Here is a 57,671-nt window from a genome sequence, read left to right on the forward strand (position 1 = left end):
CATGGTTGTGTACTTCAGCCTAAACATGCTCTCGCTTTCCTGCTTTGCCCTGCTCTTCGCGGCTGTCTATGCCAATCTCAAGGAGGGTGGCCTTGCTGCGCCCGCCATCGCTGAGGGGGATGATGACGATGAGTGACGAGATCAAGAGGGTTCCCGCAAAAGCCATGCACAAGTCCTTCTGGAACTGGCTCGTCTTCGCTCACTCCTGTTACAACTACGAGAGGCTCCAGGGAACGGGCTTCCTCTACGCCATGTGTCCGATCATCGATGCCCTCTACGCGAAGGATGACGTCGAGGGCCGTCGGAAGGCCATGCAGCGCCACACCGCCTTCTTCAATACCGAGGTACGTCTCGGCGGTGCCATCGTGGGTCTGACCGCCGCCATGGAGGAGCGCATCGCCGCCGGTGAGATTGAGCTTGCCGACGATCTCATGCCCTCCGTCAAGTACGGCCTCATGGGACCGATCGCCGGTGTCGGTGACACCATCATACAGGCGGTCCTCTCACCAATCCTGCTCTCCCTCTGCATTGGCCTTGCTATGGATGGCAACGTCGCCGGCCCCCTGCTCTATCTAGCAATGTTTGTTGCGCTCCTCGTCGTCATGGGCCGGCACTCCTTTCAGCTCGGCTATAAGAAGGGCGACGAGGCGATCATGGGGCTTCTCGAGAGCGGCCTTATCAACAAGCTCATCACCGCCGCGGGTATCATGGGCTGCACCGTCATGGGTGCGCTTGTGGCCAACTACGTTTCCCTAAGCACCACCATCAACCTCGAACTCACAACGGGTGCCTTTGACCTGCAGGCCGACGTCTTTGACGCCATCATGCCCAAGGCGCTTCCACTGGCGCTTGCGCTCTTCGTCTATTGGCTGATGGACAAGAGGGGCGTCTCCGCCCTGAGGATGATGGCCTACCTCATCTTCGGTGGCATCGTCCTTGGCTACCTGGGAATCGTCTAGCCCTGCGGCTGTCTCTGCGGACAAACCCATCCACAATCTAACGACTCTTCCCGACGCATGTCACTGTTTGGGTCCGTGCGCCTTGCGGACCTGCCTACCGAAAGGGGATCCCCATGGAAAAGATGAAGGTTGTCGCAATCACGGCGGAGCGCGAGACTGCCGTCTGCGAGATCGAAAAACCCGAGCCCGGTCCTGGCCAGGTGTTGGTCCACCTTCACGCCTGTGCGCTGTGCACCTTTGAACAGCGTGTTTTCACACAGGTGACGAAGAAGGAGCTGCCCTATGTCGGCGGCCACGAGTGTGCGGGCGTCATCGAGGGCCTGGGGGAGGACGTTGACCCGGAGGAGTATCCGATGGGCCAGAAGGTCGCCGTCCGCGTCCTGCAGAACTGCGGCCACTGCCCTGAGTGCCGCAAAGGCGAGGAGAACCTCTGCCGCAACTCCTACAAGAAGTCTGCGGCATCCGCCGGCAAGCTCCTGCCCAACGGCCTCGGCGAGTACATGGCCGTCGACGAGGGCCAGGTCTACAAGATGGCCAATAATCTGCCCTACGAGCAGGCTGTCCTTGCTGAGCCCTTCGCCTGTTGCGTCAACAGCGTCGAGCGCGGGAACATCCACCTGGGTGACGATGTGGTGGTCCTTGGCGGCGGCGTGATGGGCATCCTCCACGTCATCATCGCCAAGCTGTACGGTGCCCGCGTCATCCTGAGCGAGCCTGATCCGGCACGCCTCGAGATGGCAAAGCGCTATGGCTGCGATGTGGTTATCAACCCCAAAGAGGTCGATGCCGTCGAGGAGGTCATGCGCCTCACGGATGGCGAGGGTGCAAACGCTGTCTTCAACACGACATCCGTCACCGCTCTTTCGGCTCAGGGCATTAAGATGCTTGCGCTCATGGGCACCTTCGTCCAGTACTCAAGCATGCATCCCGATGAACCCGTAGAGCTCTCCATGAACTCCATCCACAACGCGGAAATCGTGATTACGGGATCGAAGTCCCCCTCGGTCAAGGCCTTCGAAGCTAGCACGAGGATCCTCTCCAAGATGCTCGTCGACCTCACCCCGCTGCTCACGGAGTCCTATCCCATGGAGGACGCCACCAAGGCCTTCGAGCGGGCCTGCTCCATGGACACCTACCGCGTCATGGTCAAGTGGTAGCAGATCGGCTGCCCTGAAGGGAGAAACCGCATGTACACCTCAATGATTGGCTTGATGAAGGATGCCCGCAAGAATAGCTACTGCATCCCCGCCTGCGCCGTCGAGAACGAGCATTCCGTGAGGGCGATCCTCAACGCCGCCGAGGAGAAGAACTCCCCTGTTATCCTCATCTCGCTTTTCAAGGTCAACCCCGACATTAACATGTGGGGCAGGATCGTCGAGGACATGGCTCTGCGCGTAAGCGTTCCGGTGGCCCTCTGCCAGGACCACGGCGGCACCTTCGGAGAGGCCATGAGGGCCATCCATGCTGGCTTCACGGACGTCATGGTCGACCGATCGTCGCTGCCCTTTGACGAGAATGCCGGGCAAGTCGCAGAGATTGTCAGGGTCGCCCACGCCTGCGGCGTCGGTGTCGAGGCTGAGCTCGGGCACGTCGGCATCGGGACTGTTGACGACTCCCTCTACACCCAGCCCGACCAGGCTGTCAAGTTCTGCGAGCTCACAGGTTGTGATGCGCTCGCCGTGGCCATCGGCACCACGCATGGCGTCTACAAGAATGGCAACCCGCACCTGGAGTTGGAGCTTCTCAAGGAACTCGACGAGGTCGTGCCCGTCCCGCTCGTTCTGCATGGGGGTAGCGGCACAGGTGACGATGCCCTCGCCATGGCGAGCAAGATGGGCATCACCAAGCTCAACCTCTCCAACGACCTTAAGAGGGGCGCCATCAAAGAGCTCTTCTCCTTGGGTAACGACCTGATGGGCATGGGTGCCTACCAGATGTACCCGAGGCTCACCAAGGGCTACCAGGAGGTGGCGGCGCACTACATGGATGTCACCGGCTCCACCGGCAAGGCAGACAACTTCCGATAGACCATTGGTCGGGCTGGAGCGGGAACGTGTGCCCCTGCTCCATCTGGTCTCTGAAGGGGTGCAGGCTTGGTTTCCCTGATTGGCTCAGACTGCCTGCTCCAGCTGGTCGCATCAAGGCTCGGTGACGAGGTGAGGCGCTGTGCTTAACGACTATGTGCAATGCAATCCAGAAAAGATCATCTTTGGGAGGGGGTGCGAGAAGGATGTCGGCAAGGAGGTCAAGGCCGTAGGAGCCTCTCGCGTGCTCGTGCACTACGATGCCGGAGATTTCATCAGGCCCCTGGTCGCCCGCATCCGCGGGTACTTGGAAGAGGAGGGACTTGAGGTCTTCGGACTCGGCGGTGTGGTCCCTAACCCTAAGGTCTCGCTCATGCGCGAAGGCTGCAGACTCGTTCGCGAGAAGGGCATCGACTTTGTGCTCGCGGTGGGTGGCGGGTCCACCATGGACAGCTCGAAGTACATCGCTTGCGGCGCCTACTACCCGGGCGAGCTCTGGGACCACCCCAAGTTCGCGCCCATCACGAGCCGTGTTCTCAAGCATGGTGTAGTGGTGACTATGCCGGGGACAGGGAGCGACGTCTCGACGGCGGCCGTGTGGCGGGACGACACCTGCGATCCGGAACGTAAGACCTGCGTCTTTGCCAACGAGATGCGCTTCGACCTCGCTTTCATCGACCCGGAGCTCACCTACACGCTGCCTGCGTTCCAGACGGCGGCAGGCTGCTTCGACATCATCTCCCATGCCATGGAGGACTACTTCTGCGCTCCGGATGGGGTCGAGTTCTACCTCTCCGCCTATGAGGGCGTTATCAACGAGGTAATGCGCAACCTGCCCGTGGCGCTCAGGGTTCCCGATGACTACGCGGCGCGGGCGAACATCTGCCGGGTTGCCTACGTGCCTCTCGAAGACGTGATCATATCCGGACAGGTGCATGGGTACTGCGTCCACAACCTCGAGAAGCCCATGACGGGCGCCTTCCATCGCACGCACGGCGAGATGCTTGCCATACTGTTTCCCGCCTGGATGCGCTACTGCCACCGGCGCAACATGCCACTCTTCACGCGTCTGTGCGTGAGATGCTTTGGGGCGAAGATGAACTACGAGGATCCGGAGAACACGGTCGACGAGGGCATCCGCAACCTCGAGCACTTCATCGAGGACGTGGGTCTTTCCACGAGGCTCTCTCAGGTGGGCATCGGCGAGGAAGCCTTCGGGCGGTGTGCGGACATCGCCATAGAGACGGCTGGGGTCGGTTACATCGGCAGCGCCATCAGGCTCGACAAGGAGGATATCGTCAACATCTACAGGCTTGCGAGGTAGGCGTTTTTTTGATGCATCAATCGGGCCCTTCGATCGGCGCGCCTTCCTATCCGTCCTCTTCGAGGGCTATCACGCCCATTGCCGTCTCCGAGTCGGTGATGAGGCAGTTGACGAAGCCGCAGCGCAGGGCCGACCAGATGCCCCTGACCTTCCGAGACCCTCCGGCTATGCAGAGAACGCGGTCCATCTGGCGCAGGTGGGAGAGGGGAAGTGCGTTTCTCGTGTATGCGCCGCCGAGAGGAAGCTCCGACCCGTCCTCGAAGAAGAAGGAGGCCAGGATGTCGCCGGCGATGTCCGAGGAAGCGACGAGGGCACGGTATTCGTCTGTGGCCTCGTTCAGGCTGAAGGGGTCGGCCGACGAGCGATAGGGAGCACCGAGTCCGACGATTGCTGCGTCGGCGAGCTCCCACTGGTGGAGAAGCTCGCTGCGGTGACTCTGGTAGAGCCTGCTTTTGGACTCGGCGCGGTCGGCAACCACAGGGACGTTGGTGAAGAAGGAGCGGCCGCCAAAGGCAGTCGCGAGGTTGTCGACGATGATGTTCGACTGGGTCTGGGGACTCGCGGTGCTCACCGTACCTACGGCGGGGACAAAGGAGAGGGCCTCCTGGGGCTTCTGAGCGCGAAGCTCCTTTGACATGCGATAGAGGGTTTCGCCAAAACCAACGGTGACGGTGCTTGCCGTCGAGAGAAAGCCGGGAAGCATCGCGGCGGCGTGGCGAGCGATGCTGTCGTTGAGCGTCCGACCAGTCTTGCCATGGTGCTCTGCCGCCGAGACCCCCTCGATTGAGACGAACTTGAGATCAAAGAGCTCCGCAAGGTGCCTTTCAAGCCCGTCGACCGTCTCTGCCATGGGGTTCATGACGTTGAACGTGACAATCCTGCGCTCTTTGGCACGGTCAAGCAGACGGGAGACATACGAGCGGCTGAAGCTCACCTTGGACGCGATGGCGTCCTGCGAGAGCCCTTCGACATAGTACATCTTCGCAATTTGATAAAGGAGGAGATCGTCATCCTGGGTGCCCTGGAGGGACATAGCTGGCTCCGTTCATGAAGGAACATATTCCCATAGCATATGTCACTTCTGAGAGAGGGGCAGTGAGACGGAGATGGCATTACCGCCGTTGTGTCTGTGGGCCCTCGATTCGCTGGGCCCGTCGATGAAGATGCAGGCCCATCTCCTCGATGGGATCCCGTCCTTGGAGTAGACGTAAAGCCCATTCTCCATTTTCCTGATTCTGCATATCTCCCGCTCAACCTAGATAGAGGATTCTGTATAGAATAGACCTGCCATAGGTGGAGGATTTTGCAAACAACCTCATAATCGATGCTATCAAGACTGGCTGATGTACGTGGGGAGGTGCAGATGACCTTCAGGAGGAAGCTCTACGGCACAATGCTTGGCTGGAAGGCAGACTCGAAGGGTAGGAGTGCGCTGCTCGTCGAGGGAGCAAGGCGTGTCGGTAAGACCACCATCGCCAAGGCGTTCGCGGCGAACGAGTACGAATCGAGCCTGTTCGTCGACTTCTCTCAGGTGGACAACAACGTGCGTGCCATCTTTGATGAGCATCGGGGAGATATAGACACGCTTCTGCGCATGCTTCAGCTCTACTTCGGCGTTAAGCTGACCCCGAGGCACTCAATCGTCATATTCGACGAGGTCCAGCGCTTTCCCGTCGCCCGCGAGATGATCAAGCACCTGGTGGCGGACGGGAGGTTCGACTACATCGAGACGGGCTCGCTCATCTCAATCCGCAAGAACGTCCAGGACATCGTCATCCCCTCCGAGGAGGAGCGCGTGAAGCTCTGGTCCCTCGACTTCGAGGAGTACCTCTGGGCGCTCGGGAGAGAGAATCTCGCAGACGAGGTCAGACGGTGCCACGACGCACTACGGCCCCTTCCCGACAGCCTGCATCGCCAGTGCATGCGCCTGTTCAATGAATACATGCTCGTAGGAGGCATGCCTCAATCCGTCAGCGACTTCATCGAGACTTCCGCGTTCACACAGAGCGACAAGACGAAGCGGCAGATCCTGGCCCTCTATGCCGAGGATATCGAGAAGTTCGGCGCGAGCGACGCTCGGCGGGCCTACTCCGTCTTCATGGGCATTCCCGGCCAGCTGTCGGCAGGTAGCAAGCGGTTCAAGTTCTCGACCTTGGGCAGGGGGTCACGCTACCGCCAATACGAGCCAGCGCTCCGTTGGCTCGAGGATGCACACGTCGTGAGCGTCTGTCGGCTATGCAACGATCCGAATGTTGGGTTCAAACTTGCCGCAGACGAAGGAGAGGACAGTTCGCTCAAGTGCTACATGGCAGATACTGGTCTGCTCGTGTCGAGCGTCTTCGACGAGGGGGCGGAGACGGAAGGAATCTATCGCGCCCTGCAGTTCGGCAAGCTCTCCATCAACCGCGGGATGTTCGTCGAGAACGCCATCGCCCAGCAGCTGCGTTCAAACGGCAGGTCCCTGTACTACTACTCGTGGGATGAGCCCCCCATCGAGCCGGGACGCCGACCGAGACCACGTGAGATAGACTTCCTGGTCACAAGGGGGTTCTCCGATGCCGACGGCAAGCCGCGAGTCTCGCCCATCGAGGCCAAGTCCACGAAGACCTACTCCACCATCTCGCTCGATGACTTCCGCAGACGCTTCGGCAAGCGAGTCGGGGACGAGATCGTGTTGCATCCAGGCCAGCTCAAGAAGGAGGGAACCCGTATCTACCTGCCACTGTACATGTCCTTCTGTATATGAGATGACTGGTGCAGCACCGAAGCGGGCGGCAACCGAACCGCCCTGCTACCGTGCCAGCTCTATGATGAGCTTAGGATGTCTGACCTTGTCGATGTCAGACTGTCTGGCGAAGTCGGGATTCTTCCCGTTGCGCGAGTATGCCTTCGCGCTGAGCATGAAGGACGGGAAGACACCGTCTCCGATGGCAGAGCTTGCCATCGGTTGTCATACAGTTTGTTCTACCTGCGAAAACGCCTCCAAGACGGTTTCTGCCGAAGAGGTCTATAATGGCCATGTCAACAGGGAGCTGCGGATATGGCGCGGCTGAGAGGGGCGACCTACTCGCCCGACCTCAGAACCTGATCTGGGTAATGCCAGCGTAGGGACCAGAGTGTGGCTGCGTTTTGCAGACTTTTGGCCCCGCAAGCGCGGGGCCTTCTCGTAGGTTGACGATGGCGTCTGGGCGTCTGCGATCTGAACGCCCGCGAGACGGTTGCAACTGTCCGCAAGATGCCTGCCGTCATATTCCTACGGCGAGCCTCGCAGGAAGCGAGGAAACGTGAACTGTTCCGTTGCCATCCAGTACCTGCCCATGGACGCGGGTTCGGACGAGGAGGTCTGTCGCATCGTCGACGAGGTCATCGCGGCCATCGATGCCAGTGGCCTCGACTACTACGTGGGACCGTTCGAGACGGCCGTCGAGGGTGACCTCAACGCCTGCATGGACCTGGTCAAACGCTGCGTCGAGGTGGGAGCTTCTGCGGGCTGTGCCGAAAGTGCCAGCTACGTGAAGATCTCCTATCGTCCCGACGGTGACGTCATGACCACCGAGCGTAAGATTGGCAAGTACCACCAGGCTGACAGCGAGTTTGCGACAAGCTCGCGGGAAGCTGTGGCCTAGGCATGCACGACGCGCGTCGCACATTCATCCCGCTGACGGCAACGCTCGCATTGCTGGTCGCATGGCAGCTTGCCGTCATGTTGGGGCTCGTTCCCAACTTTCTGCTGCCAAGTCCCACGCAGGTGGTCGTGGCGCTCATCGAGGACGCGTCCCTTCTCGTCTCCCACAGTGCCGCGACGCTGCTCGAGGCCTTCCTGGGCCTTTTGATTGGCTGTGCCGTGGGCTTCGTGGTGGCTGTGCTCATGGATCGCTTCGAGGCCGTCGGCCTGGCCCTCGACCCCCTTGTCACCCTGTCGCAGACCATACCGACCGTCGCCATCGCGCCGCTTCTGGTGCTGTGGTTTGGCTATGGCCTGGCACCCAAGGTGGTGCTGGTCATCATCTCGACGTTCTTTCCCATAACGGTGTCGTTGGTGTCGGGCTTCCGCTCCGCAGATGCCGACATGATTGATCTCATGCGTACCATGAATGCAGGTGACTGGCAGATATTCTGGCAGGTCAAGATACCTGCCGCTGCCGAGCAGTTCTTTGGTGGCCTGCGCATCAGCGCGACCTATGCCATCGTGGGCGCCGTGATTGCGGAGTGGCTGGGTGGCTTTTCGGGACTGGGCGTGTACATGACGCGCGTGCGCAAGTCCTTCTCGTACGACCGGATGTTTGCGGTGATCCTTCTGATCTCCGCGCTGTCACTGGCCCTCATGGGCGTCGTCGACGTGCTGCGTCGCGTGGCGATGCCCTGGAAGCGGGCCGAGAGAAAGAGGTAAGCGACATGAGATGCAACGTAAGCTCTGCACATGGCGCCCGTGGCGCCCGCGACTTCCGCACCGCCCATGCGGCAATCTCGCGCCGGGCGTTCGTCGGGCTGTCTGGTGCGGCATTGGCTGGCCTGGGGCTTGCGGGCTGCGGCGCGTACCGTAACGCGGGAGCGCCCTCTGCGGGCGATGGCACCGCAGGCGATGTTGCCGCAAGCGGCAACGGAGGCGCCGGCAACGTCGGTGATGCCGGCAAGATCACCTTCTGCCTGGACTACACGCCCAACACCAATCACACGGGCATCTACGTTGCCCAGGACCAAGGTTACTTTGCCGACGAGGGCCTTGAGGTCGAGATCGTCCAGCCGGCTGAGGATACCGCTGAGACCATGCTGGGTTCGGGCCAGGCGCAGCTGGGCATCAGCTACCAGGACTACATCGCCAACGCCCTGGCGGGTGACAGCCCTCTCGCCATACAGGCCGTTGCGGCGGTGATCCAGCACAACACCTCCGGCATCATGAGTCGCAGGGAGGATGCCATAAGCTCTCCGCGCATGATGGAGGGTCACAGGTACGCCACCTGGGACATGCCGGTCGAGCAGGCCATCATACGGCAGGTGGTCGAGAGGGACGGCGGTGACTTCTCCAAGCTCGATCTGGTCCCGTACACCGTCGACGACGAGGTCAGCGGCCTCAAGGCCGACATGTTCGACGACGTCTGGGTTTACGAGGGCTGGGCCGTGCAGAACGCGGCCGTCCAGGGCTACGACGTCAGCTATTTCTCGTTCATATCGATCGATGACGTCTTTGACTACTACACGCCGGTCATTGCGGCCAACAACGACTTCTGCCGGCAGCATCCCGATGTGGTGAAGGCATTCGTGCGCTCTGCGAAGAGGGGCTACGAGTACGCGATCGCAAACCCCGAGCCTGCGGCCGACATCCTCTGCGGACAGGTACCTGAGCTCGATCCCGCCCTCGTGAGGCAGAGCCAGCTCTACCTCGCCGGTCAGTACCAGGCAGACGCGTCGCACTGGGGCATGATCGACGCCAGCCGCTGGAGTAGGTTCTACCAGTGGCTCAATGACAACGGCCTGGTCCAGAACCAACTTGACATCAATGCGGGTTGGACCATGGACTATCTCGAGGCGTAGCCGGATGTCGATGGCGCAGGCGATCGGGGGAGGCTTTGGCGGCGGGGGGGACATCGCCCTCTCCGCGCAGGGTCTGACCCTTTCCTGGGGTCAGGGGACCCCGTCGCTCGTCGTCCGCGACGTGAGCGTCACCGTGGGCGCAGGCGAGGTCGTGTGCCTTGTCGGTCGCTCTGGCTGCGGGAAGACGACCCTGCTCCACGCCCTTTCGGGACTCACGACGCCAGTCGAGGGACGTGTGCTCCTCCATGGCAGGGACGTGACGGCCCGTCCCGGCCATGTCAGCTACATGCTTCAGAAGGACCTACTGCTGCCGAGCAGGCGCATCATCGACAACGTCTGCCTGCCGCTGGAGATTGCCGGCATGGGACGCGAGGAGGCGCACGAGAGGGCTCGGCCTCTGTTCGAACGCTTCGGTCTGGCAGGCTGCGAGCAGAGTTGGCCGGCGGAGCTCTCGGGTGGGATGCGGCAGCGTGCGGCGTTCCTGCGGACCTACCTCATGGGCAACGACGTGGTGCTCTTGGACGAGCCGTTCAGTGCTCTCGACGCCCTGACGCGCGACGACATGCGTAGTTGGTACTGCGACATGGCGCGCGAGTTGGGCCTGGCAACGCTTGCCATCACGCATGACGTGGACGAGGCCGTGTCCATGGCCGAACGCATCTATGTGCTCGAGGGCAATCCGTCTGCCGGCCAGCCCAGCACGATCCTGGCGGAGATTGCGGTTCCGCGTCCGGTCGGTGAGCCAGGTCACACGTCCTCGGCTGCGGCCTTCGCGCTCACCTCCGAGTTCCTGGCGTGCAAGCGTGAGGTGCTGGGCTTTTTGGGCAAGGGGCCGGCTGCTTAGACGCGCGAGCCAAACTCGTAGTACTCGAGCCTCTCGAACAGGTCGTATGCCCTTGCGGCCTCCGTCGCGCAGCTCTCCTCCGCGTCCGTCGCCGCATCCCCCTCATCCCCCTTGGTCGGCGCATGCCAGGCGCCCGATGCGTCCCTGTAGCCGTTGAGCGTGACGCCGGGGAGCGTCTCGCGCAGGCTGAGCTCTGCCTTCTGGTAGTCGGTGAGCGGTGCGCCAATCATCTGGTTCATGAGAGCGCCCAGGTAGTTGACGGATGTGTCCATGGCCTGGCTCGTCTGCCCGTTGCCGACGACGTCATAGTTGGCCCAGATGACATAGCTCGTCTGGTAGGAGCGGACGCTATGGGCGAGCTCGTCCTCTCCCGGATGGTAGCTGTCATTGAGCCAGCTTGAGACCGTGGGCTGGTGGTCACCAAAGAACACGAGGACAACGGGACGGTCAAGATCCCGCAGGCGCGCGACGAAGGCCGCGAGGTCCTCGTCGGATGCCTGGATGCAGGACAGGTACTCGTTGAGCTGCGCGTTGTCGTAGTCCGAGAAGCGGTCCAGACGATAGCTGGTCAGGCGGTCCGCGGGGATGTTGGAGAGGTCGTAGCCGGCGTGGTTCTGCATGGTCACGTCAAAGATGAACTGCGGCCCGTCGTCTGCGGCGAGCAGCTCGAGAACCTTGTCGTAGGTGGCGCCGTCCGTCACGCCGTTGTGGAACTGCGGTGCGTGCTCGAACGAGCCTATGTCCAGGAATCGGTCGAAGCCGAAGCCCCGGTAGACCCTGTCACGGTTCCAGTTGGTCGCAAGGTTGGGGTGGATGGCGCAGGTGGTGTAGCCCAGCTCCTTGAACTGCCTGGCGAGCGTGGGGATGCCGGAGAGGTCATAGAGCGTGTAGGGGTACTTGCCCGGCCCGACGAAGGCCATGGTGTTGCCCGAGAGGAACTCGAACTCGGAGTTACAGGTCCCCCCTCCCAGGACGGAGGTGTAGAGCGCCCCGCGCGCGAGGGCGTCGGGGATTGCGTTGAACGCGGTGGGACCAGCATAGCCCTGGTCGGAAAGGGCCTGGTAGAGGGAGAGGTCCGAGAAGGTCTCGTTCATGATTGCAATGACCGTGGGCCTGGTCGCCGAAAACTGGGAGGACGCCTGGGCGTAGGTGGGCGCCGCAGGGCCTGCGTCGAAGCCGGCGGCACTCTCTTGCTCGAGTTGTCGGGCCTGTGCGTCGCTGTAGCCATCGGGGGCCTTGATGCCCATGTCACGGGCTATCGTCATGAACGAGTTGAGCGAGCCGTACCTCTGGTAGGTCTCGACGATGAACCAGTAGTCGATGCCCTGCTGCCCAACCCAGTCGCAGGCGGCGCCTGCCTCGACGGGAAGGCAGAGCGCAAGGGCCGCGGCGCAGGCGAGGTTGAGCGCGGGTCTGGGGGCAGCACCGAGGGCAGGCCCGGGGGCCGGGCTCGAGGCAGGGGTCCCGCGTCCGTCGGGCGATGACTCGGGAAGGGCCTTGGGCGGGACGACAAGCGCCAGGCAGGCAAGGGCGAGCGCAAGGTGGGCAAGGGAGGGGAGCGTCGCGGGCGTGAGCCTGAATGTGAGCCCGCCGCTGACGGCTGCGGCGGTGCCCAGGGCGTAGAGGTCTCCCGGCATCACGACGGTCTGCTTGAGGGCGAGCGTGAAGTACTGGCCGATCCCGGCCAGGAAGGCAAGCACGGGGACGATGGCCGCAAGCCAGCCGCGCCTCTGGGCGAGGAAGTAGCCAACCAGCATCGTCGTGCCAATGACGAGCAGCTCGAGTGTCGTGCCGACAGGCTCGATGGAGGGGCGTCCCGAGTTGAGGGGGGCCTCGAGCGCAAGGTAGGAGAGCCCTGCGGCGGCAACGACGAGAAGGGCGTCCCTGAGCGCCCAGACCACGGCCCTCATGGTGGGGTGGAAGCCTCCCGTGCGAGCGGAGAGCAGCTCCGAGAGGTGGTCGCGCTGGAGCGTGAGCCCTTCCGCAACGAGGGACGCGAAGGCGACGAGAAGGATGGGGGTGGGGCTGGGATCCCTGTAGATGCCGCCGATGCAGACGCACAGCAGCACGACGGGCACGAGGGAGACGGCGACCAGCCAGGCGACGGTGCCGCGCCGAGGCCGGGGGAGGAATGCTGTCAAGAGGTGGGGACGGCCCATGCGGGTCCTTTCCGGTTGCTGCTGGCGGCCTGGCGGTCGACGCGGCCGTGGGCCCGTGTCGCCTAGGCTGCGCTGCCCGAGGCGCTGGTGGCGACCGACTTCGACGAGCCGCTTCCGGAGGGGCTGGTCCCACTCGTGCCTGTCGAGCTGGCGTCACTGGAGCCGCCTGTGGTGCCGGAGGCGCCCGTCGACGAGCTGCCCGTCGTATCCGAGGACGACCCGCCTGTCGTGGTCGCGCCACCTGTCCCGTCGCCCTTCGAGTCGGGGCTTCCGGACGTGCCGCTTCCGGACGAGCCGCTTGCAGACGATCCGCTTGTGCCAGATCCGCTTGTCGCAGAGCTGCCGGCAGAGGAGCCCTCGTCGGAGGACGTCGCCTCCGCGTCCGAGCCGCTTGTGCCGTCCTGGCCGGTGGAGGAGCCGCCCGCTCCTTCAGCCCGTCTGTCTGTGGTCGCGTCTGACGAGGAGCCCCCTCGGGGCTCGGAGACGGTCGGGGCCACCACGCTCGAGCTGCCTATGCCCTGGCCTGCGGTGGCGAGGCTGACGATGGCCGCATAGACCAGGACGGCCGCGATCGCTGCCACGGCCGTGACGATGAGCGCACGCCGCCGGATGGTCCTGCTCCTGCGGTCCGCCGCAGCCGTGCGGATGGCCTCGGGGGCGATGGGGGTGCCCGTCTCGGCCATGGCGGGTGAAGTCGGCTCGTCACCTGGCATGCCAGGTGCCGCATCGGGCATCCTGCGGACGACGGTGCCCCCCGCGTCAGGGCCGTGGGCGCCGAGCCGTACGGTCGGGGTCGCGGGGTCGGTCATGCCGGGGCCCTGCTCGCCCAGGCCCTTGATCTTCTCGGCCGATGCCGAGAGCACTGACTTGTATACCTGGGAGGCGATGGCCGAGGCCGCCGCCGCGATGCCGACGCCGATGAGGGAACCGGCCAGGCCGATCTGGGACGAGAGCGCGAACGACGTGACGGATGCCAGGGCGGATGCGACGACCGCCGTCATGGAGAAGTCCTCGAACAGGCTCTTCTTGGTGGTCTTGTCGGGGCCGTCGTCCCCGGACGAGACGTTGGTGTGTTGTGGGTCCATGCGTGTCGCCACTTTCCTGCGGGCGTCTGCCCGCCGTTGCCGGTCGCGTGCCTTCCGCAGCGCCCGGCGTCCCTTCGGTGCTTCCTGACACTAGGGTAGAGGGGTCTTGTGGTCTGCCGTGCGAATTTCACGAATACAGGACAAGCCATGGCACGGGGCGGTCCGGGCTGCGTTGGCGGTGGAGTCGGTCCGATTGGAGCTATGGGTTCCGGCTGGGCCAATATAATTGGCCAGGTTGCACCATTCTGGTTGCACATTTGTGGTTCGTCGTCGCTGACGTATCGGTAATTGGCAGTATCATATGTGGTGTGTGGAAGGTCCATCACGTTCAATGGAGGTATCACATGCTTGTCAATGCTACGGCCATGCTCCAGAGCGCTGAGAAGGGCCACTATGGCCTTGGAGCGTTCAACACCAACAACCTCGAATGGGCCAGCTCGATCCTGGATGCCGCCGAGGAGCTCCAGTCCCCGGTGATCATCCAGTGCACCGGCGGTGCCGCCAAATGGCAGATCTCCTACAAGGTCGTCGCCGACATCGTCAGGGATCTCGTCGAGGCCAAGGACATCACCGTCCCCGTTGCCCTTCACCTTGACCATGGCTCCTACGAGGACGTTTTCAAGTGCATCGAAGCGGGCTTCACCTCCGTCATGTATGACGGCTCCCACGAGCCCGACTTCGAGACCAACCTCAAGCGCACCGCTGAGGTCGTCAAGGCCGCCCACGTCAAGGGCATCTCGGTCGAGGCCGAGGTCGGCGGCATCGGCGGCACCGAGGACGGCGTGACCTCCAGGGGCGAGCTCGCCGATCCCAAGCAGTGCAAGCAGATCGCGGACCTGGGCGTTGACTTCCTGGCCTGCGGCATCGGCAACATTCACGGCATCTACCCCGACAACTGGGAGGGCCTCTCCTTCGACCAGCTGACGGCAATCAAGGCCGAGACCGGCGACCTGCCGCTGGTCCTCCATGGCGGCACGGGCATTCCCGTCGACCAGATCCAGAAGGCCATCTCGCTGGGCATCTGCAAGATCAACGTCAACACCGACCTCCAGCTCGTCTTTGCCGAGGCAACCCGCAAGTACATCGAGTCTGGTGCCGACCAGCAGGGCAAGGGCTACGATCCGCGCAAGCTCCTCAAGCCGGGTCGCGACGCCATCGTCAAGCGCACCAAGGAGCTCATCGTCGAGTTCGGCTCCGACGGCAAGGGCTGGAACTAGGGGCATCGAACTAGGCCCGTCGCCCGTTTGTCGCGAAGGCAGACGGTCGGCGCCGAAGCCTCGCGAGCACCGTCGGTGCTGAGGCACGGGGCATGCGAGAGGGACGTTGCCACATGGGTGGCGGCGTCCCTCCTCCGTGTGCGGTCGGGTCGCTTCGAGATGCGCCACGGAGATGCGCTGCGTGCGTTGGGGACGCGCACGGGTCCTGGAGACGCGTGCGCGCCTCAAGGACCCGTGCGGTCCAAGCGTCAGGAGTGCGGACTCTCCCGCAGCGTGAAGCGGCTGCGATCGAAGTCGAGGATGCCCTCGCCGCGCATCTTGCAGAGCTCGTTGGACATGGCAGAGCGATTGACCGAGAGGAAGTCCGCGAGCTGCTGGCGATTGAAGGGGATCGTGAACGTGGGACTGGCGGCACGGCGTGACTCGTCGGAGAGGTAGGCCAGGAGCTTCTCGCGTGTGGAGCGCTGGCTGAGGTAGGTGAGCTTGCTGTTGAGGGCCAGGTTGTGCTGGGCCACGTCGCCTACGAGGTTCTGCGTGAGCCGCACGTGGTAGGGGCAGCCCGAGCTGCACCCGACCATGATCTTGCGCGCTTTGAGCGTGAGCAAGGTGGAGGCCCTCGTCGTGACGGCCGAGACGGCGAGTGGGGTGCCCTCTGTGCAGGCGTAGGACTCGGCAAAGGTGCCGCCGGGGGCGACGGTCGTGATGATGTTGCGGTTGCCCCACCAGTCCTCGCGGATGACGTTGACGCCACCTTCGAGGAGGACGTAGACCTGCGTGGTGGTCTCGCCCTCGCGCAGCACGTACTCGCCCTCGCCAAAGCTGTGCAGGCGCGCGCCCAGGCAGGGGAGTGCCTTGGCGATCTCCTCGCCGTCCAGCCCCGCGAAGATGCGTGAGGAACTGATGGTGGGGAGGTGCTGGGGAAGCCAAGAGGGCGACTGATGTGCGGCTGTGGCCGATGTCTTCGTGACGGGCATGGATGACTCCCGGGTACGTGGCTCCTGGGGGGCGTGGCCCCTGGGTGCGTGGCATACATAGGCTGATGTAGGTCGGGGACGCAACAGTATAATGCGACTTCGACATCTCTTGCCTCGGCCAGTGGGGCAAGACTACTCCAGGCCCTCGGTCCCGTTGGACCTGATGATCCTCTGGTATGCGAAGAAGGAGTCCTTGCGCCTGCGCTCGAGGGTGCCGGTGCCGTCGTCGTGCTTGTCGACGTAGACGAAGCCGTAGCGCTTGCGCATCTCGCCGGTGCCGGCCGACACCAGGTCGATCGGCCCCCACCAGGTGTAGGCGACGAGGTCGACGCCGTCGTCGACGGCCTCGCCCATGGCCTTGACGTGACTCCTGAGGTAGGCGATGCGGTATGGGTCGTGGACGGAGCCGTCCTCGGCCACCTCGTCCCTGGCGCCCATGCCGTTCTCGACGACCATGACGGGGATCTGGTAGCGGTCCCAGATCTCGTTGAGCGAGAAGCGCAGTCCGTCGGGGTCGATCTGCCAGCCCCAGTCGGTGGACTGAAGGTAGGGGTTCTTGCCGCCGAAGGTCATGTTGCCGGCGGACTGCTCGACGCCGTGGGTGCCCACGACGTTGCTCATGTAGTAGCTGAAGGCGTAGAAGTCGATGGTCCCCTCCTCGAGGTCGTCGAGGTCCCCCGGCCCGATGTCAAGCTCGATGCCGTGGTCGCGCCAGAAGCGCCTGGCGTAGGAGGGGTAGTAGCCGCGAACCTGGACGTCGGAACAGTACCAGTTCATCTGGCGCATCTGCTGCTGGTTGAGCAGGATGTCGGCGGGATCGCAGGTGGCAGCGTAGGACAGGATGAAGCAGTCCATGTTGCCCATCCTGAGCGTGGGGTAGCTCTCGTGCGCGTAGCGGATGGCGCGGCCAGAGGCCACGAACTGGTGGTGAAGGGCCTGATAGCGGTCCTGGAAGGTGGTATGGACGCCGGACGCGGGACCCTCGTAGCCCTGGATCATGCTGGTCTCGAAGAGGTTGCCCATGTCCATGGTGCCGCAGTTGATCTCGTTGAAGGTGAGCCAGTAGGTGACCTTGCCATGATAGCGGTCGAGGATGGTCTTGGCATACCTCTCGAAGAGGCCGATGAGCTCGCGGGAGGCCCAGCCGTCGTACTTCTCGACGAGGTGGTAGGGCATCTCGTAATGGGACATGGTCACCAGGGGCTCGATGCCATGGGCGTGGCAACAGTCGAAGACCCTGTCGTAGAAGGCGAGGCCGGCCTCGTTGGGCTCGGCGTCGTCGCCGTTGGGGAAGATGCGGCTCCAGCTGATGGACATGCGGAGCATGTTGCAGCCCATCTCCGCGAACAGCGCGATGTCCTCCTCGTAGCGGTGGTAGAAGTCGATGCCGTCATGGTTGGGATAGAGCTTGTCGGGATCGATCTCGAGGGTGATCTCGCGCGGCCTCTCATAGGAGCCGCCCGTGAAGTGGTCGTCGACGGACGGACCGCGGCCGTCTGCGTCCCAGGCACCCTCGAGCTGGTTGGCGGCCGTGGCTCCGCCCCAGAAGAAGCCCTTGGGGAAAACTGCTGCCATGATGGGATCCCTTCTCGTGGGCTGGTTGGCTTGCTTGGGGCAAGCATGTCCCACGCGCCTGCGCTCAGATAAGGATATCATGTAACTGGGAACTTCTTTTCACAGGTGATCTGCCGCGCAGCGCTAGCCTCGGACAGAGGCCATGTGGCTTTGCTCGTCTCGCCGATGGCGGCGAGGAGGGTCTTGGACTTACTCGCCCGTCCCGTCCACATCTCCCACGATGTCCGCGAGCGTCCTGCTGTCCAGGAAACCTGCGGTGACCCTGCCCAGATCGCGCCATATGGTGACCGTAGGGCAGGAGTCGGCCTGCGGGCAGATCTCGTCGTTGGTGCAGTCCAGGCAGGCGACGGGTGCCAGCGAACCCTCGGCCGCGCGCAGGATCTCGCCCAGGGTGTAGTCCTCGGGGGCTCGCGTCAGGCGATAGCCGCCGCCCTTGCCGCGCAGGCTCTCGACGTAGCCGGCCTTGTGCATGCGCGATACCACCTGTTCCAGGTACTTGCGCGAGATGCCCTGCCGCTTGGAGACGTCGCCCAGCGAGACCCAGCCCTCATGCGTGGCAAGGTCGCCCATGACCCTGAGGGCGTAGCGTCCCTTTGTCGAGAACATGCTGGCCATGAGCCTAGTCCCCCTTGCCGCCGGCGGGATCCCCATGGGACTGGGAGGTGGCTGCCGGGGCCTCCGGTCCGTCCGGGGCTGCCTGGGTCTTCGGGATGGCCGCAAGGAGCATCTCCTCGAGGGTGCGCCAGGCAAGCTCCGCGCACTTCACGCGAGCGGGCATGTGGCTGATGTCCTTGAGCATGGCCGCATCCTCGAGCTGGTCCAGCTCGTCACCGTCGGTCTCCTCGCCACGAACCATCGCCATGAAGAGCCGACAGAGCCCGATGGCCTCCTCGGGCGTCTTGCCCACCATGAGGTCGCTCATCATGTCGGCCGAGGCCTGGCTGATGGCGCAGCCATGCCCCTGGTAGGCGGCTTCCTCGATGGTGCCGTCCGCAGCCATCCTGACCGAGAAGGTCAGGTCGTCTCCGCAGGAGGGGTTGATCCCCTCGTGCGTGAGGGTGGGCTCGTCCATCTGGTACTTGTAGTCGGGATGGGACACGTGGTCCATGAACGCGGGGTTGTACAGGCCGCCCGCGCCGGCGACGGGATTAGCCATGGAACACCGTCCAAACCGTTTCGAGCCCCTCGACCAGGCAGTCGATGTCGGCCTTGTCGTTGTAGAGCGCGACGGACGCACGACAGGTGCTGTCCATCGCCACGTCCAGGTAGGAGAGCAGCGGCTGGGCGCAGTGGTGCCCCGCACGGATGCAGATGCCCGAACCGTCCAGGATGGAGGCGACGTCATGCGGATGGACACCCCGCACGTTGAACGCGACCGCACCCACGTGGCGGCTGCCATCGGAGGGCCCGATCACGTCCACGAAGCCCAATGCGGACAGCGAGTCCGTGAGGTAGGAGGCCAGCGTCCGCTCGCGCTCCTCGACCCTGTCCATGCCCAGGCCCTCGAGATAGGCCAGGTCGGCGTCGAAGGCATAGACGCCTGCGGCGTCCTGGGTCCCCGCCTCGAATTTCTGGGGTACGGGAGCCCAGACGGCCTCCGTCTCGCTCACGGAGTCGATCATCTCCCCGCCCGTCAGGAAGGGCGGCATCCCATCGAGGATGGCACGCCTGCCCCACAGGATGCCGACGCCCATGGGACCCCCCATCTTGTGGGCCGAGAAGGCGAGGAGGTCGCAGCCGAGCTCGCGCACGTCGACCCTGAGGTGCGGGACGGACTGGGCCCCGTCCACCACCATGTACGCGCCCATCTCGTGGGCTCGGCGCGCAATGGCGCGGATGTCGTTCTCGACGCCGAGCACGTTGGAGACCTGGGTCACCGAGACGATCTTGGCCCTGGGACCGATCTTGCCCTCGATCTCCTTGGGGGTGATGCGGAAGTCGTCGTCCAGACGCAGGTAGACGAGCTTGGCCCCGGTGGCGGCGCAGACCTGCTGCCAGGGGATGAGGTTGGAGTGGTGCTCCATGATGGAGATGACGACCTCGTCTCCGGGCTTCAGGACCGAGCGTCCGAGGGAGCCTGCCACGAGGTTGAGGGACTCGGAGGTGTTCCGCGTGAAGACGATCTCGTCGCCTTGTGGCTGACCGGCGTCATCCGTGGCTCCGATGAAGCCGGCGATGCGCCGACGCGCGCTTTCGATGGCGGAGGTCGCCTCGACGGAGAGTCGGTAGAGGCCGCGCAGGGGATTGGCGTTCATGGTCTCGTAGAAGCCGCGCTCGGCCGCAAGCACGGCCTCGGGGCGCTGCGAGGTGGCGGCGCTGTCGAGGAAGGTGATGTCGGGGTGCTTGGCCAGCAGGGGAAAGTCCTGCCTGTAGGGGTTCTGCTCGATGCTCGCGAGCTGGGATTCGGAAAGCGTCACGACTGTCCCTCCTGAGGATCGTCGCCGTCGTGGAGGCCGTGCCCATCGCAGGGGGCGGCACTGCCTCGGAGCCCGTCGGTCAGGCCGAGCCCGTCGGCGAGGTCGTGCGCGATCTCGTCCCCCAGCACCTCCGCCGCGCGGTCCAGCGCGGCGACGAGCGAGGCGTCCTCGGGGGCATGGATCGCGGCGTCGTCGAAGATGGCGCGCGAGAAGAGCGCGACGGCCTCCCCCTCGGAGAGCCCCCGGTCGCGGAGGTAGGCGAGCTGCTCCGCGCTGACGGAGCCGATGGAGGCCCCGTGGTTTCCGGCGACGTCGTCCTCGTCGCAGAGGATGACGGGCAGCGTGCGGTTGACGACGTCGTCCCCCGTGACGAGGACGGTCTCGGCCTCGTTGCCCTTGGAGCCCTTGGCGCCGTGGACCAGATCGATGGTCTCGCGCAGGGTCTTGTGCGCGCTGTCGGCAAGGACGCCGGTCGACTGGATGTCGCAGCGCGTGTCGAGGCCGCGCTGGCGCACCATCTGGTTCACGTCCAGGCGCTCATGGCCACGTGCGACGTAGCGCAGGTCGAGCTGCAGGCGAGAAGACCTTCCACGGAGCTGTGCCTCGAAGCCCAGGGCGACCTGGCCACCGCCGAGCGCGTACTGGCGCACCTCGATCGAGGCGCCCCCGTCCGCCTCGATGCCGATGCCCTCGAGGTGGGTGCTGTCCTCACCCAGGGCGATGATCTCCACGATGCGTACCGTCGCGTTCCTCTCGGCGATGATGCGGACGAGGTTGGCGGAGTGGCGACGGGACGCCCTGGCCGCGGACACCGTGGTTGCGGTCTCGGTGTGGGTGGAACCGGCGGAGCTTGCGGCGCCAGCGGCATGCGAGACGATCGCAACGGTCGCGTGCGCGCCCTCGCGGACGAGGATGCCGGTGTCGCGCACCTCGCCCGCATCGGCGTTGGCCTCGACGAGGAGGGGCTCCTCGCGGCGTGTCCCGCGTGGCACCTCGATGTAGCGGGCGTCACCGGCGGAGGACTCCGCCCACGCTACGGCCTCGGCTCCGATGCCGGCCTCCACCTGCCGCAGGATCTGGGGGAGACGGGCTGTGACCTCGCCCCTGTGGATGGGCTGGGGCATCCGGAGGGAGGCCTCGTTGACATTCAGGTGGTTCCAGGTCTGGCTGTAGGGGACGTTGACGTGGGAAAGCGTCGTGAGGGCGCCGGGCGCCTCCAGCGTGTCGTGATCCGCGCTGGCCATCGGGGTCGGCGTCGACGTTGGTACCTGCGCCGAGGGCCGGGCCGAAGTGGTCGTGGAGTCTGCCATTAGCCGATCGCCCCTTCCATCTCGAGCTTGATCAGGTTGTTCATCTCGACGGCGTACTCGAGCGGAAGCTCCTTGGAGACGGGGTTCGCAAAGCCGTTGACGACCATGGTGCGGGCCTCCGCCTCGGAGCAGCCGCGGCTCATGAGGTAGAGGACGGTGTCATCCGAGATGCGGCCGATGGTGGCCTCGTGGCCGACCGATGCCGTGGGGTTGCGGACGTCCATGGCCGGGACGGTGTCCGAGCGGCTGATGTCATCGAGCATGAGCGACTGGCAGCTGACGTTGACGCGTGCGCGGTTTGCCTGGCGTCCGACGACGATGGAGCTGCGGAAGGTGTTGATCCCGCCGTCCTTGGAGATGGACTTGGTGTCGACGGAGGCGGTGGTGTCGGCCCCGTTCAGGATGACCTTGCAGCCGGTGTCGAGGTCCTGCGTGGCACCGGCGAAGGTGATGCCCGTGAACTCGCAGCTCGAGCGGTCGCCCGCGAGTATCGTGGTGGGGTAGAGGTAGGAGACGTGGCTTCCGAAGGAGCCGGAGACCCATTCCATCTTGGAGTCAGCGCCGATGGTCGCGCGCTTGGTGTTGAGGTTGAACATGTTCTTGGACCAGTTCTCGATGGTGGAGTAGCGCAGGCGCGCGTGGTCCTTCACGAAGAGCTCCACGGCACCGGCGTGGAGGTTGGCCTCGTAGTACTTGGGCGCGGAGCAGCCCTCGATGAAGTGCAGGTCGGAGCCGGGCTCCACGATGATGAGCGTGTGCTCGAACTGGCCGGCACCACTGGCGTTCAGGCGGAAGTAGCTCTGCAGCGGGTAGTCGAGCGTGACTCCCGCGGGGACGTAGACGAAGGAGCCGCCCGACCACACGGCATAGTGCAGCGCGGCGAACTTGTGGTCGCGCGGGGGGATGAGCGTGCCGAAGTACTCGTGGACCACGCCCTCCCACTGGGGGTCGTGCAGCGCGTCCTCGATCGTGGTGTAGACGACGCCCTGCTTGGCGACCTCCTCGCGCATGTTGTGGTACACGATCTCCGAGTCGTACTGGGCACCGACGCCTGCCAGGCTCTCGCGTTCCGCTTCGGGGATGCCCAGGCGCTCGAAGGTGTCCTTGATGTCAGCGGGGACGCTGTCCCAGTCGCGCGCCTGCTTGGTCCTGGGGCTCACGTAGGTGGAGATGTGGTCCATGTCCAAAGCCGAGGTGTCCGGACCGTAGTTGGGGGCCATCTCAAGCTCGTGGAAGAGGTCGAGGGCCCTGAGGCGCATCTCGAGCATCCAGGCGGGCTCGTCCTTCTTGGCGCTGATGGCGCGCACGATCTCTGGCGTGAGGCCGTCTGCGTAGCGCTCGTAGCCCTCCTCGCTCTTCACGAAGTCGTACAGCGAGCGGTCGACGTCCGAGACGCGGGAGCGTCCCTTCTCGTCGACGCCGGGGTCGGCGTCTGCGGTATAGCTCTTCTCGGTCACGTTAGGCCTCGTCCCTCTCGGCGGCGGCATCCTCGAAGCGACCGAAGCCGTTGGCGTCGATGTCGGCGATGAGCGAGGCGGGGCCGTCGGCCATGAGGCTGCCCCTGACCATGACATGGGTCCTGTCGACGCTGAGCCGCTCGAGGATGCGGGTGTTATGCGTGATCATGAGGAGCGCCCCGCCGCATTCGGCGCGGTAGGCCTCGATGCCACGGGAGACGACCTGCAGCGCGTCGACGTCCAGTCCCGAGTCCGTCTCGTCGAGGATGGCAAGCTTGGGCCTGAGGAGCAGGAGCTGCAGCATCTCGAGCTTCTTCTTCTCACCCCCGGAGAAGCCCACGTTGAGTTCGCGGGTCAAGAACGACTCGTCTATGTCGAGCTGCTCGGAGATCTCGGCCACGCGCCGCCGGAACTTGCGCGCGGTGACCTTGAGCTCGGGGCGCATCTGGCAGATGGTCCGCAGGAAGCTGTACAGCGGCACGCCCGGCACCTCGACCGGTGCCTGGTAGGAGAGGAAGATGCCGGCGAGCGAGCGCTTGTCGGGCGCCTTGTCGGTGATGTCCTCGCCGTCGAAGTCGATGGCGCCCTCGCTCACGTGGTAGACGGGATCGCCCATGATGACGTGGCCGAGCGTGGACTTGCCGGCGCCGTTGGGGCCCATGAGGACGTGGGTCTCGCCTGCGCCGACGGCAAGGTCGATGTCGTGGAGTATGATCTTCTCCTCGGTACCGGCGGAGAGCCCTGAGATGGTGAGCAGCTGTGACATGGTGCCTCTCTCTGTGCATGGTTCTGCAGTCGTGGAGCCACGGACGCGTTGACGCGACCCTTTCCTGAGGACGTGCGCCCGCCCCATGGCGTTATTCCTACCTACGAGGGGGGATTTTACCCCCAGCCGCGCGCTTCTTTCAACCGAACTGCGTCTACAGCAGCCGTCCATGCAGCCCTCGTGGACGGCTGCGCTGGTGGCCCTGCTATCATGGCCAGGCGAGAAGGGCGTGCTCCCGGCAGAGGACGCAGGGAGGTAGGGGCCATGGGAGGGGGGATGGTCCTTGTCGGCATCAGCGGCGCGCGCATCCGCGCAACAGGGCCACTTCGTCCGCCGCCTGGCGGCGTCCAGCCTCTTCATGCAGCTGGGCTTCCAGGCGACGTACTTCGTGGGGATCATCGGCTGTGCCACCTACGTCCTGGGCACGGACGCCCTTGGCGTGAGCGCGCTGGTCTTCGCCCTGAACGTGCTGCTGGTGGTCGGGGGCCTCGCAGCGGGACCCGCCGTCGACCGCCTCGGACCGCGCCGGACGCTCGCGGCCACGTTCGTGGCGGCAGCCGCATTGGGCGCTGCGGGCTGGCTCCTTCCCTTGGGCCTGGGACTGCTGCTCGTGGTTGCCGCCCTCCATGGGCTGCTGCTCTCTGTGGGCACCACGGCGGTGGACGCCTACCCGCGTCACCTCACTGACGATCCTGCGGTCCTGATGCGTGCCAACAGCCTCACCAACACCGCTACGGGCGTCGCCGTCATCCTGGGACCCGCCCTGGGCGCTCTCATCACCGGATTCGCATCCCAGCAGGCGGTCTTCGCTGTCCTGGCGCTCGCGCCCCTCGTCTCCCTCGTCCTTGTCGCCGGCCTTGCCGAGGGTGGGAAGCCTTCGGAGGCGCCTGGCGCCGCGCATGCCGATGCGGATCCCCGTGGTCTCCCCGCGCTCCTCTCGGATGCCCTGGAGGGGGTCCGCATCACCCTCTCCCATCCCGACCTGCGTCTCCTTTTGACCGTGGCCTTCCTGGGCTTCTTTGCGTACGGCGCCTTCGACTCGCTTGAGTCCCTGTTCTACCGCGACGTCCTTCATGCCTCGGCTGAATGGATGGGCTGGCTGTCCATGGTCGGTGGCGTGGGCGCCACCCTGGGCTCGCTTGCCGTCATGCGCGTGGGCGCCCGCAGGCTGAACGTGCGACTGATGTGCGCACTGCTGCTCGTCACGGGCGTGGGGTCCATGCTCTACGTGGGTACAGGAGACGTGCGTGTCGTCGTGGTCGGCCAGCTCGTAACGGGCCTGGGCTTTGGCGCGATGGGACCCGTGCGCACCACGCTGGTGCAGCGCGGCTGTGACGTCGCCCACGTGGGTCGCGTCATCGCGTTCATGCGCGTAGGGCTCAACAGCGCCGGCGTCCTGCCGCTTCTGGTCGCGCCGTCTCTAGCCGACGCCTTCGGCGTACAGGCGGTGCTCTTCGGGGCGTCCTCCTTCGTGGCCGTCGTGGCCGCGCTGTTTGTTGCCTTGGCGTCTCCAAGGGACGGCGGGCGCCGCTAGCCTGCGGGCCGTGCCCTATCATGGAACGCACGCAACGCTGACCGTACGGGAGGAACCATGCCCCTGACCCAAGATGACGTGGCCGGCATCGCCGACTACGCGCGCATCGCCCTCGCGGGCGAGGAGCTTGCCCAGATGACCGCCTACATGAACGAGGCCATCGAGCTCCTCGAGCCCATCCGCCAGTATGACCTCGAGGGCGTCGAGCCAACCTTCCATCCCATCGGGGAGCTCTCCAACGTGATGGGCGCCGACGTGGTGGACGACTCCGTCCGCGCCCTTCCCGTCGCCGTCGCGCTTGGCAATGCCGCGGCTACGCAGGGGCGCTACTTCCGCGTCCCCTCCATCCTCGGTGACGCGGAGGAGGATCGCTGATGACAGGACTCGACCAGCTCTCCGCAGCCCAGATCGCGGCAGGCGTCGCCGCCGGCGACTTCTCCGCCGCCGAGGTCGCGCAGGCGTCCCTCTCGGCCGTCGACGCACGCGAGCCTGAGGTCCAGGCCTTCCTCGAGATCTCCGCAGACCTCGCCCTCGCGGCTGCCCGCGAGACCGATGGCAGGCGTGCCAGGGGAGAGGGACTCGGCCCTTTGGCCGGCGTCCCCGTCGCCTTCAAGGACAACATGCATCTCGTGGGCACGCATACCACCTGCGCGTCGAGGATGCTCGAGGGCTATGGGTCCACCTTCACCGCGACCTGCGTCCAGCGCCTGCTCGACGCGGGTGCCACGCCCGTCGGCAAGGCCAACATGGACGAGTTCGCCTTCGGCTCGTCCACGGAGTCCAGCGCCTTCCACCGTACCAACAACCCCTGGGACACCGAGCGCGTGCCAGGCGGCTCCTCGGGCGGCTCGGCCGCCGCGGTGGCCGCAGGCGAGGTCACGCTCTCCCTGGGCTCGGACACGGGCGGTTCCATCCGCCAGCCGGCAAGCCTCTGCGGCGTCGTGGGCATGAAGCCCACCTACGGTGCCGTGAGCCGCTACGGAGTCGTGGCCTTCGGCTCGTCCCTCGACCAGGTGGGTCCCTTCGGACGCCGCGTCGAGGACGTCGCGCTCGCCATGAACGCGCTCGTCAGCCCTGGCCGTGACCCGCTCGACTCCACCAGTCAGGACTGCCCCGTCGACTTCCTCGAGCGACTGGAGGAACCCATCGAGGGCCGCACGGTGGGCGTCGTGCCTGCGCTCCTCGAGGCGGAGGGCCTCGCCGACGAGGTCAGACGTGGCATCGAGGTGGCCCGCGCGGCGCTCGAGGACCAGGGTGCGCGCATCGTCGAGGTGGAGCTCCCCAACATCGCCAGCGCCATCGCCGCCTATTACGTCATCGCGCCCTGCGAGGCCTTCAGCAACCTGGCCCGCTTCGACGGGGTTCGCTATGGCTACCAGGAGCAGGGCTGCGCCACGCTCGCGGAGCAGACGTCGCTCTCGCGCGCCCACGGCTTCGGCGAGGAGGCCAAGCGCCGCCAGATGCTGGGTGCCTACCTCCTCTCCAGCGGTACCTATGACAGGTACTACTATCCCGCGCAGCAGGTACGCACCCTCATCACGCAGGACTACGTCGCGGCGTACCAGCGCTGCGACGTCATCCTCATGCCGGCCAGTCCGCGCACGGCGTTCAAGTTTGGCGAGATCTCCGACCCCACGCAGATGTACGCCTCGGACATGTTCACGATCTCGAGCAACATCGCCGGCAATGGGGGCGTCTCGGTCCCGCTGGGCCTGGGCGAGGACTCGGGCCTGCCCATCTCGGCGCAGCTCCAGGGGCCGGCGTTCAGGGACCGCCAGCTGCTGAGCTTCGCCCGCGCCCTCGAGCGGGGCGTCGACGCCGGATTGGGCCTGGGCCAGGGGGCGCCTGTCGCGCCCGCCTTCGCCGGGAAGGGAGGCGATCTGCGATGAGGGGGCTCCAGGAGGTCCTGCGCGACTGGGAGGCCGTCATCGGCCTGGAGGTTCACACCGAGCTCACCACGCTCGAGACCAAGATGTTCTGCAACTGCCGCCTTTCCCATGACGACGAGCCCAACGCCAACGTGTGCCCCGTCTGCCTGGGTATGCCGGGCGCCCTGCCTGTGCCCAACCGCGAGGCCATCCGCTCGATCGTGATGGCCGGCCTTGCCACCAACTGCGAGATCAAACGCCACTCGATGTTCTACCGCAAGCACTACTTCTATCCCGACATGGCCAAGAACTTCCAGACCACGCAGGGCCCGGTCGCCTTCTGCATGCATGGCCGCCTTGACCTCGAGGTCGGGGGCGCCGGTGCCAGGGAGCGTCCTGACCTCGCCGACGCCACGGCCACGGGAGGGGGGATCCTCCGTCGGGCGGACGGCTCCTACGTGGTGCCCATACGCATCCTCCGCATACACATGGAGGAGGACGCCGCCAAGATGGTGCACGTGGGTGGCGAGGAGGGCCGCATCACCGCAGCCACCGAGTCGCTCATCGACTACAACCGCTGCGGGACGCCGCTCATCGAGCTGGTGACCGAGCCCGACCTGCGCACCCCCGAGGAGGCGCGCCTCTTCATGGAGAAGCTCCAGCAGACCTTCCGCACGCTCGGCATCTCGGACTGCTCGCTCGAGAGCGGCTCCATGCGCTGTGACGGCAACATCAGCCTGCGCCGACGTGGCGAGGCCGGGTTCGGCACCAAGACGGAGATGAAGAACATCAACTCCTTCAAGAGCCTTCACGACGCGCTCGAGTACGAGATCTGTCGCCAGGCCGAGGTCCTTGAGGAGGGTGGCATCGTCTACCAGGAGACCCGACACTGGGAGCCCTCGAGGCGCCGCACCGTGGTCATGCGCGTGAAGGAGACGGCGGACGACTACCGTCTGTTCCCCGATCCGGACCTGGCACCCTTCGACCTCACGGACGAGTTCATCGAAGCGTGTCGCAGCCGCATTCCCGAGCTGCCTGACGCCAAGCGCGACCGCTACGTGGGCGAGCTGGGTCTCAAGTGCGATGACGCGACGCAGATCGCGGGCGACCCTGCGGTGGCGGCCCTCTTCGAGGAGGCTGCCATGGCGGCGGGAGGAAAGGTCGCGAAAGGGATCACCGAGGCAAAGGTTATCTCCACCGTGGCAAACGTCGTGGTGAACCTCCTGCCTGCGTTCCAGAGCCTGACGGCGTCCCAGGTGGCGAGCATCGCCTCCCTCCTCGCCCAGGACGCCATCACCTTCGCGCAGGCCCGCGAGGTTCTCGCGGCCGTCGACGGGACGAGCGCGGACCCCGGGCGTGTGGTGGACGAGCGTGGCATGCGCCAGACCACGGACGCGTCGTCCCTCGAGCCCATCGTGGACGAGGTGCTGGGTCGGTGCGTCGACCAGGTCCAGCAGTATCGGGACGGCAACAAGAAGGTCGTCGGCTTCCTCGTGGGGCAGTGCATGAAGGCCTCCAAGGCCGCAGGCGCCAAGGGCAATCCCAAGCTCTTCAACCAGCTGCTTGCGGCTCGACTGGAGGCCTAGCGAGTGATCTTCCCGAAGTGAGTTCCGCGCTACGCGCGATGCGCTCACTTCGGGGGAGGAATCACGAAAAATCGGACGTTTTCCCAGTTGGTGATCCGGTTGCCTCGCAGAAGTGAGTACTTTCTCGCCCTGTGGGTACTCACTTTGCAGAGAGGGTGTCGGGAAAGAGAGGGTGTCGGGAAAGTACTCGCTTCGCAAGGGCGTGCCGGTGAAAGGGACCGCAGCACGAGGGGTGCCGGGAGGGAGGGGTCTCGCATTGCAAAGGCGCGGCGCGAGCTGTGAGATGATGTCCCCGCGCATACCCCATACGCCCCGCCGACCCCATACGCCCCGCCGACTGATCAAGGCGACCCAGGAGAAAGACCCATGGCAGAAGATGCGCTTCTCGTCCTTCACTATCCCCGCTGCTCCACCTGCAAGCGAGCGCTCAAGTGGCTCGACGGGCACGGCGTCGCCTACACGCCGCGCGACATCGTCGCTCAGAATCCTACGGCCGAGGAGCTGCGGCTCTGGCACTCGGGTAGCGCCCTGCCCGTCCGTCGCCTCTTCAACACGAGCGGCATGCTCTACCGCGACATGGGTCTCAAGGATCGCCTCGCCCGGATGAGCGATGAGGAGTGCTATGAGCTCCTCGCGACGAACGGCATGCTGGTGAAGCGGCCGTTGGTGGTGGGCACGGGCCTCCTTCTCGCGGGCTTCAGGGAGTGGGAGTGGGCCGATCAGCTGTTGGGGTAGTGCTTCTGGATAGCGGCGCCCCCCCGCACGAGAGGAGCGGTCCGGCAACGGCGACGGCGACGGCGGCGCCCCCCCGCACGAGAGGAGCGGTCATGGCGAACATGAACGACTACCTGTCCTGGCGTGGTGACCTCACGCTGGGGGAGCGTCCCTTCAACGACGTCGACGCCCTCGTTTTGGCGTGCCTGTCGTACCTTGATCTCAGGGGCCTGGTGCCCGGGGAGGACGCCACCGGCGTCACGGGACCCTCCCCGACACGTCCTTCCCCATCGACCGCGTCTCCCGTGAGCATCCGCGAGGCCTGCGAGGGCTTCCTCGCCCGTTATGGCGTCGAGGGGACGTCGGCGCACGTGATGTCGCTGGCAACGCTTGACGCGACGTTCGTGCGCCTGCTGGGGGAGTCCGAGCGCTTCGGGCCGCTTCTGCTCCATGACTACACGGACGTCATCGACGAGGGCCGCTCCCTGCAGTTCGCCGCGGTCCAGGTAGACCTTCCCGGGGGAGGTGTGTACGTCTCGTATCGCGGCACCGACCTGAGCCTGGTGGGCTGGCACGAGGACTTCATGCTCAGCTTCACGGTCGCGCAGGCCCAGATCCTGGCTCAGGGGTACCTGTCTCGCGCCCTGGGTCGCAGCGCAAAGGGGGCGCAGGTGTACGTGGGCGGCCACTCGAAGGGCGGCAACCTTGCCACCTATGCGGCCGCCACGCTGCCCGACGGCCAGGCCTCCCGCCTCACCCGCGTCTACAGCTTCGACGGCCCTGGCATGGCACGCGAGCTCCTTCCGCGTGGCGCCCATGACGTGCTGGGTGAGCGTTTCGTGCGCATTCAGCCAAACTTCAGTGTCGTGGGCCAGATCTTCGACCGCGGCGAGGAGCCGCGCACCTATGTGCAAAGCGGCGCGGATGGTCTGGGGCAGCACGACCCTACGAGCTGGATGCTGTCTCGCGACGGCTTCGTGGTGGCGGAGTCGCTTGCGCCAAACGCCGCCGTCTTGGGCCAGGCGATGGACCTGTGGCTGGAAGGTGTCGACCTCGGGGAGCGTGCGGAGTTCACGGACGAGCTCTTCTCCATACTCTCGGCCGGCGGGGCGACCACGCTCGAGGAGGTCGCAGGCAGCCCGCAGGGTCTGCAGAAGGTGCTGTCGGCCGCGCGTTCCGCGAGCGAGGGAACCAAGAACGTGGTGGGAAGGCTCGTCGAGGCCACCGTGACGCAGTCGGCGGCTGCCGCACGGGAAGGGGCGGTCGGCCTCGTGAGATCGGTCGTCTCGAGGTCCAGGGGCCACTAGGGCCGTGCAACGGGCGCTTGGGTTGCTGCGGGCACCCGCCACAGGCACCGGGGACCACTAGGGCCGCCGCGCAATGCCAGGCGCCTAGTCTCCCAGCCCCATCACGCCGCTCACGATGGAGCTGACGATCGAGATCACGATGGCACCGACGAACGCCGCGCCAAACGAGGAGATCGTGACACCTGCGTGGAAGACGTTGCGCGAGAGGTAGCTGGCAAGCTCGAGCATGAAGGCGTTGACCACCAGCGCGAAGATGCCAAACGAGACGATCGTGAGTGGCAGCGACAGCACCTGCATGACGGGCTTGACGGTGGCATTGACGAGCGCGAGTGCCAGCGCGCACATGATGGGGCCCAGGTAGCCCCCGCCTACGGCCTCGATGCCGGGCACGAAGGCGATGGCTGCGGCCGTGGCGATCGCTGTGGTGATCCAGGTTCCTACGAATCTCATGTCCCCTCCTGTCCGTTGTGCCTGACTATACCCGAGCTGGCGGAAGGCGTTGCACGGGACAGGACGTCGGGGTGGGGCGATGCGCTTCGGGACCGAGAGGGACGTTTCCCTTGGCTGGGCAGCCTTTCCCAGCGACACCCCGGCTGGCATGACATCCCCCGGTTGGCATACCGCCCACGGCTGGCGCGCGATACTTTAATGCGCTAAAGTCTTGGCGGTCGGGAGTGCCCTCGCGGTTCGGGGTGTCTTGGCGGTCGCAGGCACGTCGGGATGCACGTGTCCGCCGAAAGGGGGAGCGCGTGACGGTGGTAGGGGACACCAGGTTTGCAACGGGGAAGGACGGGAGGCTCACGGCCCTCGAGGTCGAGCGCCTCTTCTCGGCCATGAGTTCCCTGGCGACGCCCCAGGAGGCCCGCAGCTTCCTCTTGGACGTCTGCAGCAGGCGCGAGATCCTTGACCTGGCGCAGCGCCTTGAGGTGGCCACCATGCTGCGCGACGGCGCGTCGTACCTCAGCGTCTCCCGCTCGACCGGCGCCTCGTCCACGACCGTGAGCCGCGTCTCCAAGTGCCTGAACGGCCCCGAGGGCGGCTATCGCCTGGTGCTCTCGCGCCTGGATGGGCCCGCTCCCGGGAGCGGGCCGCAGGAGTCGCGGGAGTAGCCAGGATCTGTGGTTCCGTCGATTTGTGTCCACCGCTCGCGCTACCATGATGCGCGTGGGTGACGCGTGCGGGCGGTGGCCGCGAGCGTCGCCTTGCCGTCCTGGTCAGGGGGTCCCATGCCACTTCAGATAGTGAGAACGGATGACATGCGCCTGGTGGGCCCAGCCGTCGAGGGCGCCCTGCGCACCGCCGTCGAGCGTGTGGGCTCGGCCGTCCTGCTCGTGCCCGACCATGACGTGGCCCTGCGCGCTCGGTATGCGCTGGCAGAGTCGGACGGCCTCTCGCTGGGCGTTACCACCTCGACTCCTTCGGCGTGGGCGGAGGAGCGCTGGGAGGTGTGGGGTGACGGCACGCACATCGTGGACGCCACGTCGCGCCTGGCGCTCATGCGCACCGTGCTCCGTGCCGCGGACGAGCGCGCCTCCCTGCGGCTCCCCCCGACGTCTGGGACGCTGGACGCGCTTGCCGCGCTTGCGCAGTCCGCGCTTGCGTGGCTCCCGCTCGATGCGGCCGATCCACGGCGAACCTCCCTCACGTCAGGCGAGACGTTCGCATGCGACCTGCTCGCCGACTATCGGTCCCAGCTGGCGCCCCATGGCCTCGTGGAGCGCTGCGAGGCCATGGGGCGGCTTCCCGACCTCCTCGCAGACCAGGGCGTGCGGCCGGTGCCCCTCGTTGCCGCCGGCATGGGCCCTTCCTCCCTTGCCCTCCTGTCACTGATGGCGCGGCTCGCATCGCACGGTGACGTCACGCTCGTCGTGCGCTCGGACGGGGGCCCCGCCAGCTCCCTCGCCGAGGGCTTTGCCCGCCGGCTTGCCGAGAGGTGCTCTGACGAAGGTGCTGACGTGCGTGAGGACGTATCGCCGTCCGCCCCGGGCGCCCCCTCCGCCGCGTCGCCCGTCCCACCCCCCCCCGAGCTCCAGGCCCTGCGCCGCCTGGCGTTTCGGGGAGGCGCGGGGGGGCAGGGGACGATCGAGGCGACAGGCTCCGTCGTGCGCCTCGAGGCGACGGGTCCCCTTGCGCAGTGGGAGCTCGTGGCCGATGAGCTCGAGCGGCAGGCCCGACGGGGGGCTTGCGAGATGGTGGTCGTCGCACCCCGTCCGGACCGCTGCTGGGAGGCCTTGGCCCCCAAGCTCGCAGCGCGTGGCATGCGGGTGCGGGCATCCGTCCCCGTGGGGGTACGTGACGTCCCCGTCGCCCGTGCCTATCTCGACTTCGCCCAGGCCGTGTGCCACCTCGCGGAGCTTGCCGCAACCTGGCCCAGGCCCTGCGACGGTCCCGAGGGACCCGTCCCACAGCTGGGTGACATGTCCTGGTGGCCCCCGCGCCCGATCGTGGACTTCCTCCTGAGCGACGCGAGCGCCGTGGAAAGGGCCCAGGCATGGGCCCTCGACGCCCGTTGGCGCGCCAACCGCTCGCTCACTCCGCAGCAGGTGCTCGACACCCTGCAGAGGCAGTCGGCGACGTCCCCGCTCGTGCAGCGCGTGACGCAGCAGGTGCTTCGGGGGCGCGTAGGCTCCGGTGCGCTTGTGCTGGCCCGGGCCCTGCAGGAACGCGTAAGAGGCGACGTGCGCCGGGAAGGCTGCGGCCGCGAAGGCTACGGACGGGAGGGTCACGTGCGGGGGGGCTGCGCACGGGAAGGCAAGGGGGGTCTGGGCGCCTCTAGCGGGGGTGTCGCGTGTACCGACGCCATATCCGCGCTCGCGGCCATCCAGCAGATCGCTCGCACCCTGGGCCTGCTGGGCATATCCGCGCATTCCGAAAAGAAGTCCACCACCGTTTTCCTCACGGCTGCGGAGGTCGTGTCGCTCGTGCGCGAGCTTGCCGAGCGCCAGCAGATCCTCCGCCGCCTCTCCCTGGGGGAGAGGGACGGGGGGGCGTCGTTCGAGGGGCCTCTGCCCAATGCCGACCACCCGGTGGCCGATGGGCCCATTGTCCGGATTCTCTCGCGCGCCCAGGCCGCACAGCTCGAGACTGGCTCTGTGGACGTGCTCGCATCCTGTGGGCTCAGCTCGCTCGACTACCCGCTCGACCCCCCCGACGGCGCCGCACAGATGCTGCTCGCCAAGCTGGGGCTTGCGGATGCGAGCGACCCTCTCGAGCAGGCACGTGCCCAGTTCGGGGCGGCCGTCGCGGCGCCACGCGAGACTCTCGTCCTCGAGCGCACGCTCCACGACGGCGACGCCAAGCCGACCTATCCCGCCGTCGTCCTCACGGAGCTCCTCGCCTGCTACGGCATCACGCCGGAGGAGCGCCTGGACCCTGCGGACCCCCTCGCCCCCCGTACCCTCGGGGAATCCGAGGTGACGCGCAACCTCACTGCCCGCTCGCTCGCACCCGAGGTCAGGGGCTACTGGCAGCTGCCTCCCACGGGACGCGTCAGCGAGGGGTCTCGCAGGATGGTCGTGGTGCCTCGCGAGGGGCAGGAGGGATTCTACGAGGGACGCCCGTCACTCTCAGCATCGCAGATAGAGTCGTACCTCGAGTGTCCCTACAAATGGTTCACACTGCGCAGGCTTGGTCTGGCCGGCATCGATGCAGACTTCGGCTACCTCCAGATGGGCAGCTTCGCACACCGTGTCCTGGAGGTCTCTCACCGTCACCTCGCCCAGGAGGCGGCCATCTCCTCCGGCCTCGTCGACGCGGGGGAAAGCCCATCCGTCGACCTCGACCTCGTGCCTCAGCGGTGCATCCCGGGCTCACGCGTCACGCGGGAGAACCTCGCGCATGCGCAAGAGCTGGTCGACCTCGAGATCGACCGTCACCTCATGCACCAGCGTCAGCATGCCACCACGCTTGCGGCGCAGTCGCTCGTCCCGCACACGGCGACCGAGGAGCTGCGTCTGTCCTATCTGCGCCGTGACCTCAGGAGCACCCTGGCGTTCGAGGCCGGGCGCTTCCGGGGCTTCGAGCCACGCCGCTTCGAGCTGCGCTTTGGCGGCACGCGGCCCGACAGCGCGCACGTCACCTACGCGGGCGCCGACTTCGTGGGCAGCATCGACCGCGTCGACGTGGACGCGCACGGGCGTGCCGTGGTCGTCGACTACAAGCACAAGGGGAAGGGTGGCTTTGCGGCCGAGTATGACGTCTTCGGCGAGGGGGGCTGTCCCGCTGCCGATGCCATCGCGCTGCCCCGGCGCGTGCAGAGCCTCATCTACGCGCAGGTCGTGCGCCGCATGTTCCCCGACCTTCGTGTGGTGGGTGCCGTGTACCTCTCCACGATGGGAGCGGGCGAGGGGGACCACGAGATCGCCGGTGTCGTGGACGCAAACGCACTCGACATGGTCATGGGGCCCATCAGCGCGCCGCGTGCAGCCCGCCTTTGCGTCGGCGGTCACGGCCAGGCGACTTTCGAGGAGCTCCTCGACGTCACCGAGGAGAAGGTGGCGTCGGCGATCCAGCGCATGCTGGACGGCGACATCGAGGCGGATCCCACAGACGACAAGGCATGCAGCTGGTGTCCGGTCGTCGACTGCGAGAGGAGGCGGGGGTAGTGGCACGCAGACTCACTCCTGGACAGGCGGAGATCGTCCATACGCTCGACCGCCCGCTCTTCGTGGCGGCCGGTGCGGGCTCGGGAAAGTCGTCCACGCTCGCCGAGCGTGTGGCATGGGCCCTCACGCCCGGTTCGGGCGCAAAGGGGACGGCGTTTCTCGAGAGCCTCGACCAGGTCCTCGTCATAACCTTCACCCGCGCTGCAGCCGAGGAGATCAAGGAGAAGATACGCGCGCGCCTGCGCGAGGGCGGCCTTGCCGACCAGGCCCTCGCCGTCGACTCGGCATGGATCAGCACCATCCATGCCATGTGCTCGCGCATCCTCAGGCGCCATGCCTTCGACCTGGGCATCGATCTTGGCTTCGAGGTCCTCTCCGAGAAGGACGGGAAGCGGATGGTCGAGGAGGCCGTCGACGAGGTCCTGCGGGACGTGCGCTACGACGAGGGCTACGCCTCCCTGTTGCGCGCCTTCAGCCCGCGTGACCGACGCGGCGCGGACGCGAAGGGGACGCTCTTCGAGATGGTGGCCACGCTGCGCGCCTCCGCCGCGACCGCACTCGGGGGCTTCGATTCGATCGGCTTTCCCGGTGAGCCTGCAAGCTGCGATGACGCCCTCGGCAGCTGGCTGGACGCGGCGCGACGGGCGCTCGTGCTGGGCCAGGACGCGGGGGCGTTCGAGAGCAAGACGGGGACGGGGGAGCGTGCGAACCTGGAGCGCGGCATCAAGGCGGCGGAAGGGTTCTTCTCGCATGCCCCCTCCGCGCGCACGCCTGCACTTGCGGAGGCGACCTTAGCCCAGATCGGCAGGCCCAAGGACGCCTACCGCAAGGCGACCATGAGGGAGGTTGGTGCCGAGCTGCGCTCGGCCTTCGCGGAGCTGCGACTCTGCGTGGCCTTCGCCGGCGTCGGCCCCCTTGCCGAGCAGATCTGCGACCTTGCACGCAAGGTGGATCGCCGCTACGCGCGACGCAAGGCCGCGGCAGGCGCGCTCGACAACGACGACCTGCTCTCGCTCACGCTGGGAGCGTTTCGCGACCACCCCGAGATCGCCGCACTGTACGGCGAGAAGTTCCGCCTCGTGATGGTCGACGAGTTCCAGGACACGAACGCCCAGCAGGTGCGCATGATAGAGCTCCTGAGCGGCCGCGATGCCTGCCACCTGTGCACGGTGGGCGACGCCCAGCAGTCCATCTATCGCTTCCGTGCTGCAGACGTGCAGGTCTTCCGCGACCGGGAGAGGTTCCTTGCCGAGGGCGGGACGGGTGCGGTCGTATGCCTCGACCAGAACTTCCGCAGCCATGATGACGTGCTGCGCCTCGTGGCGTGCCTCTTGGGGAAGGGGCTCGTCCCGGGCTTCATGGATTTGAGGCCCTGGGCCGGGCGCCCCACGTCGTACGGGGCCGCGGGGCTGCCGCGCGTGAGCGTCGAGGCCGTGGTGGGGCTCTCGAGCGGGAGGCGTGGCGTGCCGGCTACCCTGCGCTCCCGTCAGCTCGCGCGTCAGATGGCCGAGAGGATAGGGGACTACGTGGCCGCAGGCCAGCGCGCCGACGACGTGGCCCTGCTGTTGGGACGCATGTCCAACCTGGGCGTCTACCTCGAGGCCCTGCGCGAGCGGGGCATAGACTGCGTGGTGAGCGGTGGCTCGACCTTCTCGGATGCGCCCGAGGTGCACGTCGTGGCTTCCCTGCTGCACGTGCTGGCCAATCCCAGGGACACGCAGGCGGGGCTCTATCCCGTGCTCGTGAGCCGCATGTTCTCTCTCACGGCCGACGACCTGTGCCTGCTCTCGACACGGCAGCAGGAGAGGGCTGACGCCCTGGCCAAGCGAGGCATCGACGTGGGCCTCTGGGACTTCGAGTTCCCGCGCGGTTGCGTGCCATCGGCACGCCTCGTCCGCGCGCGCGAGGTCCTGGGTCGGGCGATCGGGCGCCTGGGCAGCTGGGGGGTGGCCGACGTCCTTCTCTCGGCGATCCGCGAGTCGGGCTGGATCGTGCGGCTCGAGCGTGCCGGCGCAGACGGCCAGGCCCAGCTCGCGAACGTGCTCGCGGCCGTCCGCCATGTGGGCGAGCTCGCGGACGAGGCCGGGCTGGGCGTGTCCTCGGCGGCGCTGGAGTTCGATCGCTGGCTCGAGGCCGCGAAGGTGGGTCCGGCGTCGCTCGTGGGCGGCGGTGCGGGATCGGTCAAGGTCATGACCGTCCATGCGTCCAAGGGCCTGGAGTATCCCGTCGTCGCGATCAGCGAGTGCTGGGGCAACGACCGGGCCGCATCGGCGAGGGGCATCACGGCCGAGAATCGCGGGGGCACCGTGCGCGCAGCGCTCGTGCCCGAAGGCGTCACCCCCCTCGACCTGCGCACGGACGTGCCACTCGACCCCAGCGAGTGCACCACGACGATCGACTGGGCCAAGTTCCTCCATGCGGTGTCCGCAGACGGCGAGCAGGCCGAGAGGGCACGGCTGCTCTACGTGGCGATCACGCGCGCAAAGGAGGCCGTCATCCTGGGCATGGGGGTGACGCTCAGCTCCAAGGGATCCGTCTCGCCTACGTTGGCACGGGGCGTGGCCGAGGCGCTCTTCGGCGAGGCCCTGCCCGCGCCAGGCAGGCATGAGGTCCCCTACGGCGGGTCGGCCCCCGCTTCGGTGCGCGTGGTGAGCATGCGCCCCTCGGAGCAGGGCGAGCCGGTGGTGGACGACGGGGGCGCGGGTGCTGCGGAGCCCCCCCTGGCCGCCCTGGAGGACGTGGACCGTGACGCGGGGGAGCTGGCGATTGTGGACGAGGCCACCTCGGACGGCCTGCCCGAGGCGCGTCAGCATGCCGGCACCTGGTCTGCGCGCGAGGGAGTGTTCAGCTACTCGTCGGCACGTGCCCAGATGCTGGTGGGTGAGGGGGAGGGCCAGCCCGCCGAGGGGGACGTGCGTCCGTTGCCTGAAGACGCGTCCCTGGTCGGCACCCGTGGGGACGCCGGCGCGGAAGCAGATGACGGTCCCATGGCCGACACAGCCGACGCGGACAAGGCGACCAACCTGGGATCGGCCTTCCACGAGCTTGCCCAGTGCCTGGTCGAGGGCCAGGGAGCGCTTGCGCCCGGGCGCATCGAGCGGACCAAGGCGTACTGGCGCCTCTCGACGCGCCAGGGCGCACGACTCGACGCGGCACTCGCACGCTGGCAGGACTCGAAGCTGCGTCGTGAGGTCCTCTCGCATGACCTCGTCCGTGCGGAGCTGCCGTTCTTCCGTGCCGTCGATGCGCCGTACGGCAGCCATGTCGAGGGGGCGATCGACCTTGTCGCCACGGACGTGGGCTCCACGTCCGCGCTGGTCGTCGACTACAAGACCGGTGACGCGGGCCTGAGCCTCGACGAAGTTGCCGAGCGCCACCGCATGCAGGCGAACTTCTACGCCTCCGTGCTCATGGGGGAAGGGTACGAGGTTGTGACCTGCGTGTTCGTCTGCGTGGAGCGCGACGGCGAGGACGGCCAGCCACTCTCTGTGTCCTATGAGTTCGGCAACGGCGAGATGCCGAGGATGTAGCGCCCCGTCGCGGCTCGCGCGCTATGATGGTCAGTCAGCGGAAAACCTTGCGCACGACGGAGGTTCGCACATGGCGTTCGTTCACCTGCACAACCACTCGGACTTTTCGATCCTCGACGGCGCGACGCCCGTCGAGTCCCTGGTCAAGCGTGCCGTCGACCTCAAAATGCCCGCCGTGGCGCTCACGGATCACGGCTACCTCTTCGGCGTCCCCAACCTCGACCTCGAGTGCCGCAGCTACAACGACGTCCAGGCCAACATGAAGCAGTGGCGCCACGACGTCGAGTGCTTCCAGAAGGGCTGGGAGCTCGAGGAGCCCGCGCCCGACGCGGCGGAGGCGGACTACTTCGACCGCGTCCATGACCAGTGGGCGTCCGACCTTGCGACGTGGGAGTCATCCGGCCACGACCTCGCCGCCGTCAGGGCCAACCGCCCCCGCCTCAAGATCAAGCCCATCTTCGGCTGCGAGGCCTACTTCATCACCGATGACTGCATCGAGCGCGGCACCAAGCAGCGGCGCTATCACCTCATCCTCCTCGCCAAGAACGAGCGAGGCTACGTCAACCTCATAAAGTGCATGTCGCAGGCCGCCGGGCACGAGATGATGTACTACAAGCCCCGCACCACCCTGGACATGCTCAAGCGCTACCACGAGGGGCTGATCTGCCAGAGCGCCTGCGTCCAGGGCATCATCCAGCAGCGTGTCATCGAGGGCGACGTCGAGGGGGCCCGCCAGTGGGCGCGCACCTTCCAGGACGTCTTTGGCGACGACTTCTACATGGAGATCCAGGACCACGGGCTCGAGTTCCCGAACGGCTGGAACGACCGCAAGCTGGACGAGTACCTCATCAAGATCGCCGACGAGCTGGGCGTCAAGGTCGTCTGCACCAACGACATCCACTACCTCACCCGCGAGGACGCCTCCACCCAGGACATCCTCTCGTGCATCGGCAAGGCCACGACCATCGACGACAACTCCCGCATGCGCATGGAGGGCACGGAGTTCTACATGAAGAGCGAGGAGGAGATGCGCCAGCTCTTCTCGTGGTACCCCCAGGCATGCGACAACACGCTCGAGGTCGCGGACAAGTGCGACTACGAGCTTGACTGGAACTCCATGTACCTGCCCGAGTTCCCGGGGCTCCGCAAGGGCGAGACGGCCGAGGAGCGCTTTCGCGAGGAGTGCGAGCGCGGCCTGGCCAAGCGCTACGGCGAGGGCTGGCGCGACCTCGAGATCGGCGGTTGGAACGTGAGGGACCGCTTCGAGCACGAGTACAAGATCATCACCGAGAAGGGCTTCGCCAACTACTTCCTCATCGTCCAGGACTACGTGCAGTGGGCCAAGGATAACGGCATCGGCGTGGGTCCCGGCCGTGGCTCGGCGGCGGGCGCCATCGTCGCCTACGCCATGAACATCACCAACTTCGACCCGCTCGAGAACGGCCTGATGTTCGAGCGCTTCCTCTCGCCCCAGCGCTCCGAGATGCCCGACATCGACATGGACTTCGATGACGAGCACCTCCAGATGGTCCTCCAGCACGTGCGCGACGTGTACGGCGAGGACCGCGTCTGCAAGGTCATCACCTACTCGACCATCAAGGCCAAGCAGGCCATCAACGACGCCAACCGCGTCTTGGGCTTCCCGGTCTACATGGGGCAGCGCCTCTCCAAGATGCTCTCGAACGACCCCAAGCTGACGCTCCCCAACGCCCTCCACAAGAACGAGAAGAAGCCGGACCAGTACTCTCCCGACTTCGAGGAGGCATACAACAAGGACGCGGACGCGCACCGCATCATCGATGCGGCACTCTCCATCGAGGGCTTCATGCGTGGGGAGGGCGTCCATGCCTGCGCGACGCTCATCGCGCCGACGCCCGTCACAGACCACGTGCCCACCAAGCTCGACACCAAGGGCAACGTCACCATCACCCAGTACGAGGGCCACTCGGTCGCGGACATGGGCCTCCTCAAGATGGACTTCCTGGGCCTGCGCACGCTCACAGTCATCAACAAGGCGCTCGAGAACATCCGTCGCAGCTACCCCGACCTCTCTCGCGCAGACGAGCTGCCCGAGCAAGTCAGGTCTGCCATCAAGCCCGGGGCGACCTGCGTGGACCTTGACGTCGACAAGTGCGACTTCTCTGATCCCGCCATCTACGAGCTTCTGGGTTCCGGCCACACCGCCGGCGTCTTCCAGGTCGAGTCTGCGGGCATGACCGCCACCATCAAGGGCATGCAACCCACCGAGTACAAGCACATCGTCGCACTCATCGCCCTCTATCGCCCAGGCCCCCTGGGCGCCGGCATGGTCACGAGCTACATCAACCGCATGAACGGAAAGGAGCCCGTCGTCTTCTACGACGACCGCCTCTCGGACATCTTGGACGAGACCTACGGCACCATGGTCTACCAGGAGCAGGTCATGCAGATCTCGATGAAGATGTCCAACTTCTCGCCCGGCGAGTCCGACGGTCGCATCCGCAAGCCCGTGGCCAAGAAGAAGATCAAGATGCTTACGAGCCAGGTCTTCCACTGGGAGGGCGACGGCGCCGACGAGACCATCTACGACCACTGGATGAACGGCGCCCTTGGCAACGGCTACCAGCGCGACGTCGCCCAGCGCATCTGGGACGACGTCCTGGAGTTCGCCTCCTACGCGTTCAACAAGTCCCACTCCGCCGGCTATGCCATCCTCGTCATGCAGACCGCCTGGCTCAAGTCCCACTTCCCCCGCGAGTTCATGGCCTCCGTCCTCACGTCCTACATGGGCAAGACGGACAAGATCGTCCACTATGTCACGTCCTGCCGCCGCGAGGGCATCGACGTCCTGCCCCCTGACGTGAACGAGTCCGGCAAGGACTTCACGGCCACCCCCCAGGGCGTCCGCTTCGGCTTCGCGGGCATCCGCGGCGTGGGCGACGGCGTGGGCGAGGCCATCATGGCCGAGCGCGAGGCCCGGGGCCCCTTCAAGAGCCTCCATGACTTCTGCGAGCGTGTCGACGGCAGCCAGGCAAACCGCCGCGTGGTCGAGGCCCTCATCAAGTCGGGTGCCTTCGACTCGACGGGTTACCCACGCAAGCAGCTCATGGGCTTCGTCGACAAGAACGACCCTGCCAACATCATCGACGCCGCCGCCAAGCGCCAGAAGGACAAGGCCAACGGCCAGGTCTCGATGTTCGACATGTTTGCGGACGTCGCCGGCGCCGGCTTCGAGGACGACATTCCCGAGCCCAACCCCCACGACGAGTGGGACCGCAACACGAAGCTGGCCCAAGAGCACGAGGTCCTCGGCATCTACGTCTCCGACCACCCGCTGCGCCCGTATGAGTATGCCATCTCCAAGGCGCGTGACTACACGCTGAGCGAGATAGAGGAGTCCGAGGAGGTCGTCGACCCCGTCTCGGGTGCCGCCACCACCCGCTACAAGGTCCCCGAGGGCAAGCCCATACGCCTTGCGGGAATGGTGCCTGTGGGAGGCGTGGTCAAGAAGGTGACCAAGAAGGGCGATCAGATGGCCATCGTCACCTTGGAGGACATGGAGGGGGAGGTGACGCTCGTGGTCTTCCCCAAGGCGTACAGGGAGTGTGCCGCCGCCCTCGAGGGCGAGGTCGACGAGCAGACTGGCGAGCGCGTGGGCAACGTCTTCATCGAGGCGACCGGCAGGCTCGAACGCGGCGATCGTGGCATCCAGGTCATCGTGAGCTCCATATCGGCGATGGAGCTCAACGAGCACACCAACAGACCCAAGGTCATCGAGGTCTACCTGCCGCTGCGCATGCTGTCGACGGGACGCATGGAGGCACTCCAGTCGATCTTCTCTCGCTACGGGGGCATGGACCGCGTCGAGCTCATGGTCGAGAGCGCATCGGGCGACCTCATGCGCATGGAACTGCCGACCAAGGTAGACGCCCGCAACATGGTCCTCATGGCCGAGGTGAAGGACTTCGTGGGTGCAGAGGGCCACGTCCAGGTGGCGTGATCCCTCTCGCCGTGCCTTGGGATGGGTGGGAGGAGCCCCGCATGAAGATTGGCATCGCACAGATCAACACCCGCCCCGGGGACTTCGAGACCACCTCCGGGCGCATGGTCGCGCAGAGCGAGCGCGCCGCGCAGGAGGGCGTCGAACTGCTCGTGTTTCCACTTGCGGCGCTCGCAGGCGTCGAGGCCGCGGCACCTACCGACCAGGGGGACTTCTACCTTGACATGGCCTGCACCCTGGAGGGCCTCGCACAGGCGCTGGCGTGTCCCTGCGTCGTGGCGTTCGTGTGCGACCTTGGGGAGGGGACGTTGGCGCCCCTGGCGCTTTTGATCGAGGGCGGTCGCGTGCGCCCCCTTGGCTTCGGGCTTGCCCTGGGGCCCGAGGGGCCGGGAGGCGCTAAGGACGAGGGTGACGCCCCCGCGTACGATCTGCCCGAGGTCCGGATAGGCGACCTGTCCTTTGGCATCGCATTCGGCTACGAGGACCTGGACGACTACGACGACTATGACTTCGACGTGGACGCCATCCTCTACCTCTCCAGTTACGGGTATGCCGCTGACGACCCCTCGTCCGCCCTCGGGGCGGCGCTCTCCGAGAACCGCTTCGTGGGCGACGCCCTCAAGACGGGCGCCTGGATCGTGGGGGTGGGTTCCCTGGGAGGCTACGGCATGCAGGTGTTCACGGGATCGAGCTTCGTGCTTGACCCGACGGGCGCGCTCAGGGCATCGGCACCGGGCTTCGAGGAGTCCTTCGTCACCTGTGACATAGGGGGCGCCTGTCAGGCGGGACGTGTCGGGTCCCTGACGCCCGAGGTGTATGACCGGCCCTTCCACCTGTGGCAGTCCCTGTGCGTCGGCCTTCGTGACTATCTTGCCAAGGAGCAGGTCAAGGACGTCGCCCTGGTCGTCGACGGAACGCTGCGCTCCCTGGCTCTCGCGGCGCTCGCCACCGACGCCCTCGGTCCGACCCATGTACATGCGCTCGTCGACGTCGCCCGCCCAGGTGTTCGCGTGGGTGCCGCGGACGGCCTGGTGCGCTCCCTGCGCATAGACGTGCTCCCGACGCCCCCGGCAGGTGGGCTTGAGGTGCCATCCACGGGGGTCGCCACCGGCCACCCCCAGGTGCTACGTCGTGGCATCGTCGGGGCGTACCTTGCAGCCTGGGCCCACGACCTGGGAGCCCTTGTGCTCTCGTCCCTCGACAAGACGACGCTGGCACTCGAGGGGATGCCGCACCACGCCAGCGCCGCAGCCCTCTGCCCATTGGGTGACGTCTACCTCGAGGACATAGTAGCCATGGTCCGCATGCGCAACACCGTCTCGCCCATCCTGCCCCCTGCCATCCTCGAGCAGTGGGAGCTGCCCGTCGTCGCCGGCTACGACCGCCATGGGGTCTCGGGCGAGGCGTGGACTATGACGATCGGCCTCATCCTGTCGGAGCACCTCGAGTGGGGGCGCACGGTGGGTGAGATAGTGCAGGCGGGTGGGCAGGACCCCGCGCTCGTCGAGGCCACGCTCGCCGCCCTCGATGCGGCTGGGCCCTGGCGCGCCGGTCGCATGCACTGCCTGTCCGCAAGCACGGCACCGCTCGTCGAGGCGTGCCGTCCGCCCGCGCTTGCCTGGCGCGACCACGTCCGTGGCGACGGGGGGCAAGACGGCTTCGACGCGCTCGCACGCCTCCTTCTCGCCGTCGGCCCCGAGCCTCGCGTGAGCGACGGGGGCGAGCTGGGGGACGAAGAGGGTGCCGATTGGGACGCGGATGAGCGAAGTGCCACGAGGGAGATAAGCGACGCCCTCGGCTTCCTGCGTGACTTCTCGATCGGCGGCGGCTTCAGGCCGACGGGCTTCGGCGAGCCTGGCGGGGGGCCGCGCACGGAGGGCGCCTCTCGGGGGGACGACGGCCGAGGGCCTGACGGTGCCTCCGAGCGGGAGGGGCCAGGGGCGCCCTGGCCGAGCCCCTTCTCGCAGAACTGATTTTCGGCGAGGCCATCCCGTGCGATCGGACGTATGCTAGGATAGAACGAACGTTCTAACGTACGATGCTGGAGGGCATGTGATCATACTTGGGATAGACCCAGGGCTCGCGAATACCGGTTGGGGTGTCATCGAGACGCGCGGCACCCTCTGCCGCGCGCGGGCGTATGGCTGCATCAGCACAAGCTCCTCCGAGACGCTCGACCGTCGCCTGGGTGCCATCTACGATGGGCTCTCAGAGGCGATAGGGACGTACCAGCCCTCGCAGCTTGCCATAGAGAAGATCTTCTTCGGCGAGAACACGCGCTCCGCCCTGGCGACGGCACATGCCCGTGGGGCGGCGATCGTGGCCTGCTCCCGCATGGGACTCGAGATGGGCGAGTACACTCCCATGCAGATAAAGCAAGCCGTCGTGGGGACGGGGTCGGCTGACAAGCGCCAGGTCATCTACATGGTCAGGAACATCCTCGACCTCGATCACGACCCGAGGCCCGACCACTGCGCGGACGCACTCGCCGCAGCGGTCTGCCATGCCAACCTCACGCGGACCAAGAGGGTCACCCGTGACGCCGCGGCCGCCCAGGTGCTGGCGCAGGAGAGGGCCCAGGAGGCCCAGGATCGCATCGAGGCCCGCGAGGTGACCGCCGCCGCGACCGCGGCCCACGTCTCGCGCTCGATGGAAAGCGGGCGCGCGGCCCTGGGCCACGCGCGGCAGAGCAGGAGGAACAGCCGATGATCGTGCAGCTGACGGGAACCCTCGTCGAGGTGCTCCCCACCCATGTGATAGTCGACGTCGGTGGTATCGGCTACGAGCTTGGTGTGTCGGCAACCACGGCTGCCTCGCTTCCCGCCGTAGGCGAGGCCGGCGTCACCCTCCTTGCGCGCATGCTGGTGAAGGAGAGTGCGGTCGAACTCTACGGCTTTGCGTCGCGCGAGGAGCGAGCGGTCTTCGACCGGCTCGTCGGCGTCTCCGGCGTTGGGCCAAAGCTTGCGCTTGCCGTGCTCTCGACCTTCTCTCCCGCCTCGCTCGCAACTGTCGTGGTGACCCAGGACGCCACGCGCATGGCCACGGTGCCCGGCGTCGGCAAGAAGAAGGCCCAGCGCCTCCTCATGGAGCTGCAGGACGTCTTTACCAGGGACACGGAGCTCAGGGGCCTTGTGGGCATGAGCGAACCTGCGCCCCGGTCCCCCCTCGCCAACACGGCCGAGTCCGTTCAGAGCGACGCCACCTCGGCACTGCTCGCCATGGGCTTCACGCCCCAGGAGGCCGAGCTCGCCCTGAGGGGCCATGAGGATGCGGGTGCCCTGACGGTCGAGAAGGCGATCTCGTATGCGCTGAGGCATCTGGGAGGTGGTGCCTGATGTGGGAGGCCGACAGGGAAGACCTGTTCGAGGAGGGCCACGACGCCGCGGCCGCGGCACGCTCCTTGGGACAGCGCAGCGTGTCTGCCGAGCTCACCACCGACGACCTGGACGTGGAGCACAGCCTGCGTCCCGTCACGCTTGACGAGTACTGCGGCCAGGAGCGCGTCCGCGAGAACCTGCGCGTGTTGATCGCCGCAGCCAAGGACCGCCACGAAACCCTCGATCACGTGCTCTTCAGCGGCCCCCCGGGCCTGGGGAAGACCACGCTCGCAAACGTGGTCGCCAACGAGATGGGCGCCCGTCTCAGGACCACGTCAGGCCCCGCCATCGCCCGCACGGGCGACCTCGCCGCCATCCTCACGAACCTCGAGGAGGGCGACGTCCTCTTCGTCGACGAGATCCACCGCCTCAACCACCAGGTCGAGGAGGTGCTCTATCCGGCGATGGAGGACTTCTTCCTCGACATCGTCATCGGCAAGGGCCCTGCCGCGCGCTCCATCAGGCTGGACGTCCCGCATTTCACCCTCGTGGGAGCCACTACCAGGACGGGCCTTCTGACCGGTCCGCTGCGCGACCGATTCGGCATCTCGTATCGCCTGGACTACTACACGATCGAGGAGCTGGCGGGCATCGTGAGGCGCTCCGCCAGGATACTGGGTGTGGAGATAGACGACCAGGGCGCCGCCGAGATCGCCTCGCGCTCGCGCGGCACCCCGCGCCTCGCCAATCGCCTGCTCAAGCGCGTGCGCGACTATGCCCAGGTCAAGGCCCAGGGTTCCGTTGCCTGGGACGTCGCGGCCGAGGCGCTCTCCTTCTTCGAGATCGACGAGATGGGCCTCGACTGGATGGACGTCAAGATTCTGGAGGCGCTCACCAGGACCTTCCGTGGCAGGGCGGTCGGCCTTACGACCATCGCGTCTGCGGTGGGGGAGGATCCCTCCACGCTCGAGGATGTCTACGAGCCGTACCTGCTGCAGCGCGGACTCATCGTCCGCACGCCCCAGGGGCGCCAGGCCACGTCGCTCGCGTTCGAGCACCTCGGCGTGGCGTCCCCTCCGTCCGCGTAGACGCCCCACTCGTTCCCACGTCCGTTCCTCTTGGAGGGAAGATGCTTCAACGAGACTACATCCTAGAGATCATCGCCCAGTTCGTGGAGGTGGTGTCGCGCTCGCTCAGACGTGCCGTTGCCGAGAGGGACGAGGCTGCCGTGCTCGAGACCGAGGAGGCCATCGCGGGTCTGCTTGATCTTGACCCCCAGGTCGCGATGCAGCTTGCACCCGACTCGCTCGTCACCATGATGCTCCTCTCGGGCATGGGAGACTCCGTGGCCTCATACGTGGCGTATGCCCTGCGTGCCGTCTCCGGTGCCTATGGAGGCATGGGGAGGCCAGACAAGGCAAGGCTGCGCGCCGAGCAGGCTGAGGCCATCGAGGAGTCCTTCGGATGCGGATGCGAGGTGCCCGCTGAGTTCGAGGAGCTTGACAAAGCTCTCCACTCTTGATGCTGAAACCATCCCAAGGGCCCATCAGTTCTTGATCGGAGACTACATTTCGCGTATATTTCAGCTAAGTAAAACTGTCGAAAGGCAGTGACGTAAAGCTATAGGGCCTGGAATGGCAGCCAGCTGCAATTTTCTCTGGTAGGGAGGACGGCGTGGCTGTTTTCTGCATAAGGTCGAAGATCGACGCGCATTCACAGGGTGCGCCATGCCGTGGGGAAGTCTGTCCCGCTTGCTGATGCGGTCACGCTTTGCACCTCCGGTCGTCGCCACTCTCGTCGATGAATGGAATTGTCCGTAGAGTCAGGAGAAAGGAAGTGGGAATGTTACTGAAGAGGTTGCGCTACCTTCTAGCGGTCGCCCTTGCCGTAGGGATAGTGGTCGGGGGGGGGTCATGCCTTCGCCGATAGCGGCGTACCCGTGAACGTCAACATCACGAAGTTCCAGATTCTGAATCTCAATAAAGAAGAAGTGCACACAATCTATCAGAGCGATAGGTTCTATCTCGCGATGGACTGGGACGCCAGCGCCGCGGGGACGAGCATCCACGAAGGCGACTACTTCGACATCACCCTTCCGGACAACATGAAGTTCCCGTCCGGCACGACCGCGCAGGACTTCGATCTGAAAGACGTCGACGGAAACGTCGTGGCGAAGGCCCATGTCACCCCTGGGCCAGGCGATGTCGGCGGCACGGTGCATGTCACCTTCACCAAGGCGGTGGAGAACAAGTACAACGTCAAGGGCACGATATATCTGGCCGCTCAGTTCGACGAAACGAAGATAATAAAAGACGCCGAGAACGTCTTCACCATTACGGTGAATTCGCAGGCGGTTAGCGGCAGCGTGATTGTCCAGGGGGCCAAGCCGCTTCAGGACGAGCCCCTGGCTAAATGGGGTAAGCCCGTGCCTGGTCATGAAGATCAGGCCGAATGGAACGTCCGTATCAACCATAAGAAGGCTAACCTTCCCAATGCGGTGATTTCTGACAGCCTGTCCGGCGGCAACGGGGACGAGCGTTATATCGAGGACAGCTTCAAGCTTCTCGAGGTCGAGTTCAACGAATATGGAAGTATCGTCCAAGAGATTCAGACGATCGATCTGACAGGCAAGCTGCAGTTAGCCCCCGATGGCCGGTCGTTCACCATCAATCTGGGGAACGTGAACGGCAAACAGTACCGTTTGTATTACAAGTCGACGTACCATGCGGGTACGGTTCTCAAAAATAAAGCGACCCTTGACGCGTCGTCGGCTCATGAAGAGATCTCCTATTCCTACCAGTCCGCCGAATCCGGTGGCACCGCCGGTGGCGACCTGGCGAGCAAGATCAAGCTGACCAAGGTCGATGGTGACGACAACTCCATCCCGCTCAAGAATGCCGTGTTCACGGTGACCAGGCCCGACGGCACCACCTTCGAGCTCACCACGGGCGCCGACGGCACGGTGACCTCGGGCGTCCTTGTGCAGGGCACTTACAAGGTCAAGGAGAAGACCCCGCCTGACGGCTACGAGCTCAACGGCAACGAGTACACGCTCGAGGTCACACCCACGGGCGGCGCGCTCAAGACTATCTGCGACAGGCCCATCAAGACCAGTGCCAGCGTCACGAAGAGGTGGGTCGGCCCCGAGGGCGGCGAGGTGACCGCGCACCTGCTCGCCGACGGCGTCGACACCGGCAAGGAGCTCAAACTCAACGCCGGCAACAACTGGACCGGGTCCTTCGACAACCTGCGCAAGTACAAGGCCGGCACCGCCACCGAGATCGTCTACACCGTGAAGGAAGACCCGGTGGCGAACTACGATAGCGACGTCGTTGGCTCCATGTCCTCCGGCTTCACCATCACCAACACCAACACCGAGACCGTGGAGGTCTCCGGCGCGAAGTCCTGGGACGACGATAACGACCGCGACGGCGTGCGCCCCGCGTCCATCACGGTGAACCTGATGCGCGACGGCGCCAAGGCCGACTCCAAGACGGTGACGCCCGACCCCGCCGGCACGTGGGCCTATTCCTTCATGGGCCTTCCCAAGTACGATCCCGCCGACGGCCACGAGTACGCCTACGCGGTGACCGAGGAGGCGGTCCCGAACTACGCCACCGAGGTGAACGACACCGACATCGTCAACTCCTACACGCCCGGCAAGACCTCGGTCACCGTCACCAAGGCATGGGCCGACGCGAACAACCGGGACGGGATCCGTCCCGCGAGCGTGAAGGCCCAGCTCTACGCGAACGGCAAGCCCCTGGGCGAGCCCGTGGAGCTCTCCGATGCCAACGGCTGGACCCACACCTGGACCGGCCTGTTCATGAAGGAAGCCGGCAAGGACATCGCCTACGAGGTCAAGGAGGTCTCGGTCCCGAGGGGCTACGAGGCCTCGGTGGCCGGTGACGCCAAGGCGGGCTACACGCTCACCAACGCCCATGAGCCCGAGGCCGTGTCGATCCCCGTCGTCAAGAAGTGGGTCGGCGGCGAGGGCGGCGAGGTGACGATCCACCTGCTCGCCGACGGACATGATACGGGCAAGTCGCTGAAGCTCAACGCCGGCAACGGCTGGAAGGGCTCCTTCGACGGCCTTCCCGCCTTCGAGGGCGGCGAGCGGATCGCCTACACGGTCTCCGAGGACGCCGTGGAGGGCTACTCCTCCAAGATCGAGGGCGACGCCTCCAAGGGCTTCACCGTCACCAACGCCAGGGGCGACAAGCCCAAGGCCGCGACCAGGCTGCCCCAGACCGGCGACGCCGCCGACGCCTCCGCACTGGCCGCCCTCGCCGCCTCCGGCCTCGCCGTGGCCGCGGGCGCCCTCCTGCGCAGGCGCGAGGGGTAGGTCCCCCGCCCCCACGCGCGGCAGGCCACCTGCCCGGGCGGCCCCATCGGGGCCGCCCGGCCCTTTGCGCATTGCCCACCCGCCATGCCCCATCCAGGGGATATCGCGTAGTCCATCTGCCCTCAGGCGTCAAAACCGGTCTCAAACTTATGTTTATGCCCCTGCTGTCTGTCGTTATGAGGTAAGATGGTCCCTGTGATCGAGGGGTCACACTTGTAGCGCGCGAAAGCGCATTGTTTTCGCCCCTAGGGGCAAGAAAGAAAGGCACGACATGGCACAGGGTACTGTTAAGTGGTTCAACCCGGACAAGGGCTACGGCTTCATCTCTCGTGAGGATGGCGACGATCTGTTCGTCCACTACTCTGAGATCCAGATGGATGGCTTCAAGACCCTGGACGAGGGCCAGGCCGTCGAGTTTGACATCACCACCGGTCAGAACGGCAAGCTGCAGGCTTCCAACGTCCGCAAGGCATAGGCAAGGCCAAGCCCTATTCCATAGAGCTGGCGGGAGAGTCGCTTCGGCGGCTCTCTTTTTCTTTCCTATCTGCGGCGGGCAGGCCCCACCAAGGTGTCAGGGCGTGTACCATGACGTGGTCAACGAGATGCGCCGCAGGGCGCGGAAGGGGTGCCGCATGACCGACGAAGAACTCAAGGTCCGCGTCGATGCCTACGTGAACGAGGTGTGGGAGAGTGTCGTCGAGGACATTCGCTCTCTCGTGAGGATCCGTTCCGTGGAGGATCTGGATGCGGCGCAGGAGGGAAGGCCCTATGGCCCGGCATGCCTCGAGGCGTTGGAACGGGGCCTTGAGATCGCCTCTCGCCTGGGCCTTGACGCCCACAACTGCGACGGGCACATCGGCTATGCCGACCTTGCCGGCTCCTCCGAGCGCTACCTTGCCACCATCGCGCATACCGACGTGGTGCCCGAGGGGCTTGGCTGGAGCGTTGACCCCTACGACGTGACCCGTCGCGAGGGCTATCTGCTGGGTCGTGGCGTCCTGGACGACAAGGGTCCCTTCGTCCTGTCGCTCTATGCCGCCCACTTCCTCAAGCGCCTGGTCGACGAGACGGGAGAGAGGCTCCCGTACACCCTCCGTTGCATCGTGGGCAACGAGGAGGAGACGAACATGGGCGACCTTGACTGGTACCTCGAGAACTACCCCGAGCCCGAGTTCGCCTTCACGCCCGATGCGGACTTCCCGCTCATCTGTGGCGAGAAGGGCGTCTTCCATGGGCGCTTCGGCATGGTGGGGAGCTCGGGCGGTGCGGGTGAGAGCCGTATAGTCGAGATGGACGGTGGCACCGTGGCCAACGCCATCCCCGGCCTCGCCACGGCCGTCGTGCGCGCCGATGCCTCCAGCCTGCCCGCGCGCGCCAACATCGACGTCGAGCCGGCGGGAGACGGCCTGGCACGGGTGCGTGCCCACGGCAGGGGAGGCCACGCCTCGCTTCCCGAGGGAACGCTCAACGCCATCGGCCTGCTTGCCGACTACCTCATGGATCACGGCATCTGCTCAAAGGACGAGCGGCGCTTCCTGGTCCTCGAGCACGCCCTGTGCTCCTGCGGCCACGATGGGGCCGCCCTGGGCATCAAGGCATCCGACGAGCGCTTCGGCCCCCTCACCGTCATCGGTGGCACCGTCCGCATGGTGAACGGGCACCTGGTCCAGACTTGTGACGCGCGCTATCCCTCATCCACCGACGACGAGAGGATCGCTCGCACGCTCACCTCGTTCGCGGAGGGTCACGGCTGCACGTTCGACGTCGATGCGGTGAAGGTCCCGTTCTACGTCGAGCCTGACTCTCCCGAGATCAGGACCCTGCTTGACACCTACGACGAGTACACGGGCAGGCGCTCCGAGGCCTTCGTGATCGGCGGCGGTACCTACGCACGCAAGTTCAGGCGCGCATGCGCCTTCGGTCCGCACGAGCCCGACGAGGACGTGCCGAGCTGGGTCGGCCCGGAACACGGTGCGGACGAGGGGATAAGCGAGGCGAGTCTCCGCCGTGCGCTGAAGGTGTACATCGTCTCGATCTGGCGCCTGATGCAGCTGTCGTACCAGTAGGCCTCACGCCCGAGCCTCAGGCCCGAGGCCCGGGCGCGGCACCGGGGCCTATGTCTCGCCAGTCGTCCAGCCACAAGTCTGCGGCAGACCTGACCTCATCGACTCGCTGTACCGGGTCGAAGGACCTCACGCCGCAGGTGAGCATGCCCACCGATGAGGCGGAGTGCAGCCCCGTGGCGATGTCCTCGAACACGATGCAGTCGGTGGGCTCGACGCCCAGTCGACGTGCGGTCTCCAGGTAGATGTCGGGATGGTCCTTGGGACGTGCGACCTCGCCGCCGTACACGCATACCTCGAAGAGCGCCTCGACGTCCACGTGACGCAGGGACTTGAGGACATCCCTGTCGTTGACGGTCGCAAGTGCGACGCGCACGCCCCTCTCGGTTAGGGCATGTACGTAGAGCTGCACTCCCGGACGTAGCGTGGCGTGACTCTCGAAGAGGGCTCGGCCCATGCGCTTCCACTCTTCGCAGACCTCCGCCACGGACTCCCTGAGACCGAAGGTCTCGATGGTGTAGCGTGCACCCGCATCGAAGCCGAGCGAGGAGAGCATGCGGGGGTACTCGTCGGTGTAGGGGAGGCCCCGCGAACTTAGGAAGGCCCGGTCGACCTCGTGCCAGATCGTGGCGGTATCCGATATGGTTCCATCGAAGTCGAAGATGGCGGCCTTGAACCGCGGCGGCCAGAGCGCGTGGGGGGTCTGCTGCACCTGCGTCCCTTCCTTGGGGTGGGGGCGCATGATCATAGCACGTCCATGCGTGGGGCCCTGCCGTGGACGTCAGCTGTGCACAGCGTCTGCGCCCATCGCCTGCGGCTGACATGCTGCCGCAGGCGGAGCCCCGTCCCCGAAATGTTTCGTGAGCGTTACACTGTTCTCGCTATTCGAAAAAGCATCCCTTCTATGCGAAAGGAATCCGTCACATGGCAGATGAGGAACTGAAGAGACAGGCGCATGACTTCGTCGAGGCCAACTGGGAAGACATCGTGAAGGACATCGAGGATCTCGTCGCCGTCCGCTCGGTCGAGGACATGGAGCACGCGACCGAGGGCATGCCCTATGGCCCTGCCCCATACGAGGCCCTGCGCAGGGGCGTCGAGATCGCCTCGCGCCTGGGACTTGACGCCCACAACTGCGACGGGCACATCGGCTATGCCGATCTCGTCGGCAGGTCCGAGAGGCAGATCGCGATGATCGCCCACACGGATATCGTCCCCGAGGGCACGGGCTGGCACTTCGACCCGTTCAAGGTGACCCGCAAGGACGGCTACCTGATCGGCCGTGGCGTCCTGGACGACAAGGGCCCCTTCGTCCTCGAGCTCTATACGGCGAAGTTCTTTGCCGAGCAGGTTGCCCGCACGGGGGAGCGGCTGCCGTACACCCTCCGCTGCATCATCGGCAACAACGAGGAGACCGACATGCGCGATGTCGAGTGGTACCTCGAGCGCTACGAGCAGCCGGAGTTCCTGTTCTCGCCCGACGCCGACTTCCCGCTCATCTGTGGGGAGAAGGGTGGCTTCTCGGCCACCATCCGCTCCGGCAAGGTGTCTGACGTGATCGTCGACTTCGATGGCGGTACCGTGGGCAACGCCGTTGCCGGAGAGGCCACGGCGACCGTCAGGGGTGACGCGCGGCTCCTCGCGGGGACCGACCGCATCGACGTCGAGGATGCCGGGGAGGGCCTTGTGAGGCTCACGGCCCATGGCATCGGGGCGCACGCCTCGACGCCCGAGGGATCCGTCAACGCCATCGGCCTTCTGGTGGACTATCTCCTGGCGAACGGCCTCTACTCCGACGCCGAGAAGCCCTTCCTCGACATGGAGGGCCTCGTGTTTGGCTCCACGGACGGCTCGACGCTGGGCATCGCCGCCACCGATGACCTCTTCGACCCGTTGACCTGCATCGGTGGCACCATTCGTACCAGGGACGGAGTCTTCGAGCAGACCATCGACTCGCGCTACCCGACGTCGATCACCGGTGAGGAGATCGCCCGGCGCGTGGGCGCCCTCTGCGAGGCGCATGGCTGCACGCTGACGGTCGACCTCGACATGGTGCCCTTCTCCACCGACCCCGATTCCGAGGGCGTCCAGGCGCTGGTGGGCACCTACAACGAGTACACGGGTCGCAATGACCGGCCGTTCACCATCGGCGGCGGCACCTACGCCCGCCACTTCAAGGCCGGCGGCGCGTTCGGCCCCAACGACCCCAGCTTCCCGATGCCCGAATGGGTCGGTGCCGAGCACTCTGCGGACGAGGGCTTCTCCGAGGAGCAGTTCAAGCGGGCCCTGGAGATCTACATCGTCTCCGTCGCCCGCCTCATGAGGCTCTCGTTCTAAGCCGTCACGCTGTGCCCCGGTTCTCGTCCCGCCCGAGAACCGGGGTCACGTCCTTTTGGGTTGCCAGCTCCTTGTCGAGCGCCGCCGCATTCTCGGGGGCATCTGACAGGGACCCATTGTATGCGGGCGTGGCGATCCGTCGGGCCTAGCGGTCCGGCTCACCCTCTATCGAGCGGATGACGTTCATGATCACGTCATCTCCCGTGAAGGCCCCCAAAAGGCCGATGAAGTTCCGAGCCACGGGGAAGATCTCCGCATCGAGCGAGGCTCGTGCGCAGTCGTAGACGATTCCCGCCGTCTCGTCCGTCGGCGCGACGGGTATGTCGTGTGCCCTGAGGACCTCGACGATCTGCGTCCCGCTCAGCCCGTGCCGAAGGCTTCCCGGGTTCCGCATGGAAAGCACGGCCATCTCCATCGAGACCGTCGGAGCCATGGACGGCATGAAGCGCAGGGCGCAGACATAGCACGCCTCGGCGGCCAGGAGGTTTCCCGCCTGCCACTGGAACGACGCCATACGGTAGTAGGCCAGGCCGAGCCCCTCGGGGTCGTGCGCGATGGAGAGGAGCTCCCTCAGCTCCTCGATGGCCTCGTCGGCCCTTCCGAGCTCCTCCAGGCACTTGACAAGGTGGAGGCGGGCACGGGCGCCCATAGGGGCAAGCTCGACGATGCGCCGTGCGCCTGCAAGCGCCTCCTCCTTACGGCCCTGGGACAGCTGTGCGAGCGAGAGCAGGAGGTGTGCCTCGAAGTAGGCGTTGGGCACCAGCATGAGGACCGTGTCGCCCCCGAACACGCGGTTGTGGAGCGCACGGTCGACGTAGCTCGAGAAGTAGCGCCACTCAGTCGTGGGCGTGTCACGATACAGGCCGGCGCGGTCGATGGGCCCGAGCGCCCGCGAGAGAAGCTCGGACGCTGCGGGAAGGTCCTTCTCGGCCAGGAGCCCCTTGGCCCTCGCCACGGCGCGGGAGAGCGCGTCGCCCGCCACGAAGTCCTCTCCGACGGAGGGCGCGTCGGAACCGATCGTACCCTCGACCAGGTGGCGGACGGTACGCACCGCGGCGTCACGCACGCTGGGGTCGGGGTCGTCGCCGGCCACGTCCATGATCATGCGGACGTTCCTCTGGGTGGCGTCGGGCTCTGCGGCCGAGACGAGCCTGCCCATGATGCTTGCGGCGACGAGGCTGCGCTGGTCGCCCTCCTCGATCGCGAGGCCGCTCACGTGGTCGGTGCCCAGCGCGCGGGCTATGTCTCCCGTCAAGCGCCGGTTGGAGAGCGAGACGCTCTCGTAGCGACGAGGTGGGCAGAAGCGCGGCTCGGACAGGGAGACGCTCTGTTCCACGGGACGCAGGATGTCGTTTTCGAGACGGATGTTGGGCACGAAGGGGCGCCAGGTGCGCGCAAGGTCGTCCACGTGCGCCATGTCGAGGCGGGAGAAGCGCCAGCGGTCGAAGTCCACCGTGAAGTAGCACCAGCGCCGCCGGGCGGTCTCGAGGGTGCCCACAACCCAGACGTGCTTGACCTTGGTCGATGCGCGGAAGGCGAAGGCCGCCAGGAGCAGCGCGACCCTCCGGGCGTAGGCGGATGCCGCCTTGCGGCGCATCTCGCGCGAGCTGGAGACGATTCCCAGGCCCGGCACGAACATGGATGCGGGGAAGGCGTCCTCGGGCGTGAGGCTCAGCTCGAACGACACGTTGCCATCGGCTACGTTCGTGCGGAAGCTTGCGTTCAGGCGGTAGGGAAGCTGGGCCGATTCCATGGCCGTGGAGATGGCGTTGCGTACGGCCCATTCGCCGTCGGAAGGTTCGGAGTCCCCGTGCGTGATGGGCTCGTCGATGTTGGGCGACTGTGCACAGACGGACTGCAACAGGCTCTGGTTCAGCTTGTAGGCGTCGGCCTCGGTCACGGTCGAGGGGTCGTCGAAGTAGGTGGTGGCGTAGCGCAGGGCGTTGAGGGCCGCCTCGAGCGCAATGACGCGGACCTTGGCGAGGTAGGGCAGGCGGGGACTCGCCACGCGCAGGTAGAGCATGTGGGACGTGCGGGGGCGTACGATTCGCATGCGCGGCAGCTCGACGTCCTTGGCGAAGAGCCCCGCCTCCTCGAGCTGACGTGCGGCATAGAGCTCGAGCTCGGAGGGGGCGACGAGGGCCTCGGCAAGAGGGTTCGCGTCAGATTGGGGCGTGGCGTCGGCCTCGCGCCTGGTGCCGTCCTCAGCCTCGGACGTCATGCCATTCTCGGACGTCGCGTTGGCCATCGCCTGGCGCGTGCGGATGTCACCCACGAAGAGCTTGAGCTCGGCCAGGGGGTCGTCCGTCGCACAGATGTGCTCGGCCAGTGCCTCGAAGTCGAGTCGTGACCTTGCGGGCTGGGGCTTTACGGGGGCGCTGGGCTGCCGCGCCCGATGCCCTTCTGCTGGGGAGGACTCTCCTGCGGTGGCGGCAGCCATGGCGGGAGCAGCCGTCTCGACTGTGGCGGAAGCCCTGGGGGAGGTCGTTGCGTCGTCCATGGGAGGGGTGGACATGGGGCCAGCGACTGTGGAGGGGGCGACAGACCCGTGCGCGGGTTCCCCTCGCCCCACGCCGCCGCACTCCCGGCGTAGCGTTCGGGCGAAGAGCGCCGTGGCGACAAGGACCCCCGTCGCCACAAGGGCGACGATCGACCAGGGTCCGCCTCCCTCCTCGACTGCGGATAGGAGGGACGTGGTGGTTGCAAGCAGAAGGGTCGCCTCGGCGAAAAGGATGACGAGGCCCTGTATCGTGGCCGTTGTCGTGCCTCGATGGTCTTTTGGGTGCTTCCTGCGCATGAGACTCCCGTGAAAAAGCCGACTGGTTGTCTGTGTATATACCCAAA

General features: G+C 66.0%; 45 protein-coding genes and 2 riboswitches (1 of these 47 running past the window's edge). Of the genes, 30 read left to right on the forward strand and 15 right to left on the reverse strand.

Features of this window, described 5'->3' with window-relative positions:
• From OLSU_RS03300 to OLSU_RS03320, 5 genes are all read left to right on the forward strand, one after another.
• Nucleotides 1-136: the 3' portion of a PTS mannose/fructose/sorbose/N-acetylgalactosamine transporter subunit IIC gene (locus OLSU_RS03300; protein WP_013251535.1), read on the forward strand. It extends 647 nt beyond the left edge of the window; the window shows 136 of its 783 coding nt (coding positions 648-783); its start codon lies off the left edge, out of view; it ends in the stop codon at nt 134-136.
• Nucleotides 129-959, forward strand: a complete 831-nt coding sequence (locus tag OLSU_RS03305; protein WP_013251536.1) for a PTS system mannose/fructose/sorbose family transporter subunit IID — start codon at nt 129-131, stop codon at nt 957-959. Before OLSU_RS03300 ends, OLSU_RS03305 begins: the two co-directional genes overlap by 8 nt.
• Nucleotides 960-1,072: 113 nt before the next feature.
• The gene (locus tag OLSU_RS03310) at nt 1,073-2,116 is read left to right on the forward strand and encodes a zinc-dependent alcohol dehydrogenase (protein WP_013251537.1); all 1,044 of its coding nucleotides are present in this window, start codon (nt 1,073-1,075) and stop codon (nt 2,114-2,116) included.
• A gap of 30 nt (nt 2,117-2,146) precedes the next feature.
• Nucleotides 2,147-2,986 carry a class II fructose-bisphosphate aldolase gene (locus OLSU_RS03315; RefSeq protein ID WP_013251538.1) on the forward strand — a complete coding sequence of 280 codons (840 nt, stop codon included), beginning with the start codon at nt 2,147-2,149 and terminating at the stop codon, nt 2,984-2,986.
• A gap of 139 nt (nt 2,987-3,125) precedes the next feature.
• Nucleotides 3,126-4,307: an iron-containing alcohol dehydrogenase gene (locus OLSU_RS03320; RefSeq protein WP_013251539.1), complete on the forward strand. Its 1,182-nt coding sequence runs from the start codon at nt 3,126-3,128 to the stop codon at nt 4,305-4,307.
• 46 nt (nt 4,308-4,353) lie between these two features.
• Here OLSU_RS03320 and OLSU_RS03325 read toward each other — a convergent pair whose 3' ends face one another.
• Complete coding sequence (locus tag OLSU_RS03325) at nt 4,354-5,340, reverse strand: sugar-binding transcriptional regulator (RefSeq protein ID WP_013251540.1); 987 nt, start codon at nt 5,338-5,340, stop codon at nt 4,354-4,356.
• Nucleotides 5,341-5,670: 330 nt separating this feature from the next.
• On the opposite strand from OLSU_RS03325, the gene OLSU_RS03330 reads away from it, so the two are divergent.
• Entirely contained in the window at nt 5,671-7,053 is a 1,383-nt protein-coding gene (locus tag OLSU_RS03330; protein ID WP_013251541.1) for an ATP-binding protein, read from the forward strand.
• Between the two features lie 45 nt (nt 7,054-7,098).
• Here OLSU_RS03330 and OLSU_RS09625 read toward each other — a convergent pair whose 3' ends face one another.
• Nucleotides 7,099-7,251, reverse strand: coding sequence for a hypothetical protein (locus tag OLSU_RS09625; RefSeq protein ID WP_156407855.1), 153 nt, complete (start codon nt 7,249-7,251; stop codon nt 7,099-7,101).
• Between the two features lie 72 nt (nt 7,252-7,323).
• Nucleotides 7,324-7,435: riboswitch (TPP riboswitch) on the forward strand.
• Nucleotides 7,436-7,591: 156 nt separating this feature from the next.
• Here OLSU_RS09625 and OLSU_RS03335 point away from each other — a divergent pair.
• The 4 genes from OLSU_RS03335 to OLSU_RS03350 are packed head-to-tail and all read left to right on the forward strand — an operon-like array spanning nt 7,592 to nt 10,683.
• A complete protein-coding gene (locus OLSU_RS03335) occupies nt 7,592-7,933 on the forward strand; it encodes a thiamine-binding protein (RefSeq protein WP_013251542.1) in 342 nt (113 codons plus the stop codon).
• 2 nt (nt 7,934-7,935) lie between these two features.
• The gene (locus tag OLSU_RS03340) at nt 7,936-8,697 is read left to right on the forward strand and encodes an ABC transporter permease (RefSeq protein WP_013251543.1); all 762 of its coding nucleotides are present in this window, start codon (nt 7,936-7,938) and stop codon (nt 8,695-8,697) included.
• Between the two features lie 5 nt (nt 8,698-8,702).
• Nucleotides 8,703-9,839, forward strand: a complete 1,137-nt coding sequence (locus OLSU_RS03345; RefSeq protein WP_013251544.1) for an ABC transporter substrate-binding protein — start codon at nt 8,703-8,705, stop codon at nt 9,837-9,839.
• 4 nt (nt 9,840-9,843) lie between these two features.
• Nucleotides 9,844-10,683 (forward strand): ABC transporter ATP-binding protein, encoded by an 840-nt coding sequence (locus OLSU_RS03350; RefSeq protein WP_013251545.1) that lies wholly within the window; start codon nt 9,844-9,846, stop codon nt 10,681-10,683.
• On the opposite strand, the gene OLSU_RS03355 is transcribed toward OLSU_RS03350, so the two are convergent.
• Together OLSU_RS03355 and OLSU_RS09080 are read right to left on the reverse strand one after the other, a co-directional pair.
• Nucleotides 10,680-12,824 carry an LTA synthase family protein gene (locus OLSU_RS03355; protein ID WP_148219051.1) on the reverse strand — a complete coding sequence of 715 codons (2,145 nt, stop codon included), beginning with the start codon at nt 12,822-12,824 and terminating at the stop codon, nt 10,680-10,682. The two genes, OLSU_RS03350 and OLSU_RS03355, sit on opposite strands and share 4 nt — an antisense overlap.
• A gap of 80 nt (nt 12,825-12,904) precedes the next feature.
• Nucleotides 12,905-13,927 (reverse strand): hypothetical protein, encoded by a 1,023-nt coding sequence (locus OLSU_RS09080; RefSeq protein ID WP_013251547.1) that lies wholly within the window; start codon nt 13,925-13,927, stop codon nt 12,905-12,907.
• 344 nt (nt 13,928-14,271) lie between these two features.
• Between OLSU_RS09080 and fba the strand changes: the two genes are divergently transcribed.
• Nucleotides 14,272-15,144, forward strand: coding sequence for a class II fructose-1,6-bisphosphate aldolase (gene fba / locus OLSU_RS03365; RefSeq protein ID WP_013251548.1), 873 nt, complete (start codon nt 14,272-14,274; stop codon nt 15,142-15,144).
• Between the two features lie 248 nt (nt 15,145-15,392).
• Here the strand turns inward: fba and OLSU_RS03370 are convergent, their stop codons facing one another.
• The 8 genes from OLSU_RS03370 to sufC all read right to left on the reverse strand — a co-directional run bounded on the left by OLSU_RS03370 (nt 15,393) and on the right by sufC (nt 23,643).
• The gene (locus OLSU_RS03370) at nt 15,393-16,118 is read right to left on the reverse strand and encodes a Crp/Fnr family transcriptional regulator (RefSeq protein WP_013251549.1); all 726 of its coding nucleotides are present in this window, start codon (nt 16,116-16,118) and stop codon (nt 15,393-15,395) included.
• Nucleotides 16,119-16,250: 132 nt separating this feature from the next.
• A complete protein-coding gene (locus OLSU_RS03375; RefSeq protein ID WP_013251550.1) occupies nt 16,251-17,693 on the reverse strand; it encodes a glycoside hydrolase family 1 protein in 1,443 nt (480 codons plus the stop codon).
• 189 nt (nt 17,694-17,882) lie between these two features.
• Nucleotides 17,883-18,308 (reverse strand): RrF2 family transcriptional regulator, encoded by a 426-nt coding sequence (locus OLSU_RS03380; RefSeq protein ID WP_013251551.1) that lies wholly within the window; start codon nt 18,306-18,308, stop codon nt 17,883-17,885.
• A gap of 4 nt (nt 18,309-18,312) precedes the next feature.
• Entirely contained in the window at nt 18,313-18,849 is a 537-nt protein-coding gene (sufU, locus tag OLSU_RS03385) for a Fe-S cluster assembly sulfur transfer protein SufU (RefSeq protein WP_013251552.1), read from the reverse strand.
• Nucleotides 18,842-20,110: an aminotransferase class V-fold PLP-dependent enzyme gene (locus OLSU_RS03390; protein WP_013251553.1), complete on the reverse strand. Its 1,269-nt coding sequence runs from the start codon at nt 20,108-20,110 to the stop codon at nt 18,842-18,844. Before OLSU_RS03390 ends, sufU begins: the two co-directional genes overlap by 8 nt.
• On the reverse strand, nt 20,107-21,420 hold the full coding sequence (locus tag OLSU_RS03395; protein WP_013251554.1) for a SufB/SufD family protein: 1,314 nt from the start codon (nt 21,418-21,420) through the stop codon (nt 20,107-20,109). The genes OLSU_RS03390 and OLSU_RS03395 overlap by 4 nt, the downstream gene beginning before the upstream one ends.
• Nucleotides 21,420-22,877, reverse strand: a complete 1,458-nt coding sequence (sufB, locus tag OLSU_RS03400; RefSeq protein ID WP_013251555.1) for a Fe-S cluster assembly protein SufB — start codon at nt 22,875-22,877, stop codon at nt 21,420-21,422. Before sufB ends, OLSU_RS03395 begins: the two co-directional genes overlap by 1 nt.
• A 1-nt stretch (nt 22,878) precedes the next feature.
• On the reverse strand, nt 22,879-23,643 hold the full coding sequence (sufC, locus tag OLSU_RS03405; RefSeq protein ID WP_013251556.1) for a Fe-S cluster assembly ATPase SufC: 765 nt from the start codon (nt 23,641-23,643) through the stop codon (nt 22,879-22,881).
• Nucleotides 23,644-23,926: 283 nt separating this feature from the next.
• On the opposite strand from sufC, the gene OLSU_RS03410 reads away from it, so the two are divergent.
• The 6 genes from OLSU_RS03410 (at nt 23,927) to OLSU_RS03435 (ending at nt 30,652) form a co-directional block, all read left to right on the forward strand.
• Nucleotides 23,927-25,177 (forward strand): MFS transporter, encoded by a 1,251-nt coding sequence (locus OLSU_RS03410; protein WP_013251557.1) that lies wholly within the window; start codon nt 23,927-23,929, stop codon nt 25,175-25,177.
• A 57-nt stretch (nt 25,178-25,234) separates the two neighbouring features.
• Nucleotides 25,235-25,552 (forward strand): Asp-tRNA(Asn)/Glu-tRNA(Gln) amidotransferase subunit GatC, encoded by a 318-nt coding sequence (locus OLSU_RS03415; protein ID WP_013251558.1) that lies wholly within the window; start codon nt 25,235-25,237, stop codon nt 25,550-25,552.
• Nucleotides 25,552-27,066 (forward strand): Asp-tRNA(Asn)/Glu-tRNA(Gln) amidotransferase subunit GatA, encoded by a 1,515-nt coding sequence (gene gatA / locus OLSU_RS03420; RefSeq protein ID WP_013251559.1) that lies wholly within the window; start codon nt 25,552-25,554, stop codon nt 27,064-27,066. Before OLSU_RS03415 ends, gatA begins: the two co-directional genes overlap by 1 nt.
• Nucleotides 27,063-28,631: an Asp-tRNA(Asn)/Glu-tRNA(Gln) amidotransferase subunit GatB gene (gatB, locus tag OLSU_RS03425; protein WP_013251560.1), complete on the forward strand. Its 1,569-nt coding sequence runs from the start codon at nt 27,063-27,065 to the stop codon at nt 28,629-28,631. The genes gatA and gatB overlap by 4 nt, the downstream gene beginning before the upstream one ends.
• A 366-nt stretch (nt 28,632-28,997) precedes the next feature.
• Nucleotides 28,998-29,366 (forward strand): arsenate reductase family protein, encoded by a 369-nt coding sequence (locus tag OLSU_RS03430; RefSeq protein WP_013251561.1) that lies wholly within the window; start codon nt 28,998-29,000, stop codon nt 29,364-29,366.
• A gap of 92 nt (nt 29,367-29,458) precedes the next feature.
• Entirely contained in the window at nt 29,459-30,652 is a 1,194-nt protein-coding gene (locus tag OLSU_RS03435; RefSeq protein WP_013251562.1) for an Mbeg1-like protein, read from the forward strand.
• A gap of 84 nt (nt 30,653-30,736) precedes the next feature.
• Here the strand turns inward: OLSU_RS03435 and OLSU_RS03440 are convergent, their stop codons facing one another.
• Nucleotides 30,737-31,102 carry a phage holin family protein gene (locus OLSU_RS03440; protein WP_013251563.1) on the reverse strand — a complete coding sequence of 122 codons (366 nt, stop codon included), beginning with the start codon at nt 31,100-31,102 and terminating at the stop codon, nt 30,737-30,739.
• Nucleotides 31,103-31,401: 299 nt separating this feature from the next.
• Between OLSU_RS03440 and OLSU_RS03445 the strand changes: the two genes are divergently transcribed.
• The 12 genes from OLSU_RS03445 to OLSU_RS03500 all read left to right on the forward strand — a co-directional run bounded on the left by OLSU_RS03445 (nt 31,402) and on the right by OLSU_RS03500 (nt 52,493).
• The gene (locus OLSU_RS03445; protein WP_013251564.1) at nt 31,402-31,761 is read left to right on the forward strand and encodes a YerC/YecD family TrpR-related protein; all 360 of its coding nucleotides are present in this window, start codon (nt 31,402-31,404) and stop codon (nt 31,759-31,761) included.
• 117 nt (nt 31,762-31,878) lie between these two features.
• On the forward strand, nt 31,879-35,256 hold the full coding sequence (locus OLSU_RS03450; protein ID WP_013251565.1) for a PD-(D/E)XK nuclease family protein: 3,378 nt from the start codon (nt 31,879-31,881) through the stop codon (nt 35,254-35,256).
• Complete coding sequence (locus OLSU_RS03455) at nt 35,256-38,786, forward strand: UvrD-helicase domain-containing protein (RefSeq protein ID WP_013251566.1); 3,531 nt, start codon at nt 35,256-35,258, stop codon at nt 38,784-38,786. The genes OLSU_RS03450 and OLSU_RS03455 overlap by 1 nt, the downstream gene beginning before the upstream one ends.
• 70 nt (nt 38,787-38,856) lie before the next feature.
• The gene (gene dnaE, locus OLSU_RS03460) at nt 38,857-42,765 is read left to right on the forward strand and encodes a DNA polymerase III subunit alpha (protein ID WP_013251567.1); all 3,909 of its coding nucleotides are present in this window, start codon (nt 38,857-38,859) and stop codon (nt 42,763-42,765) included.
• Nucleotides 42,766-42,806: 41 nt separating this feature from the next.
• Nucleotides 42,807-44,738: an NAD(+) synthetase gene (locus OLSU_RS03465; protein WP_013251568.1), complete on the forward strand. Its 1,932-nt coding sequence runs from the start codon at nt 42,807-42,809 to the stop codon at nt 44,736-44,738.
• 79 nt (nt 44,739-44,817) lie between these two features.
• Entirely contained in the window at nt 44,818-45,474 is a 657-nt protein-coding gene (ruvC, locus tag OLSU_RS03470; RefSeq protein WP_013251569.1) for a crossover junction endodeoxyribonuclease RuvC, read from the forward strand.
• Complete coding sequence (gene ruvA, locus OLSU_RS03475; protein WP_013251570.1) at nt 45,471-46,100, forward strand: Holliday junction branch migration protein RuvA; 630 nt, start codon at nt 45,471-45,473, stop codon at nt 46,098-46,100. Before ruvC ends, ruvA begins: the two co-directional genes overlap by 4 nt.
• Entirely contained in the window at nt 46,100-47,170 is a 1,071-nt protein-coding gene (gene ruvB, locus OLSU_RS03480) for a Holliday junction branch migration DNA helicase RuvB (protein ID WP_013251571.1), read from the forward strand. Before ruvA ends, ruvB begins: the two co-directional genes overlap by 1 nt.
• A gap of 41 nt (nt 47,171-47,211) precedes the next feature.
• Nucleotides 47,212-47,604: a hypothetical protein gene (locus tag OLSU_RS03485; RefSeq protein WP_013251572.1), complete on the forward strand. Its 393-nt coding sequence runs from the start codon at nt 47,212-47,214 to the stop codon at nt 47,602-47,604.
• Nucleotides 47,605-47,661: 57 nt separating this feature from the next.
• A riboswitch (cyclic di-GMP riboswitch) is annotated at nt 47,662-47,735 on the forward strand.
• Nucleotides 47,736-48,021: 286 nt separating this feature from the next.
• Complete coding sequence (locus OLSU_RS03490; protein WP_013251573.1) at nt 48,022-50,427, forward strand: Cna B-type domain-containing protein; 2,406 nt, start codon at nt 48,022-48,024, stop codon at nt 50,425-50,427.
• Nucleotides 50,428-50,698: 271 nt separating this feature from the next.
• Complete coding sequence (locus tag OLSU_RS03495; protein ID WP_013251574.1) at nt 50,699-50,902, forward strand: cold-shock protein; 204 nt, start codon at nt 50,699-50,701, stop codon at nt 50,900-50,902.
• 157 nt (nt 50,903-51,059) lie between these two features.
• Nucleotides 51,060-52,493, forward strand: coding sequence for a Sapep family Mn(2+)-dependent dipeptidase (locus tag OLSU_RS03500; RefSeq protein ID WP_013251575.1), 1,434 nt, complete (start codon nt 51,060-51,062; stop codon nt 52,491-52,493).
• A 16-nt stretch (nt 52,494-52,509) separates the two neighbouring features.
• On the opposite strand, the gene OLSU_RS03505 is transcribed toward OLSU_RS03500, so the two are convergent.
• The gene (locus OLSU_RS03505; protein ID WP_013251576.1) at nt 52,510-53,238 is read right to left on the reverse strand and encodes an HAD family hydrolase; all 729 of its coding nucleotides are present in this window, start codon (nt 53,236-53,238) and stop codon (nt 52,510-52,512) included.
• A gap of 176 nt (nt 53,239-53,414) precedes the next feature.
• Here OLSU_RS03505 and OLSU_RS03510 point away from each other — a divergent pair, with 176 nt between their 5' ends.
• Nucleotides 53,415-54,827 (forward strand): Sapep family Mn(2+)-dependent dipeptidase, encoded by a 1,413-nt coding sequence (locus tag OLSU_RS03510; protein ID WP_013251577.1) that lies wholly within the window; start codon nt 53,415-53,417, stop codon nt 54,825-54,827.
• Nucleotides 54,828-54,972: 145 nt separating this feature from the next.
• Here the strand turns inward: OLSU_RS03510 and OLSU_RS03515 are convergent, their stop codons facing one another.
• On the reverse strand, nt 54,973-57,624 hold the full coding sequence (locus tag OLSU_RS03515) for a bacterial transcriptional activator domain-containing protein (protein WP_013251578.1): 2,652 nt from the start codon (nt 57,622-57,624) through the stop codon (nt 54,973-54,975).
• Nucleotides 57,625-57,671 lie beyond the last annotated feature (47 nt).

It is taken from the genome of Olsenella uli DSM 7084, from assembly GCF_000143845.1.
Taxonomy (GTDB): Bacteria; Actinomycetota; Coriobacteriia; order Coriobacteriales; family Atopobiaceae; genus Olsenella; species Olsenella uli.

What these genes read in the sequence shown, in the direction of transcription:
- OLSU_RS03305 (WP_013251536.1), top strand. Translation starts at nt 129, where the DNA reads ATGAGTGACGAGATCAAGAGGGTTCCCGCAAAAGCCATGCACAAGTCC.
- OLSU_RS03310 (WP_013251537.1), top strand. Translation starts at nt 1,073, where the DNA reads ATGGAAAAGATGAAGGTTGTCGCAATCACGGCGGAGCGCGAGACTGCC.
- OLSU_RS03315 (WP_013251538.1), top strand. Translation starts at nt 2,147, where the DNA reads ATGTACACCTCAATGATTGGCTTGATGAAGGATGCCCGCAAGAATAGC.
- OLSU_RS03325 (WP_013251540.1), bottom strand. Translation starts at nt 5,340, where the DNA reads ATGTCCCTCCAGGGCACCCAGGATGACGATCTCCTCCTTTATCAAATT.
- OLSU_RS03330 (WP_013251541.1), top strand. Translation starts at nt 5,671, where the DNA reads ATGACCTTCAGGAGGAAGCTCTACGGCACAATGCTTGGCTGGAAGGCA.
- OLSU_RS09625 (WP_156407855.1), bottom strand. Translation starts at nt 7,251, where the DNA reads ATGGCAAGCTCTGCCATCGGAGACGGTGTCTTCCCGTCCTTCATGCTC.
- OLSU_RS03340 (WP_013251543.1), top strand. Translation starts at nt 7,936, where the DNA reads ATGCACGACGCGCGTCGCACATTCATCCCGCTGACGGCAACGCTCGCA.
- OLSU_RS03345 (WP_013251544.1), top strand. Translation starts at nt 8,703, where the DNA reads ATGAGATGCAACGTAAGCTCTGCACATGGCGCCCGTGGCGCCCGCGAC.
- OLSU_RS03350 (WP_013251545.1), top strand. Translation starts at nt 9,844, where the DNA reads ATGTCGATGGCGCAGGCGATCGGGGGAGGCTTTGGCGGCGGGGGGGAC.
- OLSU_RS09080 (WP_013251547.1), bottom strand. Translation starts at nt 13,927, where the DNA reads ATGGACCCACAACACACCAACGTCTCGTCCGGGGACGACGGCCCCGAC.
- fba (WP_013251548.1), top strand. Translation starts at nt 14,272, where the DNA reads ATGCTTGTCAATGCTACGGCCATGCTCCAGAGCGCTGAGAAGGGCCAC.
- OLSU_RS03370 (WP_013251549.1), bottom strand. Translation starts at nt 16,118, where the DNA reads ATGCCCGTCACGAAGACATCGGCCACAGCCGCACATCAGTCGCCCTCT.
- OLSU_RS03375 (WP_013251550.1), bottom strand. Translation starts at nt 17,693, where the DNA reads ATGGCAGCAGTTTTCCCCAAGGGCTTCTTCTGGGGCGGAGCCACGGCC.
- OLSU_RS03380 (WP_013251551.1), bottom strand. Translation starts at nt 18,308, where the DNA reads ATGGCCAGCATGTTCTCGACAAAGGGACGCTACGCCCTCAGGGTCATG.
- sufU (WP_013251552.1), bottom strand. Translation starts at nt 18,849, where the DNA reads ATGGCTAATCCCGTCGCCGGCGCGGGCGGCCTGTACAACCCCGCGTTC.
- OLSU_RS03395 (WP_013251554.1), bottom strand. Translation starts at nt 21,420, where the DNA reads ATGGCAGACTCCACGACCACTTCGGCCCGGCCCTCGGCGCAGGTACCA.
- sufC (WP_013251556.1), bottom strand. Translation starts at nt 23,643, where the DNA reads ATGTCACAGCTGCTCACCATCTCAGGGCTCTCCGCCGGTACCGAGGAG.
- OLSU_RS03415 (WP_013251558.1), top strand. Translation starts at nt 25,235, where the DNA reads ATGCCCCTGACCCAAGATGACGTGGCCGGCATCGCCGACTACGCGCGC.
- gatA (WP_013251559.1), top strand. Translation starts at nt 25,552, where the DNA reads ATGACAGGACTCGACCAGCTCTCCGCAGCCCAGATCGCGGCAGGCGTC.
- gatB (WP_013251560.1), top strand. Translation starts at nt 27,063, where the DNA reads ATGAGGGGGCTCCAGGAGGTCCTGCGCGACTGGGAGGCCGTCATCGGC.
- OLSU_RS03430 (WP_013251561.1), top strand. Translation starts at nt 28,998, where the DNA reads ATGGCAGAAGATGCGCTTCTCGTCCTTCACTATCCCCGCTGCTCCACC.
- OLSU_RS03435 (WP_013251562.1), top strand. Translation starts at nt 29,459, where the DNA reads ATGGCGAACATGAACGACTACCTGTCCTGGCGTGGTGACCTCACGCTG.
- OLSU_RS03440 (WP_013251563.1), bottom strand. Translation starts at nt 31,102, where the DNA reads ATGAGATTCGTAGGAACCTGGATCACCACAGCGATCGCCACGGCCGCA.
- OLSU_RS03450 (WP_013251565.1), top strand. Translation starts at nt 31,879, where the DNA reads ATGCCACTTCAGATAGTGAGAACGGATGACATGCGCCTGGTGGGCCCA.
- dnaE (WP_013251567.1), top strand. Translation starts at nt 38,857, where the DNA reads ATGGCGTTCGTTCACCTGCACAACCACTCGGACTTTTCGATCCTCGAC.
- OLSU_RS03465 (WP_013251568.1), top strand. Translation starts at nt 42,807, where the DNA reads ATGAAGATTGGCATCGCACAGATCAACACCCGCCCCGGGGACTTCGAG.
- ruvA (WP_013251570.1), top strand. Translation starts at nt 45,471, where the DNA reads ATGATCGTGCAGCTGACGGGAACCCTCGTCGAGGTGCTCCCCACCCAT.
- ruvB (WP_013251571.1), top strand. Translation starts at nt 46,100, where the DNA reads ATGTGGGAGGCCGACAGGGAAGACCTGTTCGAGGAGGGCCACGACGCC.
- OLSU_RS03485 (WP_013251572.1), top strand. Translation starts at nt 47,212, where the DNA reads ATGCTTCAACGAGACTACATCCTAGAGATCATCGCCCAGTTCGTGGAG.
- OLSU_RS03495 (WP_013251574.1), top strand. Translation starts at nt 50,699, where the DNA reads ATGGCACAGGGTACTGTTAAGTGGTTCAACCCGGACAAGGGCTACGGC.
- OLSU_RS03500 (WP_013251575.1), top strand. Translation starts at nt 51,060, where the DNA reads ATGACCGACGAAGAACTCAAGGTCCGCGTCGATGCCTACGTGAACGAG.
- OLSU_RS03505 (WP_013251576.1), bottom strand. Translation starts at nt 53,238, where the DNA reads ATGATCATGCGCCCCCACCCCAAGGAAGGGACGCAGGTGCAGCAGACC.
- OLSU_RS03510 (WP_013251577.1), top strand. Translation starts at nt 53,415, where the DNA reads ATGGCAGATGAGGAACTGAAGAGACAGGCGCATGACTTCGTCGAGGCC.
- OLSU_RS03515 (WP_013251578.1), bottom strand. Translation starts at nt 57,624, where the DNA reads ATGCGCAGGAAGCACCCAAAAGACCATCGAGGCACGACAACGGCCACG.